Here is a 56,784-nt window from a genome sequence, read left to right on the forward strand (position 1 = left end):
CGCGTCGCCCCGGAGAACGCCGCCGAGCGCAACAGCACCGACCTGACCGAGGTGCCCAAGATCGCCGGACGCCCCCGCGTTCCGGTGCTCAGCCTGCACGGGATCGGCGACATGCAGGTGCCGTTCTCGATGGAACAGATCTACCGCCGGGAAGCGGTGGCCAACTACCGGGCCCAGTACCTCGTGCAGCGGGCGGTCCGCACCTCCGGGCACTGCGAGTTCAGCCCCACCGAGGTCGGCACCGCCTTCAACGACCTCGTCAACTGGGTCAACAACGGAGCGAAGCCCGGCGGCGACGACGTCACGACCCCGGCCACCGTGGCCGCGGCCACCTACGGCTGCCGGTTCAGCGACAAGGCCGCCTACGCCAGCGGCACCGGCACCCGCCGGCTCTACGCTCCCTGCCCGGAGTCCACCTCCTGAACCAGGTCCCCCATCGGCCGGGTTCGGGGAGGACGAGCGAGGAGTAGGAGTTCCGGGCTGCCCGACGCAACCAGGCTGTTTCGTCGGGCGGAGGCCGGACGACGGTACGGCGGGGTGACCCGCCGGCCGTCGCCCGGCCCGCCGCGGGCCGGCCACGGGTGGGACAGGTCCGGTGGCCGCCACCCGCCTCGGACCGGTCCGTCACCGTGCGGCCGCCGCACACCGCAACCTGTTCGTTCACCGGAAGCAGAGGGGCTCATGTCCAGACTGTTGCCAGTCCTCCTGTCGGCCGCGCTCGCGGCGACGGCACCGGCGCTTGCCGGGCCGACGCTTGCCGGCTCGGCCGCCCAACCGCGAACCGCGTCGGCGGAACCGACGACAACCGCAGCGGCGAGCTCCGCCGAACTCACCGAGACGGCGACCAACCAGCCGCGATGGCTGACGTTGCCGAAGAGTCCGGTGGTGCTCAACCCGCACCAGGTGTGGACCAAGAGCTCCGAGTTGGAGCAGAGCGACCCGCCGCAGCTGCCGCTCAACGCCGGCTACTACATCGACCACGCGCCCGCCACGCCGCAGACCCGCACCTCCGTGGCGCTCAACGAACTGGTCATGCTCAACCAGCGCCCCGCCGGCGCCGCGCCGGTGCCCCTGCGCTCGTCCTTCTACGACTCCTTCGCCGCCCTGAGCTCGGCCTGGACGCCGTCGGCCCCCGCCCAGGCGGAATCCGCCAAGGGGCTGCTGCGGCTCCAGGTCAAGGCAACCACCGGCACCTCCTACGCGTACGTGAGCCGGACCGTCGACATCGACGTCGATAACTACCCGTTGCTGACCATCGGGGTGCAGAGCGCCGCCGGGACCTGGGGGCTCAAGGTCGCCGACAACGGGGGCGTCGACCAGGTGCTGCAGCCGAGCACCGCGACCCCCGGCGTGCACACCTACGACCTGCGTAGCCTCGGCTGGAGCGGCACGCGGAAGGTCACCATCCGGATCTTCGCCAGCGGATACCAGAAGCCGGTGCTTGTCGATCACATCCGGGTGCACTCCACCTCCACCGTCTCCCTCGCCTACGCCGACGGTTTCCACGGCGGCCCCGGCGACCTCACGCTCGATCCCGGCTGGATCGGCTACAACGTCGCCACCTCCGTGGACCGCGAGGCCGGCCGGACGCTTCTGATCCGGGGCAACGCGGACAACGGCGCGCCGAACTGGGGGGCCATCACCCGAAAGATCACCGTCAACCTGGACCGGCATCCCATCCTGCGCCTCGCCGTCCCCATCGGCGGCCACGGCTGGGGGCTGAAGGTCAACGGCGGGACCGACGTGGACACCATCGTGCAGCCGACCACCACCCGCTCGGGCACCTACAGCTACGACCTCGCCGCGGTGACCGGTTGGAGTGGCGTACGCACCTTCGACATCAAGATCTTCGTCGTCGGGTACGACAGCCGCATCCAGCTCGACGACATCAAGCTCACCGGCCGGGGAACCCGGCCGTGGCTGCGGACGACGCAGAGCACCACCACCTCCTGGGCCCCGCACCAGCTCACCTTCGACGGGCGGTACGCCGACGGTATGCGGATCGCCGGGCGGGACGTCTTCCACGACGTCAACTCGGTGGGGCGTTCCGCGACGGTGAGCGGCGGCACCACCGGTCAGCCCGTGCAGGTGTCCGGGGCCTTCCAGGGCGTCCCTTCGTGGGACGCCACCCGCCGGGTGCTGACGTTCGCCAACCCCGGCTACTACTACTCGGTGGCGCTGCCGGCCGCCGTCGGCGTACCCGGCTTCTACGGCGACCGGGAGGCCGTGCTGGAGAACGGACCGGTCAACGGCCTCACCTACGCCGCCACCTGGGGTCGCGGCTACTGGTCCGCCCCGGCCGCCGCGCCCACCGGCACGTCGACCCGACTCGACCTGGGAGTGGGGTTCGCCAGCCAGAGCGAGGGGGCGGCCACGGCCGCGAACCGGGCGCTCGCGGCCGCCACCCCCACCGCCGTGGAGGCCGACCCGGCCGCCCGCGCCGCGCAGTGGGACACACTTCTGACCCGGGTTCCGCACCCCACCACCTTCGACGTCCAGGCCGTGCCGAACGGTGGCGTGGACGCCGCGACGGTCCGCCGCGCCTACTACCGCGCATGGGTCTTCCTCCAGGGCAACGCCCTGCCGCCGCAGCCGCACACCGGGTACCCGTACGTGCAGTATCCGGTCGGCAAGGCGGCGATGTACCCGCACGGTCCCGACGGGGCGAAAGCCGTGGCGAGCTGGGACAGCGTGATGAACATGCAGATGATGGCGTACGTTGACCCCGCGTCGGCCTGGAACGCCTTCCGCGGACTGCTCAGCCTGGTGGGGACCACCGGCCAGTTGGGCGGGGAGAGCCTCCCGGCCCGGGAGGCGCAGACCGCCTGGATCCTCTATTCGATCACCGGTGACCTGGCCCAACTGCGGGCGGTCTACCCGAGCCTCCGCCGGCTTCTGAACTGGAAGGAGCAGAACCCGCAGTGGACGCCGATGCCCGCCGGCCATGAGGACAAGGCGATGGACATCGCCTTTGTCGGGTCCCACCTGGTCGACGTCACCTACGCCAAGCGGATCGCCCAGGTCCTGGGCAACGCCGCGGACGTCACCTACTGGCAGCAACGCTACGACATCGCCCACCAGAACTTCCTCTTCTGGTTCTGGGCCAGCCCGACCGCCCAACCCGTGAAGGCCTACTTCCCGAACCGGACCACCAAGCGTGTCGGCGGGACGACGGTCGCGATCACCAGCGCCCTTGCGGTGCCCACCCTCTCCGGCGCGCACCTGGCCTCGATGCTGGCGTTGTTCGAGCGGTACTACGATCCGGCACTGCCCTTCGCCGGGTTCGGCAAGGTGACGGCGCCCGAGGTGTCCAACATCGACGTGCGGCACGGCATCACCAGCTACACGATCTACGGCCTGCTCGCGCACGGCCGCCCGGAACAGGCGCGCGTTTTCAGCAACGCGATCCTGCGGGACGTGGTCAAGGTCGGGATGTTCTCCGAGCGGTACGAGTGGACCGAGAGCGGCGGGCCGTACGCGACCGGTCAACGGCCGAGCATCTTCGGCGCGGCGTCGGTGATCGACGCGGTCTGGTTGAACAACGGGGTCCGCTCGGACCGGGGCCTGCCGGCGGCGGTCTCCTTCGGTGATCGACCCGGCGGGATCGAGGGGCTCGGCATACGGGGGCTCAGCCTGAACGTCGCGCTCGACCCGGCATCCCAGCGTGCCGTGCTCACCGGGACGGCGCTGACCGGCGCCGCCGGCTGCGACACGCTGACGGTGGCACCGGGCGCCACGGTCGACGTACCGCTGACGTGCATCCGTCCTCCGGCCACCTGAGCGGCACCGCCCCGCCCGACGACGGAGGCCGGATCTTCCCTGCACCGTGCGGTCGGGATCAACACCAGTCGATTAAGGAAGTGACGATGAAGAGGAACGTCCTCCGCATCCTCGGCGCCCTCGGTGTGAGCGCCCTCGCTGCGACACTCGGCCTGATGGCAACCGCCATGCCGGCTCAGGCGGCGTCCCGGGACGGGATCTGCGACGCCGGGGAGTTCTGCTACTACTTCGGCAGCACACAGGCGGGGTCGCTCTCCGACCATGTCGGGTCTCTGGCCGACTACGGCGCCACCCAGCCGGAGTGCTACGAGTACAAGGGCGCCGGCAGCGGCCAGGGCCAGTGCGTGAAGAACAACGCCGCGTCCGTCTGGAACCGCACGAGCGACACGGTGCGGGTCTACTACAACAGCGACTACAACGCCTCGTACGCCTTCCAGGACTTCGCCCCGGGCGTGAAGGCGAACCTGAACTCCACGCTGACCCGGAACAACGCCTCCCACCAGCTGATCGCCGCCCCGGGGACGGCCTACCCGGCCAAGGACGACTATCCGTACAAGGGTCAGAGCACGGGCATCGACCCGTGGAACTTCTACAAGGGGCAGTGCACCAGCTTCGCCGCGTGGGCGGTGCGCAGCCGGGTCGGTGTGCCGTTCCACAACCAGTACGCGGGGCAGGCACGGTGGGGCAACGCCAAGGAGTGGGTCGCCGCCGCCGGTCGCGCCGGAGTGCCGGTGTACAACAACCCTCGGGCCGGTGATGTCGCGGTCCGCCTGGGCGGCACCTACGGGCATGTCGCGTTCGTGACGAGGGTGAACGCCAACGGCACGTTCGAGATCGACGAATATAACTACGTCTCGGCGGACAGGTACAGCCACCGGACGGTGTCCGTGGGCACCGCCAACAATCAGTTCTCGAAGTTCATCCGCTTCAAGTGACGCTGTCTACGCGAACCCGCCGTCACCCGCCCGTGGAGCAGCGCACCACGGGCGGGTGACCGTCGTTCTACACTCCCGGGGTGATCGAACCGGACGCACCCGGCGTGGCCTCCGCCTGGGCGAGGATCGAGGCCGGCCTCAGCCGCGTACTCCCGGAGTCCCTGCCGCTGCTCGCGCCACCGGCCGGTGAGCCGGCGATCGACGCGGTGGAGGCCGCGCTCGGCGTCACGCTGCCGCCGGACTTCCGCGAGAGCCTGCGTGTCCACGACGGAACCGGCTGGGGTCTGCCGAGCCCGGTGCCGCTGGACCACCTGTACGACACCGGCGGCATCGTCGAGGCGACACGCATGTGGCGGGAGAACGCGGACCCGGACGCCGACGGCCCCGCGGCCTGGGCGCACCTGGTCGACACGAATCACCTGTCGCTGGCCGGACCGGTGCGACCGGCCATCGGCGGGCCCGGCCACGTCATGGTGGGCGACATGAACGGCGACGTCCGCTGGTTCCTCGACTTCGACCCGGCCCCCGGCGGTACGTCCGGACAGGTGGTCCGGGTGGACATCGAGTGCGGCCAGTGGGGCGTCCTGGCCCCGTCGTGGCGGGACCTGCTCCTGCGCTACGCCACCGATCTGGAGTCCTACGCCGTCGACCCGGATGGCTCACCCCTGGACGTCGACCCGGACACCGGTCCGGCGTGCGAGTGGGGCCTTGCGCCCGACGCCGTCGGGGTGCGACCGGACTGGCTCCGCGACGTCCGGCCGGAGGCCACGGGCGACTGAGCGGCATCTGGCGACGAGCCGACCGATCCCGCGCCCCGCGGGCGGGTGCCCGACCGAGTGCTGAGATACGTTGGCGATCATCGATCAGTAGCGACATCGTCGACGTATGACAGGCGCCTCCTCGTTCTCGCTGTTCCGCGTCTCCGTGAGCGCACATCAGGCCACCCGCCGCCCCCGGGCCCTGATCGCGGCCGTCACGGCAGGCATCCTCGCCGTGTGCACCGCGATCGGCGGCGCGCCCGCGCCCGCCTCTGCCGCGAACACGCTCAGCATGCGCGGCGCCGACGTCTCCTCGTTGCAGCGCAGCCTGGACCTGGGCGCCAGGTACTACGACGCCGGGGGTGCCGCCCGCGACCCGCTGGACATCCTGAGGTCCGTCGGCGTCAACTATGTCCGACTGCGCGTCTGGAACAACCCGGCCAGCGGCTACAACAACAAGAGCAGGGTGCTGGCCCAGGCGAGGACGGCAAGGGCGAAGGGCCTCAAGGTGCTCGTCGACTTCCACTACTCCGACACCTGGGCCGACCCCGGCAAGCAGTACAAGCCGGCGGCCTGGGCCGGACACAGCCTCAGCCAACTGCGTACCGACGTGTACGCCTTCACCTACGACGTCTGCTCCAGCCTCAGCGGGCAGGGCACCCCGCCGGACAGCGTGCAGATCGGCAACGAGATCAACGTCGGGATGCTGTGGAACGAGGGCAAGGTCGTCAACAACGACTTCGCCCCGCTGGCCGGTCTGCTGAAGCAGGGCTACAACGCGACGAAGGCGTGCGGCGGCGGCATCCCGGTGATGATCCACACCGCGAACGCCGACAGCAACGCCCACGCCCGGTGGTTCTACGACGGCATCCGCGCCCAGGGCGTGCAGTGGGACATCACGGCCCTGTCCTACTACTGCATGTGGCACGGCACCCTGTCGAACCTCTACGACAACATCGTCGACCTGCGTGGTCGCTACGGCAAGCCGGTGGTGATCGCGGAGACCGCGTACCCCTTCACCCGCGACGACGCGGACGGCGAGCCGAACGCCATCGGCGACGCCACCTGCGACGGCATCGGCGCGACCTGGTCCGGGCAGGCCCAGGAGTTCGACTGGGTCCAGAACACCGCCCGCAACGCGGGGGCCATCGGCGTCTTCTACTGGGAACCGACCTGGTATGCCGTCCGCGGCAACGGCTGGGACCCGGCGAACATCAACGGCACCGGAAACCAGTGGGACAACATGGCCGTCTTCGACTGGTCCGGGCGGGTCAACCCGGGCGTGCGCTGGACACCCTGACGGTCGCCGCCGGCAGCGGCGGTGGCGCTCCTGACGGATACTTGTTCGATGACCAATCCTGACCTCGACCCGGACGTCTATCCGCCCATCGACCCCGGCGAGCACGCGCCGGACGACGTCGGCGAGCTGCTGCCGGATACGCCCGACGAGTTGCCGGAGGCGCCGGTCGAGCCGATGCCCGACGACGGCGAGCCGGGAGGCGTACCCGAACCGGCGTGACGGCGCGCGCGGAATCGACGTTCGTACCGTCGGCAGGCGACAAGGCGGCGCCACCGGCGTCGACCGCACGCTGCTCGCGCTCTGCGCCCGGCGAGAACCGGACCCCCGGCGCATCGCCGCCGGGGGTCCGGTTCCAGGTCGTGCGGGGTCACAGCGCGTCGATCGCCGCCCTCGCGACCGCGGTGGCCGACGCGGGATTCTGCCCGGTCACCAGCCGGCCGTCGGTCACGACGTGGGGCAGGAAGGCACCCGCGGACGCGTACCGGGCGCCGCGCGCGGCCAGGGCGTCGGCGAGGGAGAACGGGACGATCGTCGTCATGCCGACGGCACGCTCCTCGTCGTTGCTGAACCCGGTGACCTGCCGGCCGCGCAGCAGCGGCGTGCCGTCGGACAGCGTCACCTCCAGCAGGGCGGCCGGGCCATGGCAGACGGACGCGACCACGCCGCCCGCCTCGTGCACGTCCCGGACCAGCGCCGCCAGCTCCTTGTCGTACGGCAGGTCCCACACCGCGCCGTGTCCGCCCGCCACGAACAGGATCGCGCAGTCGTGCGCCGACACCTCAGCGGTGCTGGGCGTGGCGGCGAGCTGCTCGGCCATCCGTGCGTCGGCGAGGAACTGCCGCTGGACGGGATCCTGCTCGTTCACCGCCTCCAGCGGCGGCCGCCCGCCGCGCACGGAGACCAGCTCGACCCGCAGCCCGGCGTCGTCGAACACCTGCCACGCCTCGGCCACCTCGGAGAGGTAGGCGCCTGTCGAACGGCCGGTGTCACCGAGCGTGTCGTGGCTGGTCAGCACGATCACCGCGCGTCGCGCCGGGTGGCCGGCCCGGGCGGCGAGCGCCTCCACCGTACGGGGCACGCCTGCCGCCAGCACCGGACCGAAACTCTGCGCGAAGTGCGGGGCCGCCGGCCCGACCAGCTCCACCCGGTGGGTGATGCGGGTACCGCCCCGCGGTGCGGGCGCCAGCCGGCACGTGGTGCGCAGGCTCACCGTGTCGGCGATGGCGGTCTCCGACACGTACCCCCGCTCCGGCTCGGCCTCGACGATGCGCAGCGGCAGCGGCCCGGCGCCGGGTGGGGTCAGGGTGCCGGTCGCGCCCGCCCGGAACGGGCCGTCGAGGCTCACCTCGGCCACCGCCGTGTTCCACGCCGACCAGGATGACGTGTCGGCGTAGAACGCCCACACCTCCGCGGGCGCGGCCGCGGTGTCGACACTGTGCTCAACGGACCACATCGGACCTCCAACGTACGGGCAGGTGCTTGATGCCGTTCTGGAAGTTCGACCGCAACCGCACGGGCGGTCCGGCCAGCTCGACGGCGGTGAACCGGTCGAGGACCGCCTCGATCATCGCCCGCAGCTGCACCCGGGCCAGGTAGGCCGCGACGCAGAAGTGCGGCCCGTGGCCGAAGGACAGGTGTGGGTTCGGCGAACGCCCGAGGTCGAACGTGTCGGGGTCGGTGAACACGCGCTCGTCGCGGTTGGCCGACGAGAAGAACACCACGACCTTGTCGCCGGCCCGGATCGGGGTCCCGCCGAGCTCGGTGTCCTGCACCGCCGTGCGGCGGAACTGGATGACCGGCGTCCACCAGCGCAGCAACTCCTCCACCGCCGCGGGTACCAGGCTGCGGTCGGCGCGCAGCCTCGCATACGCCTGCGGGTGTTCGATCAGGGTGAGCAGCGCCCCGGGCAGCGCGTTGCGGACGGTTTCGTTGCCGGCGACGGAGAACAGCCAGAACAGCTGCTCGAACTCGTCGACGGTGAGCCGACCACCGTCGGCGTCGGCCTGCTGCGCGAGGAGGGACATGACGTCCTCGCCCGGCTCGGTCCGTCGGTACGCTGCCAGTTCGCGGGCGTACACGTAGAGGTCGGCCATGCCGTCCGGGCGGCGTGAGTCGGGCATCCGGCCGTTCGCGTCCGGCTGCGGGCGCGCAGCCATGGCGCGGCGCGCCATCGGCGTGGCGCCCTCGGGGTCGAACGTGTCGCTGGCGGTGTACTCCGCGTCGAGCAGCCCGATGACCCGGTTGCTCCAGTCGAACATGAGCCAGCGGTCGGACTCCGGCACGCCGAGCACCTCGGCGAGGGTGGCCAACGGAAGGTCGGCGGCGACCTCGCGGGCGAAGTCGACCTCCGGCCGGTCGGCCGTCGCGGCCACCAGGTGCCGCGCCCGGGCCGTGATCCGTTCCTCCAGGCGGGCCACCGCGCGCGGGGTGAACGCCTTGGTGACCAGCGAGCGCAGGCGACTGTGCTCCGGCGGATCCATGTTGATCATCATGCGGCGCAGTGCCACCCGTACCGGCTCGGGCGCGTCGTAGACCTGGGTGAGGCCTGCGCTGGAGGAGAAGAGGTGCGGGTGGCGCAGCACGTGCTCCACCTCGGCGTGCCGCAGCACCGCCCAGAACCCGGTGCCGGCCGGCCAGTGGTCGACAGGCGGTTCGTCGACCCACGCCACCGCGCCCGCCGCACGCAGCTCGGCCAGCCGCTTCAGCGGAACCCCCTCGACGTACGTGTCGGGGGAGATGATGTCCGCGTTGCGGGCGCCGCTCATGACGCCGGCGGGATGTTGTGGTTGAACCGGAACCGGTTCTGCGGGTCGTACTGGGCCTTCACCCTCGCGAGGCGGTCCAGCCGGTCGTCGTTCCAGAAGGCGCGGACCCGGTCGGTCTCCTCGTCGTCGGTGAGCAGGTTGAGGTAGGCGTCGCCGGAGCCGACGGCGCGCAGCTGCGTACCCGCCCCCTTGGCCCAGGCGAGGCAGCGCTGCGTGTCCTCGGCGTCGTGCCACTGGCCGAGGACGTGGATGAGCCAGCTCTCGCTGCGGTGCGCGAACGCGGTCGCGTCGGGCGCGACCCGGGTGACCGCCGCGTTGAACGGGATGACCTCGACGATCGAGTACCGCGACGGCAGGGTGGCGCCGATCTCCGCGACCACCTCCATCTCCTTCGTGCCGAACTCCGGCAGGAACTCGGCCGTCCAGTAGTGCTGGTTGCCGTTGGGGTTCAGCGGGTCGAGCATGGACTGCACCGCCACCAGCGGCATCGGGCCGACGAAGTTGAGCACCGGCTCGCCGAACTCCTGCAGCGGTCGGATCGCTTCCCAGCCCGCCTCCATCTCACCGGACCAGCGGATGAAGATGCCACACACCTGCCGGCCGCGGAACTGTTCCGGGATCGCGTCCAGCGGCGGGGCGAACTGGAAGATGATGTCGGCGCTGAGCTCCTCGGGGGCGTCGGCGATGTAGTCGCGCAGGAACTCCAACGCCGCCACGGACTGCTCGATCGGGTACGCCACCAACCCGGCGAGCATCATCGGCCCGACCGGGTGCAGCTGGAACTGGAAGTCGACGACGACGCCGAAGTTGCCGCCACCGCCGCGCAGCGCCCAGAACAGGTCGGGGTGCTCGGTGTCGCTGGCGGTGACCACCTCGCCGGTGGTGGTGACGACCCGCGCGGCGATCAGGTTGTCGCAGGTCAGGCCGAACCGGCGCTGGAGCATGCCCATGCCGCCGTTGAGGGTGAGCCCGGCGACGCCGGTCGCGGATACCTGGCCGGTCGGGGTGGCCAGGCCGTAGACCTGGGTCTCCCGGTCCAGATCGCCGAGCGTCGCGCCGCCCTGCACCCAGGCGGTGCGTTCGGCCGGGTCGACGTGCACGCCGCGCATCCCGGACAGGTCCACCAGGACACCGCCGTCACAGGTGCCGTGCCCGGCGACGCTGTGCCCGCCACCGCGTACGCCGATCGGGAGGTCCTCGCCGACGGCGAAGCGCACGGCGGCGACGACGTCGCCGGTGCCCCGGCACCTGGCGACCAACGCCGGACGCTTGTCGACCATCCCGTTGTAGACGCGCCGCGCCACCTCGTACTCCGGGTGGTCGGGGTCGATCAGGTCACCGAAGAAGGTCGCGCGCAGCGCGGCCAGGTTCTCGGGGTTCATTGCTGCTCCTCGATGATCGGCAGGTGGGAGAGAAACTTCTCGAGCTGCTCGTCGGTCAGTTCGGGGTCGACCAGGGTGCCGGACAGGTAGGAGTCGTAGGCGCTCAGGTCGAAGTGGCCGTGCCCGGTGACGAGGACGAGGATCGCCTTCTCCTCGCCCGTGTCCGCGCACCGTTTCGCCTCGTCCACCGCGGCGGCCAGGCCGTGGGTGGACTCGGGTGCGGCGAGGATGCCCTCGGTGCGGGCGAACAGGACGCCTGCGGTGAAACAGTCGGTCTGGGTGCGCGCCTGCGCCTCGACCAGGCCGATGTGCCGGGTGTACGACACCAGCGGCGACATGCCGTGGTAGCGCAGCCCGCCCGCGTGGATCGGCTCCGGTACGAAGGCGTGGCCGACGGTGTACATCTTCATCAGCGGGGTGAGGCCTTCCATGTCCCCGTAGTCCCAGGTGTAGCGGCCCCGGGTCAGGGCGGGGCAGGCGGCGGGCTCGACGGCGACGACGCGGGTGTCGCGTCGGCCGGCGAGCTTCTCCCGCAGGAACGGGAAGCCGACACCGCCGAGGCTGGAGCCGCCGCCGACGCAGCTGATCACGACGTCCGGATAGTCCTCGGCGAGCGCGAACTGGGCGATGGCCTCCTGGCCGATGACGGTCTGGTGCAGCAGGACGTGCCCGGCGGTGCTGCCGAGCGCGTACCCGGTGTTCTCGTCGGCCAGGGCGACCTCGACCGCTTCGCTGACCGCCAGCCCGATGCTGCCGAACGAGCTCGGATCGGCCTCCAGCGCCCGGCGCCCGACCTCGGTGATCGGCGACGGGCTGCGGTGCACGGTCGCGCCGAAGGTGTCCATGAGACTCTTGCGGTACGGCTTCTGGTCGTAACTGATGCCGGTCCACCAGATCTCGCACGTGACGTCGAGCTGTGCGCAGGCGAACGCCAGCGCGACGCCCCACTGACCGGCGCCGGTCTCGGTGGTGAGGCGACGGATGCCCTGCTGGGCGTTGTAGTACACCTGCGGGACGGCGGTGTTGGCCTTGTGCGATCCGGTCGGGCTGACGCCTTCGTACTTGTAGTAGATCCGGGCCGGCGTGCCGAGCGCCTTCTCCAGGGCGCGTGCCCGGCGCAGCGGGCTGGGCCGCCACAGCTGGTAGATGCGGCGGATGTCGTCCGGCACCTCGATGAAGCGCTCCGTGCTGCCGTCCTGGCGCAGCAGCTCGCGCGCCGACAGTGAGCCCATCTCCTCGGCGGACATCGGCTGGTGGGTGCGCGGGTGCAGCGGGCGGGGCGGGCGTTGCGGCAGGTCGGCAACGATGTTGTACCAGTGCGTCGGGATCTCGGTTTCGTCGAGGACGTACTGGGTGCGGTTCACCGCGACCCCCTCGGACCGGCCTGGGCCGCGGCGAACGGCAGCCCTCGTCCGGGTGTCCCGCCCTTGGCCTGCTGGATGTCGAGGAACTCCTCGAACTTGTCGTGGAACGAGTCGGGTGCTCGCATCCGCAGGCCGCCGGCGCGGGGGTCGACCAACGCGTGGCCGGAGCGTCCCTCGGCGATGAGTTGGCTGCCGGGGCGGCGGTAGATCTCGTAGTAGCAGTCGAGTCGGGCCGTCGGCGTGGTCGCCCACGTCTTGATGACCAGCTCGTCCAGGTATTTGGCGGGGGTGTGGTAACGGACGTGGAACTCGGTCGTGGTGATGGTGTAGTTCCAGAAGTCCACCCCGACCGCGAGGGCGAACGCTTCCCGGCCGAGGTCGAACCAGGGGATGTAGCTGCCGTAGTAGGCGTGTCCCTGTCCGTCGCACTCACCCCATCGCACGGTGGCGGTGGTTTCGACGTAGCCCCAGCGCATCACCTTCGGCGCTGACTCCACCCAACGCGGCATCGGCTGCCCCTTCGTCGTCATCTTGTCGTGATCGCGCCGGCCCAGCGTGCAGCAGTCGGCAAGTCGCCGTCAAGACACATGCCGAGAGTTGACTGTGGATTGACATGAATAGCCTTGCGTCTCTACGGTCCACTCGGCACCTGATTGACAAGCCCATCGAGCTTGGAGCAGCCGATGCCCGTCAGCACCCTTCTGGACCTGGACCGATGGCGTCCACCGGACAGTGGCTCCATCGTCGCCGCAGGCGTGGACCTGGTCGACACCGAGCGTCTTGAACTGGCCTTTTCTCGCTCCGGCCCCGGCCTGGCGCGGAGGTTGTTCGGGGATCGCGCGGAGGAACTGACCGCCGACCCCGCTGCCGCAGCCGGCGCGTTCGGCGTGCAGGAGAGCGTCGTCAAGCTGGCCGGCGGGTTGCCCAAGGGTGGCCGGCTGTCGGACATCCTGCTTGACAAGCAGGGCGGCGCGGTGACCCTGAGCGGCGTCCTGGCCGACTGGGCGCACCGACACGGCGCCGTCGTCGTCGGAGGTTACCTGCCGCTCACGCCCGGACTGACCGTCAGCTGGGCCCTCGCACTGACCGGAGGCGCACGATGACGACCTTCCTGTTCCCCGGGCAGGGCAGCCAGTTCCCGGGCATGGGCCGGGAACTGACCGCGTTCGGATCACGGGCGCGGGCCCTGATCGACACCGCCGAGCAGGCGACCGGGCTGCCGCTGCTCGACCTGATGGACCGCGCCGACGCCGCCCGCATCGCCGACCCGCACACCGCGCAGGTCCTCGTCTTCGTCTGGTCCAGCGTGGCCCTGCGCGACCTGACCGACCGCGGCCTGCGGCCGGACGCGGTCGCCGGGCACAGCCTCGGTGAGTACACGGCCCTGGTCGCCTGCGGCGCACTCGACTGGATCGACGCGCTCGCCCTCGTCTCCGCGCGCGGCAGAGCCATGGCCGCCGCCGCGTCCCGGCGCCCCGGGGCGATGGGGGCGGTGGTCGGCCTGGACGCCGAGACCGTGCGCCACCTGTGCGCCGACGCGACGGTCGGCGACGAGGTCGCGGTCGTCGCCAACCTCAACTCGGCGCGGCAGTTCGTGGTCTCCGGCACCATGGACGCCGTCACCGCCGTGCTGGCCGCGGCGTCGGCCGCCGGGGCGTTGCGCGCCAGAAGACTGCCCGTCGGCGGGGCCTACCACTCCCCGCTCATGCGCGGTGCCGAGGACGCGCTGGCCCCGCTGCTGCGCGGCACGGTGCTGCGCGCCCCCAGGGTGCCGATGGTGTCGAGCATGACCGGTGCGGCCATCACCGACATCACCGGGTACGCCGACGCACTCACCCGCCAGATAACCAGCCCCGTGCGGTGGCTGGCGACCGTTGGCACGCTCGCCGACGAGACCGACTTCGTCGAGGTGGGGCCCGGTCGGGTGCTGGCCGGTCTGGGCCGGGAGACGCTTCGGGCGGCACGCCACCGCAGCGCCCTGGCGGTCGCCCGCCCCCGTGTCACGGCCGGTGCGGCATGAGCCTCGCCGGACAGATCGCCCTCGTCACGGGCGCCACCAAGGGCATCGGTCACGCCATCGCCGTCGAGTTGGCCCGGGCGGGCGCGACCGTGCTCGTGAACTACCGCCGCGACGAGGCCAGGGCCAAGGAGGCCCTCGAACAGGTCAGCGAGCACGGCGAGGCGGCTCTGGTGCGCGGTGACGTCGCCGACGCGGCCGACGTGACCCGCATGTTCGGCGGCATTCGCCGCGAGTACGGCCGGCTCGACGCGTTCGTCAACAACGCCGGCATCACGGCCGACGGATTCGCACTCATGATGGGCGACGCCAAGTGGCGGTCCGTCATCGACACGAACCTCACCGGCGCGTTCCTGTGCTGCCGTGCCGCGGGACGACTCATGGTCCAGCAGAAGTCCGGCTCGATCGTCGCCGTCGCCTCGACCAGCGGCATCAACGCGCCGGCCGGCCAGGCCAACTACGCCGCCTCCAAGGCCGGGCTGCTCGCCATGGTCCGGGTGCTCGCCAAGGAGATGGGCGGCTACGGGGTGCGCGTCAACGCCGTCATCCCCGGCTTCGTCGACACCGCGATGACGAGGACCATGCCCCGCGCCGAACTCGACGGGCACCTCGCCCGCGTCCCATTGGGGCGCATCGGGCAGCCCACGGACGTCGCCTCCGTGGTGCGCGTCCTGCTCGACCCCGAGACCGCCGGCTATGTCACCGGCACCTCCGTCGTCGTCGACGGCGGTATGACCTGCTGAACGAAGGAGTCACATGGCAACCACCCTCGATGCGGTCGCGGAGCGGGCGCAGCAGCGCCAGCAGTTGTGCGCGGACGTCAAGGAACTGCTCGTGGACCGGCTCGTGCTCGACGTCCAACCGTCGCACATCGGCGACGACCAACCGCTGTTCGGCCGCGGGCTGGAGCTCGACTCGATCGACACGCTGGAACTGGCCATGGCGGTGGAGGAGCAGTACGGGGTAATGATCACCGACGACGACACGGACAGCCTGTTGTCGCTCAACCGGCTCGTCGATCACGTCGAGGCCAACCGCTCGTGACGACCCTGGCCGTCCCGCCCGCCCCGTCGATCCCCATCCTGTCCGCCGACGACATCGCCCGGCTGTTGCCGCACCGGTACCCGTTCTTCCTGCTCGACCGGGTGGTCGCGCTGGACCCGGGGGTGAGCGCCGAGGCGATCAAGAACGTCAGCGCCGCCGACCCCGTGCTCGCCGGGCACTTCCCCGGCCGGATGATCTACCCCGGCGTCCTGCTGGTCGAGTGTGTCGCCCAGCTCGCCGCCGTCGTCTACGGCACCGCCGCGGCCAGTCGTGCCACCGGCGACGTGGTCGGCGACGTCGCCGACCGGGTCGGCTACCTCGCCGAGATCCGCCAGGCGAAGTTCCTCAAGCCCGTGGTCCCCGGCGACCAGGTGCTGTTCCGCGTCCAGAGCGGGACCCGCATGGGCAGCCTCATCTCCGTCACCGGCCAGGCATCCGTGGGCCGCGACATCGTCCTGACCGCCCGGTTGGCCGTCACCGAACGTGAATCCGAGGAGACCACATGACTCTCACCGCCATCAGCGACTCCGTCGTGGAGGAGTACCGCGCGCTGCGCGGCGCGACCGGCCTCGTCGACTACCCCGGCGGGGCACTGCTCACGGTGGCCGGCCCGCACGCCGCCGCGTTCCTCGGCCGGGTCTGCACCCGCGGCGTCGACTTCCTGCTGGAGGGCCAGATCTCCAGTGTGCTGCTGCTCGCCGAGGACGGCACCGTGACCGCCGAGGCGCTGGTCCACTGCCGGGGCACGGAGTACCTGATGCAGGTCTGGCCGGAGCAGGCCGCGGCCGCGCGGGACTTGCTGGTCGCCGCGGCGGCCGCCGAGTCCGACGTGACCGTGACCGACGACGGGGGGCACCTGACCACGATCGGCATCGAGGGCCCCGAGTCGTTCAAGATCATCCAAAAGTTCCTGGCCTTTCCGGTGGCGTCGATGGCGTACCGCAGCTTCGTCACCGTCGAGCACGACGGCTCGCCGCTGCTCATCAGCCGCACCGGTGTCACGGGCGAGTACGGCTACGTGATCCACGTGCCCACGGCGGCCGCCGGTGAACTGCGCGCCGAGCTGATCGCGTTGGGCGCACGGGAGATCAGCCGGGAGGCCGTCGACGTCTGCCGCATGGAGACCCGGTTCGTGAACCTGGAGAAGGAGTCCGGCGGGGCCGCCCGTACCCCGTTCGAGCTGGGACTGCAGTGGATGGTCGACGCCAACCAGGAGTTCACCGGCAAGGACGCCATCTTCCAGAAGATGGCGGCCGGCACCTCCCGCCTGCCGGTCTGCTTCGAGACCACAGGTGACCTCCCGGCGCCCGGCACGCCGGTCACCGCCGGCGACACCGAGATCGGCGAGGTCGCCTACGCCGTCTTCTCACCCACCCTGGAACGGGTCGTCGGTGTGGCCCGGGTGGACACCGCCGTGGCCGCGTCCGGCCTGGAGCTGACCGCAGGCGGCGCGCCGGCGCGCACCGTCTCGGCGCCGTTCCTCGTCGCCACCAGCTTCGGCATCCCGCTCGAATAGACCCCGCACACGATGGAGGAGGTGAACGACATGCAGGCACCCGAACAGGTCGTGGTAACCGGGGTGGCGGTCAGCTGCGCACTCGGCGACGGCACCGAACAGGTCTGGAAGGCGGTCCGGGACGGCCGCAGCGGCATCCGGCTCACCGAGCGGTTGGACGTGTCGAAGCTGAGCTGCCACTACTCCGGTGAGCTGGGGGAGGTACCGCTGCCGGTGCACCGCCCCAAGGGCCGCGCCGACCGGGCCACCCGGCTGGCGCTGGCCGCGGCGCACGAGGCGGTCGCCGCGGCCCGGCTCCCCGCCGAGCAGGCCGACCCGTACCGCTTCGGGGTCGCGCTGGGCACCTCCGTCGGTGGCCTCGACGAGGGCGAGCAGTTCCACTGGGAACTGCTCGCCGGAGGACCGGCCGCCACCCGACGCCACCACCTGCTGGTATATCCCCTCTACACCGCCGCCGACGCGGTCAGCGCCGCGTACGGGGCCAAGGGCCCCAAGGTGGTCATCTCCAACGCCTGCGCGGCCGGCGCCAACTCGATCGGCTGGGCGATGGACGCCATCCGCAACGGCCGCGCCGACGTGATGCTCGCCGGCGGCGTCGACGTGCTGGACATCCTGTCGCTGGCCGGCTTCGACAGCCTCAAGGCGCTGGACGAGCAGCCCTGCGCACCGTACTCGCGCAGCACCGGGTTGAACATCGGCGAAGGCGCGGCCGTGCTGGTCCTGGAGAGCGCCTCGGCAGCCGCCGCCCGCGGTGCCACAGTCGTCGCCCACCTGCGCGGGTACGCGCTCAGCAGCGACGCCCACCACGCCACCGCCCCCGACCCGGCGGGCAGCGGCGCCCGGCGGGCGATGAGCCGGGCCCTGGCCCAGGCCGGGCTCGCCCCCGCCGACGTGGACTACGTCAACGGGCACGGCACCGGCACCCCCGCCAACGACAGCGCCGAGACCAAGGCCGCGGATGCGTTGTTCGAGGGGGCGCCCCCGCCGATGAGCAGCACCAAGTCGCAGATCGGGCACACGCTCGGCGCGGCCGGCGCGATCGAGGCGGCCGTGTGTGTGCTGGCCCTGCGCGACGGTGTCCTGCCACCGACGGTCAACGTGGCCGACCCCGCCGCGCTGACCCGGGACATCGTGCCGACGATCGCCCGGCCCGCCGACGTCGACGTCGTGGTGTCGAACTCGTTCGCGTTCGGGGGCAACAACTGCGCCCTGGTGTTCGGCCGCGAGCAGGGGAACCCGCCCCTGCCGCCGCGGCGCCGGGTCGTCGTCACCGGGGTCGGACTGGTCTCGCCGCTGGGCAACGGCCGCGTCACGTTCCTCGACGCCCTGCGCGACGGCACCGTCGCGATCATGTCGGCGAAGGAGACCGACACCGCCGGCGCGGGGCGCGACCTGGTCGCCGAGGTTCCGGCGGCGAGCTACCGCCGGCTCGTCGATCCGGCGTACGCCCGGCGCCTGGACCAGCTGGGCATGCTGGTGCTGGCCTCGGGGCGGATGGCGTTGCGGGACGCGGGGCTGGCCGTCACCCGGGACAACGGCGAACGGGTCGGCATGGTGTTCGGCACGTTCACCGGCCCGCTGGAGACGGTCGCGAAGCTGACCGAGACGATCGGCACGCAGGGCCCCGACCGGGTCAATCCGAGGCTGTTCCCGAACTCGGTGATGAACGCGGCGGCGGGGCACGCCTGCCTGTCACTGCAACTGCGCGGCCCGCTGTCCACCCTGGCCACCGGGTGCGCGTCCGGCCTGGCCGGCCTGGGCTACGCCGCGGACCTGATCCGCACCGGCGAGGCCGACGCGATGCTGGCGGTCAGCGCCGACGAGCTGACCCCGCTGCTGCACCTCGGCTACGACCGGCTCGGCCTCCTGGCCGGCGACGCGGTGCGGCCGTACCAGCGCGAGGCGTCCGGAGTGGCGCTGGGCGCCGGCGGGGTGACACTGGTGCTGGAATCGCTCGAACACGCGCAGGCCCGGGGCGCCTCGATTCTGGCCGAGGTGACGGGGCACGCGGTCACCTCGGACGCGTACCGGGTCGCCGGCAACGCGCCCGACGGCGAGGCGTGGGCGGAGAGCTTCCGCCGCGCGCTCGCCGACGGCGGGCTCGCCCCGGAGGCGGTCGGCACCGTGTACGGGGACGCCCGGGGCACCCGTACCCTCGACCGGGCGGAGGCCCGTGCGGTCGGCCGGGTGTGGGCGCCGGGCGCTGTGCGCCTGGCCAACATCGGCGGGCACGTCGGCCACCTGCACAGCACCACGTCCCTGCTGTCGGTGGTGGCAGCCCTGGAGACGGTGACCTCCGGCTGGGCGCCGCCCGTCGCCGGGGTGACCGACCCGCTGCCGGAGGCCGCCCCGTACCTCGGCGCCACCGTGGCCGACCCGGCCGGCGCCTGCGTCGTCACCGCCGCGAACTGGGGTGGGACCTACGCCTCCGTCGTCCTGGCCGGTTGGGCGGGGTGACGATGCTGCCGTTGATCATCGGCCCCAGCGCGCCGGACCCGGCCGACCCCGCCTGGTCGGCGTGGCTCACGCCGGCGGAGCGGGCCTACGCGGCGGGGCGGGGACGGGGCGCCGAGCACCTGGCGGCGCGCCGGCTGGCCAAGCTGGCGGCGCTGGCGAGCCTCGGCTGGCCGGACGAACCGCCGTGGAGTGAGCTGGCCGTCGAGCGGCCGGAGGGCACCCGGCCGGTGCTGCGTCTCGGCGGCGGCCTGGCGGCCTGGTGCGCGCAGCGCGGCCTCAGCGCGCCCGGGGTGTCGCTGACCCACGCGGCCGGCCACGCCGCGGCCCTGGCCTGGCCCGGAGCCGCCGGGCGGCGGTGGTCGTGAGCGGGCGGATGTCCGGCCGGATCGCCATCGTCACCGGCGCGGCCGGCGGTATCGGACGGGCGGTGTGCGAGCGGTTCCTCGCCGAGGGCGCCGGGGTGCTCGTCACCGACGTCGACGGCGAGGCGGCCGCCGCCCTGGTCAAGCAGTTGGCGGGGGCGGGCCTTCCCGGCCGGGCCGCCAGCCGGCGTCTGGACGTCACGGCGCCGGCGGACTGGACCCGCGCCGTGCAGCTCGCCCGCCGCCGCTTCGGCTATCCCGACACGCTTGTCAACAACGCGGGCGTGCTGGCGGTCGGCGGCGTCGACGCCGGCACCGAGGCCGACTGGGACCGCGTCGTCGGGGTGAACCAGCGCGGCACCTGGCTGGGCATGCGCGCCGTCATGCCCGCCATGACGTTCGCCGGCGGCGGCGCCGTGGTCAACGTGGCGTCGGTGTTCGCGCTCGTCGGCTCGGGCGGCGCGATCGCCTACCACGCCGCCAAGGGCGCGATCCGCGCGATGACCGCCACCGCGGCCGTCGAGTACGCGTCGCGTGGGGTCCGGGTCAACGCGGTCTGCCCCGGAACGGTGGCGACGGCGATGACCGACGCGCTCCCCGACGAGCTGGCCGGCGGGCTCGTCGCCGGCACCCCGCTGGGCCGGCCCGCCCAGCCGGAGGAGGTCGCCGCGGCGGTCCTCTTCCTCGCCTCCCACGAGGCGTCCTACATCACCGGCACGGCGCTGGCCGTGGACGGCGGCTACACCGCGCGCTAGAGGAAGGCGGCACCGTGCTCGACGGATCCGTGGTCATCGACGCCACCACGCACACCTACAACCTCTCCGACACCAACCTGCGCCCCGGGCGGTACTCCGCCGTCTTCCGGGAGGTGCTGTACGGGATGCATGCCCGCTGCGCGGCGCCGCACGCCCGCGTCGACCGGGCCACCTTCTGCTCCGACTGGTCGCCGGAGGTGCTGGCCCACACCCTGTTCGAAGAGTCCGTGGTGGACGTCGGCGTGCACCACCGGCTGCGCCTGGACAGCCTCTTCGTCGACGGACTGGTCCGTGAGGAGAAGAGCGCCGAACTCGTCCGGCGTTGGCCGCACCGGTTCATCACCTACGCCGGGGTGAACCCGCTCGACGGCGTCGAGACCTGCCTGCGGGAGCTGCGCGAGCAGGTCGAACGGTTGCCCGGCACCATCGGTGTGAAGCTCTATCCCGACTCGGGCACCCCCGACCGCAGCTGGCGCATGGACGACCCGGCGGTGCAGCCCATCTTCGAGACGGCGATCGAGCTGGGCCTCAAGGTGATCGCCGTGCACAAGGTGGTGCCGAACGGGCTGACCCCGCTGGACCCTTACCGGATCGACGACCTGGAGCGCGCGGCCATCCGGTACCCGCAGCTCGACTTCGAGATCGTGCACGCCGGGATGCTGCCGTTCGTCGACGAGGTGACGATGGCCCTCACCCGCCTGCGTAACGTCTACGCCAACCTGGAGATCAGCTCGGCGTTCCTGGAGCGCGGTTTCGGGTTCGTCCGCGACGCGCTCGCCCAGTTCATCGGCTTCGCCGGGCACGACCGGATCCTGTTCGCCTCGGGCGGCCTGCACTTCCACCCACAGCCGATCATCGAGGCGATCGCCGGTATGACGTTCCCCGAGGAACTGCTGGACCGGTACCGCATCGGTCAGTTCACGGCCGCGCAGAAGGCCGACATCCTCGGCCGCAACTACGCCCGGATGGCCGGCCTCGACCTCACGCAGATCACCAAGGCCGTCGCCGACGACGAGTTCGCCGGCGGCGACCTGCGCGAGCCGTTCAGCGCCTGGCGGGCCGCCGCGTGAGCGGGCACGCCCCCCGAACCGCCGGGCCGGCCGCCGGCCCGGTGGAGCACGCCGCGCGGGCCGCGTTGCACGAGGTGTACGACCCGTGCAGCCAGGCCTGGCAGCGTCCGTTGAGCCTGCCCGACCTCGGCCTGGTCCGGGACGTCAGCGCCGACGACACCGGCCGGGTGACCGTGCGGGTCAGCCTCACCGTGCCGTTCTGCATGGCGGTGCACACGATCATGCAAGCGGTCGAGACGCGGGTGGGCGCCGTGCCCGGGGTGACCGCCGTGGACGTGCAGATCGACACCGTCACGCCGTGGAGTCCCGCGGCGATGAGCCCCGGTGGGCGTGACCGACTGGAGGCCCGCCGCGCCGCCGAGTTGCGTCGCGCCAGTGACCTGTTCCAGATCACCGTGCCCGGTCAGTCCGGGCAGTGAGGAGGACGTCGTGTGCGGAATCGCGGGCTGGGTGGACTTCCACCGGGACCTGACCGCCGAACGCCACACCGCGGCGGCGATGACGGAGACGATGGCCTGCCGTGGCCCCGACGACGCCGGCCTGTGGCTGACGCCGCGGGCGGCCATCGGGCACCGCCGACTCGCGATCATCGACGTGGAGGGCGGTCGCCAGCCGATGACCGAGGGCGCCGTGGCGCTGACCTACAGCGGGGAGCTGTACAACTTCGCCGAGCTGCGCGAGCAGTTGCGGGGGCACGGGCACCAGTTCCGCACCCGATCCGACACCGAGGTGGTGCTCCGGTCGTACCTGCAGTGGGGCGAGTCCTGTGTCGAGCGGTTCAACGGCATGTACGCGTTCGCCGTCTGGGACGGCCGGCACGACCGGCTGCTGCTGGCCCGCGACCGGCTCGGCGTGAAGCCGCTCTACTACCACCCGTACGACGGCGGTGCGTTGTTCGGCTCCGAGCCGAAGGCGGTGCTGGCCAACCCGCTGTTCACCCCGGTCGTCGACACGGAAGGGCTGGCTGAGCTCTTCGCCCTCTTCGGGGGGCACACCCCGGGCCGGTCGGCGTTGCGCGACCTGTTCGAGGTGCCCGCGGGCCACACCGTCACCGTCGACCGCGGCGGCGTGCGGGTCCACCGCTACTGGTCGCTGGTCAGCGCGCCGCACGTCGACGACCGGGTCACCACCGAGGGGACCGTCCGGGAGATCCTCGCCGACACGGTGCGCCGCCAGCTCGTCTCCGACGTGCCGCTCTGCGCGCTGGTCTCCGGCGGCGTCGACTCCAGCGCGGTCGCGGCGATGGCGTCGGCCGCGCTGCGCCGGCAGGGCACGGGGGAACTGGTCACGTTCTCCGTCGACTTCAAGGGCAGCGGCGAGGCGTTCGTCGCCGACCGCAACCGGCCCGAGTTGGACGCGCCGTACGTGCGGGAGCTGGTCGCGCACCTGGGCTGCCGGCACACCGACGTGCTGCTCGACCCGCCCGACCTGCTCGACATCCAGGCCCGGGCCACCCGGGCGCGGGACCGGCCCTGCCTGGGCGACCTCGACGCCTCGCTGTACCTGCTGTTCCAGGCCATCGCCGGCCGGTCCACCGTGGCACTGTCCGGGGAGTCGGCCGACGAGGTGTTCGGCGGCTACGCGTGGTTCCACGACCCGGCCGCGATCGGCCGTGACGGCTTCCCCTGGTTGATGGACGACACGGGACTGGCCAACGTGCTCGCCCCCGACCTGCGGGCCGCCGTGCGTCCCGCCGAGTACGTCGCCGACCGGTACGCCGACGCCCGCGCCGAGGTGCCGCGCCTTGCCGGCGAGTCGGCGCGCGACGCCCGGATGCGGGAGGTCAGCTATCTCGCGCTGACCCGTTTCCTGCCGGTGCTGCTCGACCGTAAGGACCGGATGAGCATGGCCGTCGGCCTGGAGGTGCGGGTGCCGTTCTGCGACCACCGGCTCGTCGAGTACGCGTGGAACGTCCCGTGGGACGTCAAGTGCCCGGATGGCCGGCCCAAGGGTCTGCTGCGCGACGCGGTCGCCCCGCTGCTGCCGCCCCGGCTCGCCGCCCGACCCAAGAGCATGTTCCCGGTGACGGCGGACGCCGGATACGACGCCGAGGTGCGCCGTCGGGCCCTCGCGCTGCTCGACGGTGACTCGGCCGTCGGGCCGCTGCTGGACGCCGACCGGGTGCGCGCCCTGGCGTCCGGCGACAGCCGCCGGCCGCCGTGGATGCAGCGGATGGCACTGGCCTATCTGGTTCAGGTCGACGCCTGGCTGCGGGACTACCGCGTCCGGGTGCTCGCGAGTGTGTGAAGGGGGAGGCTCATGCGACCGAAACTGATGCTCTTCGTGGGCACCCGCGGCGTGCGCGTCGCGGACGTCTGCACGCCGCTGGCGGCGTTCGCGGACGTGGTGCTGGCGGTCAGCGACGATGTGCTGGCCGGGCGCGCCGACCGGCTCGACGAGACCGTGCCCCACCACGACCTGATCCGGGTGCCGCACCGGGACGACCTGGTGGCGGCGGCCCTGCGGCACGCCCGCCGCCACCCGGTCGACGGTGCGCTGACGTTCAGCGACGACATGCTCGTCGACACCGCCCGGTTCGCCGACGCCGCCGACCTGCCGGGGCAGCCGGTCGCCTCGGTGGAGGTGTTCCGCGACAAGTTCCTGCAGCGCAAGGCCCTCGCCGCCGGCGGGCTGCGGGTGCCCAGGTACGCGGAGATCACCAGTCCGGTACAGGCGGACGCGGCGCTGACCGAGGTCGGCCTGCCGGCGATCCTCAAGCCGACCCGCGGCAGCGGCAGTGCCCTCGCGTTCCCGGTGGCCACCGCGGACGAGCTGCGCGACCGACTGCGGGAGGCGTTCGACGCCCGCGCGCTCGTCGGCGGCGCCGTCGCCGCGGACACCGCGTTCATCCTGGAGGAGCTGCTGGTCGGGGACGTGTCCTGGCAGGCCGAGCCGGGCTTCGCGCCGTACGTCAGCGTCGAGACCGTCGCGGTGGACGGCGAGTACCGGCACCTGGGGGTCACCGACCGGTTCCCGCTGGCGCCGCCGGTGCTGGAGACCGGCATGATGTTCCCGTCCGGGCTGGCGCCCGCCCAGACCGCCCGGATCACGGCGGTGGCCACCGACGCGCTCACCGCACTCGGCTTCCGGCACGGTCTGGCGCACGTCGAGCTCATGCTCACCGCGGGCGGGCCGGTCGTGATCGAGGTCAACGCCCGGGCCGGCGGGGCGCTGCCCTACCTGGTTCCGTTGGCCACCGGCGTCGACCTGGTGGCCGTCGCCGGTCGCGCCGCCCTCGGCCGGTTGCCGGACGAGGACGTCGTCGCGGCCCGCCGGGCGGTGTTCGTCGCGCCGCAGCACCCGGTCGGCGTCGAGGTGCTCGGCGTCGACGGCCTCGCCGACGTCGAGGCGCTGCCCGGCGTGCGCGCGGTCATCCGGCTCGCGGCGGGCGCGGGTCGTACCGACCGCTTCCAGGACACGATGATCGCCGCCGTCCTCGGCACCTGCGACACGCCCGCCGAGGCGGTCCGGATGTGGCAGGACGTCATGCGTACCGTCCGGGGCCGCTACGCCACCACCGGAGCCGGCTCATGACCGACTACCGGGCGGGATTCGACACGCTCGACGCGGAGGTCGCCGCGGCGCTGCCGGTACGCGGGCGACTGCCGGACTGGCTGGCCGGCACCCTGGTCCGCAACGGCCCCGCCGTCTTCGAGCACGGCGGACGGTCGCTGCGGCACTGGTTCGACGGGCAGGCCATGCTGCACCGCTTCGCCATCGGCGACGGTGGAGTCCGGTACACCAACCGGCTGCTCGACACCCCGAGCCTGCGGTCCCTTCGCGAGCGCGGTCGCATCGGGTACACCGAGTTCGCCACCGACCCGTGCGGCTCCCTGTTCGGTCGGTTCTTCAGCCGCTTCCACCGCCGGCCGTCCGCCAACGCCTGCGTCAACGTCACCACCGTCGGCGGGGAACCGGCAGCGGTCAGCGAGGTGCCGCTGGCGGTGACGTTCGACCCGCGGACCCTCGACACCCTCGGCGTCACCGACTATTCGGCCGGCATCGACGGGACGCTCACGACCGCGCACCCGCACGCCCTGCCCGACGGCGGGGACCTCGTCAACTACGTGCTCAGGTTCGGCCGCCACAGCGAGTACCAGTTCTACCGCCGTCCGCCGTCCGCGGCGGCCGGCGAGGTGATCGGCCGGTACCGCACCGAGAAGCCCGGCTACGTGCACAGCTTCGCGGTCACGCGGCGGCACATCGTGCTGGCGGTGTTCCCGCTCGTCGTCAACCCCCTGTCGTTCCTGCTGCGCGGTCGACCGTTCATCGAGAACTACGCGTGGCGGCCGGAGGAGGGGCTACGTGTCGTGGTGCTCGACGCCGCCGGCGGCGGCGTGGTCGCCGAGCACACCGCGCCGGCCGCGTTCGCGTTCCACCACATCAACGCGTACGACGACGGCGACACCGTGGTCATGGACCTGTGCGCCTTCGACGACGCGGCCATCGTGTCCGCGCTGTACGTGGACGCGCTGCGGGCCGGCCGTCCGGTGCCGGTGTCCTGGGCGACCCGCTACACGGTTCCGCTGGGGGCCGGCGAGGTGACCGTGCGCCGCCTCAGCGACGAGCCGTTCGAGCTGCCACGCATCCACTACGGCGCGCACAACGGCCGGCCCTACCGGTACGCCTACGGTGTCGGCGCGGCCGACCCCACGGGTGCGAACTTCCTCGACCAGCTGGTGAAGCTCGACGTCACCACCGGCCGGACGACGGTGTGGCGGGCGGAGGGCGGCTATCCCGGCGAGCCCGTGTTCGTGCCCGCCCCGACGGCCGCGGCCGAGGACGACGGTGTCGTGCTCTCCGTCGTGCTGGACGCCCGGCGCGGGGCCTCCACGCTCGTGGTGCTCGACGGCGCCACCTTCACCGAACTGGCCCGCGCCGACGTCCCGCACGTCATCCCGTTCGGATTCCACGGCCAGTTCGCCCGACAGGAGCACTGATGCCCGCGCCCGACCCCCACCGCATCCACCCACCCGTGTACGGGCCGAACCACGGCCGCGCCCAGGGCTGGCCGCTGGTCTTCCTCAAGCCGCTCGTGGAGAGCCCGTTCACCGAGGTCGGCGACTACACCTACTACGCCGATCCGGTGGACCCGACCGGATTCGAGCGGAACAACGTGCTCTTCCACTACGGGCCGGACCGGCTCGTCATCGGGGCGTACACGGCGATCGCCCGCGAGGTGCGCTTCCTGATGGGCGCCGCCAACCATGTCATGGACGGGTTGTCGACCTACCCGTTCCCGATGTTCGGCGGCGACTGGCTGGCCGAGATGGACCTGTTCGCCGCCCGTGGCTTCCGCGGCGACACGGTGGTCGGCAACGACGTGTGGTTCGGGTACCAGGCGCTGGTCATGCCCGGCGTGCGCATCGGTGACGGCGCGATCGTCGCGTCCCGCGCGGTGGTCACCCACGACCTGCCGCCGTACAGCATCGCCGCCGGCAATCCGGCCCGGGTGGTCCGCATGCGCTTTCCGGACGACCAGGTCGAGCGGCTTCTGCGCATCGCCTGGTGGACGTGGCCACGGGAGCTGGTCACCCGGCACATCAAGCTCATCATGGGCGACGACCTCGACGCGCTCGAGGCGGTCGTCCCGGCAGGGGAGGCACCATGATCTTCGTTTTCCTGTTCTACAGCGACGAGCGGGCCATCGCCTCGATGAACCGCGACGAGCGCAACGGCCTCGTGGAGCGGCACGTCCACTACAACCACGAGGTCCTGGAGAAGCGGGCCGACGTCCTCGCCACCCGGGGTCTCGACCCGAGCCACACGGCGTGGACCGTGCGACCGGTGGACGGCACGCCGCGCGTCACGCCGGGCCCGTTCGCGCAGACCGAGGAGGCGCTGGCGGGTTTCTACCTCGTGGACTGCCGCGACCTGGACGAGGCGCTGGAGTTGGCGAAGCTCTACCCGATGCCCGACGGGCTGGGTTGTGTCGAGGTTCGACCCGTGATGCGGGCCTGGGACTACGCGCCCAGCATCGACATCGCCGCCCCGCCGGCCGCCGTCTGGGCGCGGTACGCCGACACCGCGCGCTGGCCGCGGTGGAAGCACGAGGTCGCGAAGGTCGATCTGGACGGGCCGTTCGCCACCGGCACCACCGGCCGGCTCACGCCCGGGTCGCGGCCGGCGATGCCGTTCCGGCTGGTCGACGTGCGCCCCGACGCCGGGTATGTCTCCGAGACCGAGGTGGTGCCCGGTGGCGTGTTGAAACTGGAGCACACCCTGGAACCCCTCGACGGCGGCGCGACCCGCGTCGTGCACCGGGCCACCGTGCCGCGGGCCGCCCTCGACGCCTTCGGTCTGGAGTTCAGCCCCGCCCTGTACGCGGGAATCCACACCTCCCTGGCCGCCCTGAAGAAGCTGGTCGAGGGGGAGCGGCCGTGACCACCCTCGACTACCCGTTCACCCGGCCCGGCCTGTTCGACCTGCCCGCCGAGTTCGCCTGGCTCCGCGACGAGCAGCCCGTGGTCCGGGTGCGGGTGGCGACCGGCGACCACGTCTGGCTCGTCACCCGCTACGACGACGTGCGGGCCGTCTTCGGTGACCGGCGGTTCAGCCGCAACATCTTCCGTCCGGACGCCGCGCGGCTCATCCCGGGTGTGCCCACCCGGCAGGTGTCCAGCCCGTTCGTCGACCCGCCCGCCCACACCCGGTGGCGGCGACTCGTATCGCGGGCGTTCACGCCCCGCCACGTGGAGAGCATGCGCCTTCGGGTGCAGGACATCGTGGACGGCCTGCTCGACGACATCGTCGCCGGCACCCGCCGGGCCGATCTGGTCGAGGCGCTCGCGTACCCGCTGTCCATCTCGGTGATCTGCGAGCTGTTCGGCATCGACGCCGCCGACCACGAGCCCTTCCGCAAGCTCGCCGACACCGGGCTCACCATCAATGACGCCACCGAGGCGGAGAAGGGCGCCGCCTTCGCCGCGATGGCGCAGTTCTCCGCGGACCTCATCGCGGCCAAGCGGCGTGTTCCCGGTGACGACCTGCTCAGCGGCCTCGTCGCCGTGCACGACGGAGAGGACGGCCGGCTGTCCACCGAGGAGCTGATCGCCACCATCCTCGCCATGCTCATCGGCGGCTACGAGAGCACCGTCGCCCAGATCGGCAAGGCGCTGCTGGTCCTCTTCGCCCACCCGGACCAGTTGGCCGCGCTGCGTGCGGAGCCGGCCCGGATCCCGCAGGCGCTCGACGAGATCCTCCGGTACGCCTCCCTCGACAGCGGCTTCGGCTCGCCCCGCTACGCGACCGAGGACGTGGAGGTCGGCGGCGTCACCATCCCCAAGGGCGCGACCGTCCTGGTGATCCGGCAGTCCGCCGACCGCGATCCGCGGCGCTTCACCGACCCGGAGCGGTTCGACGTGACCCGCGAGGGCACCCAGCACACCGCCTTCGGGCACGGCCCGCACCGGTGCCTCGGCGCGGCCCTGGCCCGGCTGGAGCTGGAGCTGGCGCTGGCCGCCGTCCTCGACCGCCTGCCGGGGGTGCGGCTCACCGTAGCGCCGGTCGACGTCCCGTGGGACTTCCGGATCACCGCCGCCGGCCCGGCCACCCTGCCCGTCACCTGGGAGCGCGCATGACCGCCGTCGCCATGCCCACCTCGGCCGGGTTCCGCGCCCGGTTCCCGATTCTCGACGACGTGGTACACCTGGCCAGTTGCAGCCTGGGCCCACGGTCGGCCGCGCTCGACGAGGCGATGGCCCGCATGCTCGACGTGCTGCGCGAGGACCCCACCCCGTGGGACTTCTGGCTGGGCCAGGTGCTCCAGGCCCGGGACGCGTTCGCCGCGCTGATCAACGCCGAGCCCGCGCAGGTCGCCGTCGTGCCCAGCGCCACGATCGGCGCCTACCAGGTCGCCTCCACCCGGGACTGGTCCACCCGGCCGGGCATCGTCGCCGCCGACGTCGAATATCCGTCGGTGGCGCACATCTGGGCGGCGCAGCAGGCCCGGGGGGCGACGCTGCGCTACGTGCCCGAGACCGGGCCGTTCGACGCCGACGAGCGCACCGGGCTGGTCTCCGTGCCGCTGGTGTCCTACCGGACCGGCGCCACGCTGCCCGTCGGTGACGTCGTGGCGCGGGCCCGGGCGGCCGGTGCGCTGACGTTCGTGGACGCGTACCAGGCCGTCGGTGTCCTTCCGGTGGACGTGGCCGCGCTCGGCTGCGACTTCCTCGTCTCGGGCACCATGAAATACCTGCTCGGCCTGCCCGGCATCGCGTTCCTGTACGCCCGCGACGGTGTCGCCGACGACCTGGACCCGCAGCTCACCGGATTCTTCGGCCGGACGAACCCGCTCGCGTTCGATCCCTTCGCCGTCGACTACCCGCCCGACGCCCGCCGCTACCAGGTGACGATGCCGACCCTGCCCGCGGCACTGGCCGCCAACGCCGGCCTCGGCCTCATCGGCGGGCTGGACCTGGCCGCGGTCGAGCGGCACGTCACCGCCCTGGCCCGTCGCGCCGCCGAGCGTATCGAGGGTGTCGCCGCGCCAACCGGCCCGTACGTCAACGTCCCGGACGCCGACCCGATGGGGCTGGCGCGCTTCCTCAACGCCCGGCGTATCTTCCCCGCCCGGGGCAGGTCGGTCCGGCTTTCGTTCCACTACTTCAACAGCGAGGCCGACGTGGACGCGGCCGCCGCGGCCATCGCCGAGTGGCGGCGTCGATGACCTGGCTGGTCACCCTCGACGTGGGGCGCTGCACCGGTTCCGGCGTCTGCGCGGCGCTCGCCTCGGGCCATTTCGCCTACCGGGAGGGCCGCTCGGTGCCGCCGGAGGGCCCGGTCGATCCCGACGACGACGTGCTGGCCGCGGCGGAGTGCTGTCCGATGGAGGCGATCTCGGTGACGGATCTGGCGACGGGCCGTGTGCTGCACCCCTGACCGTTAGTGTCGACCGAGGCAGTCATGAGCACGAATGGAGACCGATCTGTGGCACGTCGTCGTACTCTGCTGCTGTCGACCGCGGCGGCGGTGGCCGCGCTCGGGGCCGCCGGCGCGGTCCTGGCCCCGACCTGGCAGCGGCCGCGGTTCACCGCCGACTTCGCCGGGCTGCCGTCCCTGCCGTCCGCACCTGCCGCACCGGCGGCGCCGCCGGTGACCACCGACCTCTCGGTCGGCGTCGCGGGTACGACGCTGCGCGCCACGGTGCATTCCCCGACGACGCCGGGCCGGCATCCGGCGGTCGTGCTGGTGCCCGGGGGTGGTCCCGCCACCCGCGCCGGGCTGACCGACCAGGCCGACCGACTCGCCCGCGCGGGCGTCGTCGCACTCGTGTTCGACAAGCGGACGGCCGGCTACTCCTTCGTCCGACGCGACTACGGGCAACTGGCCGAGGACGCGCTCGCGTTGCTGCGGGTCCTGCGTGCCCGCCCCGACGTGGACCCGCAGCGGGCCGGGCTGTGGGGGGTCAGTGAGGGCGGCTGGGTCGTCCCGCTGGCCGCCGCCCGCGAGCCATCCGTCGCGTTCGCGATCCTGGTCAACGCCCCGACGACGTCGCCCGGGGCGCAGCTCTCCTGGGCGGTCGACGACCGGCTACGCAGGCAGCACGCACCGGCGGGCGCCCGCCGGCTCGCCGCCCGGGCGACGGCGATGGGCGGCACCGGCTACACCGATCACGACCCGCTGCCCGCGTTGCGCGGTCTCACCCAACCGGTGCTGGCCCTGTACGGTTCCGCCGACCGGGCCGTGCCGCCCGCGCAGAGCGCGCGGGTGCTGGTCGACACGGTGACGGCACCGTGCACGGTCCGGTTCTTCCCGGGGGCCGACCACGGCATGAAGATCGGCGGGCGGTACGCCGACGGGTACTTCGACACCATGGTCTCCTGGATCGCCGGCCTGCCGGGTTCCGCGACCGCGGGCCCGACCGTCGCGGGGGCCGCGCCGGAGCAGGCGGAGGTGGCCACCGAGCCGCCGGTGCCGGCGTACGGCAGCGCGCCTGTGGTTCTGGGGGCCCACCTGGCGCTCCTGGCCGGCGCGTCGACGGCCCTGGTGGCGGTGCGCCGGTCGTCCGCGTCCGCCGGGCCGGCGGGCTCCCGGGCCGGGCGGGCCGTGCGGCGGGCCGCGTGGGCGGGTGTCGGTACGGCGGTGGGCATCAACGCGGGTGTGGGCACCTTCGTGGGGCTCGGCTTCGTCGACGCCCCGCCGGCGGTCTCGCACGGAATGTGGCTGCTGGTGCGGGGGAGCGCGGTGGGTGCCGTGTTGGCTGCGGTGGCGGCGGCCGACGCCGTCGTGGGGGCCCGGCGGTCGGGGTGGCGGCCGGGCCCCTCCGGCGTGGTCGCGCTCGCCGGCGGGGGCGTCGCCGCGACGGCCGCGCTCGGGTTGGCCGCCTACTGGGAGTTGTTCGCGCCGCGCTGGTGAGGGCGCTCCCCGGTGCGGATCTCCGCGGGCAGGTCGTCGAACCAGGCCAGGGCCGCCGCCTCGTACCGGATGCCGAACTCCAGCGGCGCGAGTTGGTGGGGGTCGACCGGCCCGCCGACGAGTTGCTCGCGTGCCTGTTGGTACGCCGCCAGGCGCTCGGCGTGCAGCTTGCGGTGCTCCGCCACGATCTCGGCCAGTCGGCCGGGGGGCAGGTGCCGGCCGAAGAGCACGGTGAGCAGAAGCGGGAACCGGATCGTCTCGTCGTCCGGGGTGCGGCTGAGCCAGGCGGTGAACGCGGCCCGCCCGGTGTCGGTGATCGAATACGGTCGTCGGTCCCGCGGGCCGCGTTCCCCCGCCTCGATCAGGCCGACGGCTGCCATCGACGCGAGCTCCCGGTAGACCTGGCTCTGGGTGAGCGACCAGAAGTCCCCGATGCGCTGCTGGGCAGCGGCGACGAGATCCCATCCGGTCAGCGGCCCTTCTTGCAGGAAGCCGAGCAGGGAGGCCGCGGTGGCGTTCAGGTTGCGAGATGACATGTCGTTCTCCGTCGAGGTGGCGCCTTGACCTCTCATTGTGTCAGGTCTAGCCTGATTACGGTAACCTTCCACTTAGACAGGTCGTGCCCGCCCGCGGGCACCGCCATCTCAAGGAGGGCGCATGCCCGATTCACGTCGTGTCCGGACCCGCCGCTGGTTGATCCCGGCCCTCCTGATCGTGGCCTGGTTGACCGCCGGCGGCCTTCTCGGACCGCTGGCCGGCAAGCTCGGCGAGGTGGTCGAGAGCGGCGCCGCGGCCTATCTGCCGAGGTCCGCCGAGGCCACCGAGGTCCTCGACCTGATGCAGCGCTTCGGGGAGCCCGAGGCGATGCCGGCCGTTCTGGTCTACGACGCGGGCGGCACCGCCCTCGACGACGCCGACCGTGCGGCCGTCGCCGCCGACGTGCAGGCCGTCGGAGCCGCGCTCGGCCCGCACCTCGCGGCTCCACCGATCGGCCCGGAGATCGCCGAGGACGGTCGTGCGGCGCGGGTCGTCCTGCTCTTCTCGGGCACGGACGAGACCAAGATCACGCCGCACGTCGAGCGGTTGCGCGAGCTCGTGGTCGACCGCCCGGGGCTGAGCGCCCACGTGACGGGTCCGGCCGGTGTCCAGGCCGACGTGCAGGACGCGCTCGGCGCCATCGACCTGATGCTGCTCCTCATCACCGCCGCGGTGATCCTGGTGATCCTGGTGCTGGTATACCGCAGCCCGCTCCTGCCGTTCGTGGTGCTGGCCGTCGCCGGCACCGCCCTGGGCGTCACCCAGGGGGTCATCTATCTGCTCGCCGACCGGGGCGTGCTGGCGCTCGGCTCCGAGGTGCAGGGCATCCTCAGCGTCCTGGTGATCGGCGCCGCGACCGACTACGCGCTGCTGCTCATCGCCCGTTACCGCGAGGAACTGCGCGTGGCCCCCGACCGGCACGTCGCCCTGCGTGCTGCTCTGCGCGCCTCCGCCGGGCCGATCGTCGCCAGCGCGGGCACGATCGCGCTCGGCCTGCTCTGCCTGCTCCTCAGCGACCTCGGCCTCAACCGGCAACTCGGCCCGGCCGGCGCCATCGGCATCGCCTGCGCCGTCGTGGCCATGCTGACGTTCCTGCCCGCGGTGCTGGCACTGCTCGGCCCGGCCGCCTTCTGGCCGCGCCGACCGGCCGCGTCCGGCGCCACCACCGACGGTGCGGGCCGCTGGGCCCGGGTCGTCGCCCTCGTCGGCCGGCGCCCGCGCGCGGTGTGGGCCGGCACCGCCGTCGTGCTGGCCGTGCTCTCGCTCGGGGTGCTGCGCATCGACGCCGACGGTCTCAGCGCCACCGAGATGCTGATCGCCGGCAACACCGAGTCCACGGTGGGCCAGCAGGTGCTCGCCGAGCACTTCCCGGCCGGCAGCGGCAGCCCGGTCATCGTGGTCGCCGACGCCGACGCCCTGCCCGCCGTGGTCGCCGCCGCGCGAGAGGTGCCCGACGTGGCGGAGGTGGTCCCGTTCTCCCGCGGGGGCGCCGCTCCGACCGTCGTCGACGGACTGGCCCGGGCCGACGTGACCCTCGCCGTGGCACCGGACAGCCAGGCCGCCACCGACGCCGTCCTGGCGCTGCGCTCCGCCGTGCACGCGATACCGGGCGCGTCGGCGAAGGTCGGCGGCACGACCGCCGTGGACGTGGACTTCGACGCCACCGCCCGCGCGGACCGCGTCGTCATCCCGGTGCTGCTGGTGGTCGTCTTCGTGATCATCCTCCTGTTGTTGCGCGCCCTGGTCGCCTCCGTGCTGCTGCTTGCCACCGTGGTGCTGTCGTTCCTCGCCGCGATCGGCGTGTCGACGGTCGTCTTCCAGGATCTGCTGGGGTTCCCCGGTGTCGACTCGACGTTCCCGCTGCACGCGTTCGTCTTCCTGGTCGCACTGGGCGTCGACTACAACATCTTCCTGGTCAGCCGCGTCCGGGAGGAGTCGGCCCGGTTCGGCACCCGGCGCGGTGTGGCCCGCGGCCTCGCGGTCACCGGCGGTGTCATCACGTCCGCGGGCGTCGTCCTCGCCGCGACGTTCGCGGCGCTCGCGGTGATCCCGCTGGTGCTGATGGTGGAGCTGGCCTTCACGGTCGCCTTCGGTGTCCTGCTCGACACGCTCATCGTTCGAACGCTCCTGGTGCCCGCCCTGTTCGCGGACGTCGGTCGCTTCATCTGGTGGCCGGGTCGCCTGACCGGAGTCCGGGACACCCCGGCCCAGGGTCCGCCGTCCGCCTCGCTGTCGGCACCGCCGTCGCCGGCCGCGGCTGCGCGCCTGCACGCGCCCGCGCGCAGGCAGCGGCAGCCTCCGCACCCCACGGGCTCGTGACCCCTCCGCCGGCCGGTCGGCGACCCGTGACCGCGGGCCGGGGCCGGCCGGTGCCCCGCACCAGGGAACCGACGGCGGTCAGCCGGGCCGGACACCGGCGTCGCCCCGACCCGGGGGAGGCGTGTGAGGTGCCTGGCGACCGTCCGCGGACGGCAGGTCTCCGGTCGGTTCCGCCCCGGTGCACCGCCGGGCCGGAGCCACACCGGGGCGCGGCGCCGGAACCGACCGGCGTTCGGCGACCACACCCGGCAGGGCCGAAGCCGGCTCGCCCGACGGGTCGGCGGCATGCTTGTCCCGCGGAGGGAGATGCCGACGGCCGGGAGGGGTTACCAGGGGTGCCGCACGCCGTGTTCAGCAGGTGTCATGATTCTGGTTGCCGTGCGACGGGTGTCAGGGCCACTCGATGTCCCCCAGAGCCACCGGGGGCCGCGCCGGTCCCTGGCGCGGGGTCACCCCGATGGCGTACGGTGTCGCCCCGTGCAGCGTTGCCTGGGGCGTCTGGATGTTGTGATACAACTTCACGAGAGGCCTCCCCCGACCTGTCATGGTGGACGAACAAGATTTCCTTCCGCAGCCCGCCTTCGGTGAACGGCTCAAGCGCCTTCGCCAGCAACGCGGGTTGAAGCAGACAGATCTCGCCGACGAGCGCGGCCTGTCGTCGAGCTATGTTTCGCGCATCGAGAGTGGGCGCCGGGCGGTCACACCGCACGTCGCGCAGTTGCTCGCGCAGCGACTCGGCGTGGAGATCACCGCGTTCACCGGGAACCGGGAGGCCGAACTGGCCCGGCTGCTGTCGGACGGGCAGATCTGCCTGTCCATCGGCGACCGGGTGGGGGCCGTGCGTGCCTTCACCGAGGCGCTGGGTCGCGCCGAGAACGCGCCCCTGTCGCTGGCCTGGTCGCTGCGACGTGCGCTGATCACCGCCCTGTCCGACCTCGGCATGCTGTCCGAGTGGCGGCAGCAGCAGGAGGCGCTGGTCCAGCTCGCGGTGAAGGCCGACGCGCCGTACCTGCTCGCGCTGGCCAAGCACGGCATGAGCAACTGTCTGCGGCTGGCCGGCGAGATCGTGCCCGCGTACGCGGCGGCGCGGGAGGCGTACGACCTCACCCGGGACCACGATCTCGCCACGGATCTGCGGGTCCAGTGCCTGATCGCCCTCATCGCCAACGAGGTGGAGATCGGTCGCGCGACGGAGGCCACCCGGCACGCGGAGGAGCTGTTGGGCCTGCTCGACGAGGAGGTGCCCGCGACGACCCGCGCCCAGGCGCGCTGGGCGGCGGCGACGACGCTGTCCAGCCGGGGCCGCCACCGGGAGGCGGTCGAGCTGATCACGCAGGCGATGGACGGGCTGTCCAACGGCGAGGACCTCATCACCTGGGCCCGGTTGCGGCTCGCCGCGGTGCCGATCCGGCAACGTGCCGGCGAGCCCGTGCCCGAGCAGTGGCGTGCGTCGTACCGGCAGGCAGCGCTCGTGCTGCGCCTGACGGCGATCCCGGTGTACGAAGTCCAGCTCGACGTCAGCGAGGCGCGCCTCGCGGCCGAGGAGGGCCGTCATGCCGAGGCGGTTGCCCACTGCGAGGCCGCCCTCGACCGCAGCGAACTGCTGTCCTTCCGCGACCGCACCCGCACCCGCATGCTTGCCGCCCGCCTGCGTGCCGCGCTCGGCGAGTGGGACAGATCCCTTGCCGACCTGCGTGCCGTGGCGGAGGAGTTGCAGGAGGCGGGCGCGATGGACCTGGCCGCCGAGGCCTGGCAGCTGATCGCCGACATGGCACTCGCGAGGCGCGACCCGTCGTAGCGGGGCAGGGGCGGTGCACGCCGGTGTGGGCGTCGACAGGCGTTCCACGGTGACTGTCGTGCGCCGCCGCCGCCGCCGCTCCCGGCGAGCGGGTGCGGCGGTCGCCGCCCGGCCGCCGGCCCTGGCGGGAAGATTGTTTGCACGTTCGATATCGACTGGCGTCGTAAATGCTACTGGCCGGTAATTAACGGATTCGTTACGCCAGGCGTGTGGCGCACGGTCAATATGGCAGGTAACGGCTACGCCGATCACTGTTCTCCCGGTTTTGCCAGCACGCAGCCCAGTTCTGACCACAGTGGATTATGAACAAGGTGAATTGAAACACATCTGATCGCGGGTGAACAGGCCTCGTGGCAGTGCTTCCCCACCTCCGTCGACCCACCGGAAGTGCACAGATACCGCGGTAACTCCTACTGGCGGGTAGTGCATGATCGAGCGCGAAATTGTTACCAGACTGCCCGTCGGGGGTGTGTGGCCGATGACTCTTTTCGCCATTAATGGGCCCTAACCTGCGGGCTTGATCATACTGGACGCGACCTGCCGACGCGATGCTGATGAACAATATTCGCATCCAGCCGCCTCAATGTCATTCTCGCCGCGCGATGTGCATGAGGCGGCCGCCCCGTCGACAGGTGGCTGCCCAGGACCGTTCACGGCGCGGTGCGCCGGGTCGACGACCTGAGGTCCTCGACCCGGCCGCGCCGGTGCCGCTAGCGCGATCGGACGGACCGGTCGGGGCCGGCCACCCCGGAGGGGGCATCGCTCAACCCTGACTCCTCGGCCGCGGCCGTCGCGGTGTCGAGCCGACGGGGGATGGTGAACACGACGATCGCGGCACCGAGCGCGAGGCCGACCACCGACGCGAGGAACGCGGCGGCGTACCCGGCGGTCGGATCCCCCGTCGGACCGGCCACGTGCAGGGCGATGCTGAGGAACACGGCGATGCCGAGGGCGTTGGCGAGGGCTTGGACCGCCGTCTGCACACCGGCACCGAGACCCGCGTCGGTATCGGTGAGCCGGTGCAGGGCCGCGATCTGCAGGCCGGGAAATCCCAGGCCGAAGCCGACCGCGAGCACCAGCAGGGCGGGCAGGAGCTCGGACTGGTAGGACGACTGCGGCGTCAGGCGGCTGAGCCAGAGCATGCCCGCAGCCGCGGAGGCGAACGCGGTGAGCAGCGTGGCCCGGCTGCCGATGCGCGCGGTGATCAGAAAACTGAGCCCTATCGCCGCGACGAAGATGATGCAGAACGGCAGGTAGGCCAGGCCGCTCCGCAGCGGCGAGTAGGCGCGCACCTGCTGTAGATAGAGCGTGAGCAGCAGGAACAGGGCGGCCATCACGCCGATGAGGAAGACGGCTGCCAGGTTCCCGCCGACGCGTACGCGGTTGGTGAAGAACCCGCGCGGTACGAGGGGGAGCGGGGCGCGGCGCTGGACCACGACGAAGGCCGTCAGGGCCGCGGCCCCCACCAGCATGGCGGCGACGATGAGCGGGTCGGTCCAGCCGTGCTCGGCGGAGGCGAGCAGCCCGTAGACCAGTGCGGTGACGCCCCCGGTGACAAGTGCCGCGCCGGGTATGTCGACGGGCCCGGCCGTCCGGTCGCGCGGCCGGTCGGCGGGTAGCGCGGCGGACGTGAACAGCAGCGCGGCGGCCGCGATCGGCAGGTTGATGTAGAAGATCCACCGCCAGCCCAGCGTGTCGGTGAGGATGCCCGAGAGCAGCACGCCGGCCGTCGCGCCGAGGCCGCTGAGACCACCCCAGACCCCGAGCGCCTTACCGCGCTCGGCGCTGTCGGTGAACATCACCGCGATGAGGGAGAGGGCCGCGGGCGAGGCGAGGGCCTCGCCGCATCCCTGCACGAACCGCGCGACGATGAGCCAGCCGCCCCCCGGCGCCAGGCCGCACGCCAGCGAGGAGGCGGCGAAGACGACGGTGCCGATGACGAAGAGGCGACGCCGCCCGAGCAGATCGGTGAGGCGGCCGCCGAGCAGTACGAGGCCGCCGGCGGTCAGCAGGTAGCCGTTGATGACCCACGCGCCGTGGTCGGTCGGCATGTCGAGGTCGGCCTGCACGCTGGGCAGCGCGACGTTGGCGATGGTGTTGTCCGCGACGATCATGAACTGGACGAGGGCCAGGACGATCAGGGCCAGCCAGCGTCGAGGGTACGTCTGCTGCACCGGGGTGGACTCCTCATGCATGGCGTCGGCGGAGCCGGCGCGGCCTCAGGAATGCGTGGCGTTCGATTCGGGTGTCGCGGGGTTCGGGTCTCGGCGGAACCCGGAGGCGACCAGGGCCAGGCCGAGCGAGACCACGCCGACGGCGAGGCTGACCGCGCCGAGCCAGAGCAGGACGATCGCGCCGTTCGGCTCGGTGGTGCCGGCGCCGGTGGAGGACAGGAAGAAGCCGGCCGGCATGAGGATGGCCGCCAACGGCACGCCGAGGCGGGCGATGTAGCCGAGCGGGCCGCGCAGAGAGGTCGCGTCGGCGACCACGACCATGATCAGCGCGAGCGTGACGAGGACGCCGGCGTGCGCGTGTCCGGCGCGGGAGAAGTTCTCCTGGAACTCGGTGACCTGTTCCTGCCCGCGGGCCACCTTTGTCATGTAATAGCCGCCGGCCTCGACGCCCACGATCGACAACAACAGGAGGCCGGCGATGCGCTGCGACTTTTTGGACAGGGCAAGCGTCGGAGCGGGCATAGTGCCTCCCGGTCGGCGAACCTGACACTGTGCCAGGTTGATCGTTGCCCATTCTTGGACCTGACACAGTGCCATGTCAACCGACCCGCGGAAGTGGGACCGCCCCACCGCCTGCGCATGCGTCCCGGCCTGCGGTATCGCGTTTTCGCAGGTCGGAATCGTGCGGCTCGCTGAGCCATCCACTGTGCCCGATGGCACCCGGGAGAAGCATCTCATCACCGGGCGCCACAGACGAGCCGTGGAACCGGATGGGCGCGGCCAGGGCGCTCGTGGTCCTACCGGTGACCGCACCCCGGATCGGGCGGTCTTTTGGCACGTGAATCGGGAGGACTCCTCGCCATCCTGCGCCGGTGGCCGGACGCGGTTCCGGCGCGCCCGTGGTGGCACGCGCCGGACTGCGCCGGTGCGCGGACGCTGCCCGTGGCGTCCGGGGGATGGAGACTCCCGCAGCCGATGCCTGTTATCGATAACAACGTCGGCCGTCCATGACTTTACCGCTCCGGTTCACCCACCGACAGTTCCCCGGGTGCGTGTTTCCGCGAGGGCTCGGCGGATCTCGCGACGAAACATGTTAGTGACTGACGTCGATGTTTGCGATAACATCAGCGTCCGGCGGGCACTGCCGTCGGCACCTGCGGTGTCGCCGTCCACGCGGTTGTCGCCCCGCCGGGGGTGACGTCGGCGTCGACTGTGCCCCCCGATGCGAGCGCCCACCCGCTCCGCCGAACGATGCCAACTCAATGCGCGGCTCCACGTCGATCCGGGCGCTGCCGGAGACCCGCGTACCCGAGGAGCCGTCATGGTCATCTCCCAAGGGCAGCAACGCCCAGGCCGGCAGCCTCTTCGCGCTCTACGACGGGTCGCTGCCGCCCGACTACAGCCCGATGCGCAAGCAGGGCGCGATCATCCTGGGCAGCGGCGGGGACTGCTGCAGACCCGGCGGGGGCGCCAACCTCAGCGCCGGCACCTTCTACGAGGGCGCGATGGTCTCCGGCTATCCGTCCGACGCGACCGAGAACGCGGTCCAGGCCGACATCGTGGCCACGGGCTACCGCTGACCCACGCCGCCGCGCCCCACGACGCGGCCGGAAGATCCGGAACACACCGAAGGGACCCGTCATGGTGGGACCGAGACACCTGCTCCACCTCCCGCGCCCGGTCGCGGCGTTCGCCGCCGCGCTCCTGGTCGCCGGGGGTCTGACCGTTGCCGCGCCGAGCCCGGCGCAGGCCGCCACCTCGATCACCGTGAACGGCTCCTCCGGCGGGCTGGTCTTCGACGGGGTGGGCGCGGTCAGCGGCGGCGGTGGCAACAGCCGGCTGCTCATCGACTACCCCGAGCCGCAGCGCGGTCAGATCCTCGACTACCTGTTCAAGCCCGGATACGGCGCCGCGCTGCAGGTCCTCAAGGTCGAGATGGGTGGGGACACCAACTCGACGAGCGGCTCGGAGCCCAGCCACGAGCACGTCCGGGGCGACCTGAACTGCAACCGTGGCTACCAGTGGTGGATCATGGAGCAGGCCAAGGCCCGCAACCCCGCCATCAAGCTGGCGGCGCTGCCCTGGGGCGCACCGGGATGGATCGGCAACGGCAACTTCATGTCCCAGGACATGATCAACTATTTCGTCGACTGGTTGGGCTGCGCGCGCCAGCACAACCTCACCATGGACTACATCACCGCCGCCCAGAACGAGAAGCGCACGGACGCGAACTGGACCATCAGCCTGCGCCAGGCGCTGAACAACAACGGCTACGGCGGCGTGAAGATCATCTACGGCGACGACTACCCGGGCAGCTGGGGCCCGGCCAACGCGGTCGCCACCAACACCACGCTACGCAACAGCATCGACGTGCTCAGCGGCCACTACCCGTGCGGCTACCTCAGCGCGCAGACCTCCTGCCCGGTGTCGTCCACCGCCACCAGCACCGGCAAGACACTGTGGAACAGCGAGGGCGGCTCCCAGGACTACAACGACGGCGCCAAACCGCTGGCCCGCGGCATCAACCGCGGCTACCTCGACGGTCGGATGGTCGCCTACCTCAACTGGGACCTCATCGCCGCGATCACCCCCAACCTGCCGTGGTCCACCGTCGGGCTGATCCTGGCCAACCAGCCGTGGTCCGGCTGGTACGCGGTCGGCAAGAACACCTGGGCCCTGGCCCACACCACCCAGTTCACCGCACCCGGCTGGCGCTACCTCGACTCCTCGTCGGGCTACCTCGGGGGCAACCGGAACAACGGCAGCTACGTCTCGCTGAAGTCGCCGAACAACAGCGACTACAGCACGATCATCGAAACCATGGACGCCACCGCGGCGCAGCAGCTCACCGTCAACGTCACCGGCGGGCTGTCCACCGGCCAGGTGCACGTCTGGGACACCAACCTGAACTCCTCGAACCCCAATGACTTCTTCGTACGCACCGCCGACATCAGCCCGTCCGGCGGGGCGTACTCGCTGACCCTGCAACCCGGCCACCTCTACACCGTCACCACCACGACCGGCGCCGGCAAGGGCACCGCCACCAGCCCCGCCCAGGGGACGCTGAACCTGCCCTACCAGGACGACTTCGACGGGTACGCCACCGGCCGGCAGCCGAAGTACCTCCAGGACATGCAGGGCGCCTTCGAGACCGTGACCTGCGGCGGCGGGCGGGGCGGCACGTGCCTGCGCCAGATGTCCGCCCAGGCACCCATCACCTGGAAGACCCTCGCCGACCCGGCCACCTACGGCGGCAACCTGAGCTGGGGCAACTACACGCTCACCGCCGACGTGCTGCTCGAACAGGCCGGCTACGCCCAACTGATGGGCCACGTCGGCACCACGAACCTCGACCCGATCGGTCGCTACAACGGCTACTTCCTGCGGGTGACCGACACCGGCTCGTGGTCGATCCTGCGCAACAACACCGCCGGGCAACTGGTCACCCTGCGCTCCGGCACCGTCGCGGCGCTGGGCACCAACCGCTGGCACAGCCTGGCGCTGGGCTTCTCCGGCGGCACCATCACCGCGCGCGTCGACGGCACGACCGTCGGCACGGTCACCGACACCACGTTCGGCTCCGGGCAGGTCGGCTTCGGCACCAGCCAGGGCGGAACCGCGCAGTTCGACAACCTGTCCGTCGTCGCCGGCCCCGGCGGCAACCCCGGCGGCTCCACCGGAGCGTTGCTGAACACCACCTCCAGCCGGTGCCTGGACGTGCCGAACCAGTCCCAGACCAACGGCACGCAGGTGACGTTGTGGGAGTGCAACGGCGGCGCCAACCAGCAGTGGACGGCGACCACCACCCGGCAACTCCAGGTGTACGGCAACAAGTGCCTGGACGCCGAGAGCCAGGGGACCTCGTCCGGCACCCGGGTCATCATCTGGGACTGCAACGGCGGCACCAACCAGCAGTGGAACGTCAACACCGACGGCACCATCACCGGCGTCCAGTCCGGACTGTGCCTGAGCCCGAACAACGGCGGGACCGCAAGCGGAACCCCGATCGTGCTGTCGACCTGCACCGGCGCCGCCGGCCAGAAGTGGGGGCGGGCGTGAGCACGCCACCGCCGTCGACCGGCACCCGCCCGTCCACCCTGTGTGAAGGGATCACCACCATGTCCCCGTCCCCATCGGCCCGACCCGGTCGGACCCGGCGCCGGATCGCCCTGCTCGCCAGCCTGCTCGCGCTGGTGGGGCTCTTCCCGGCCATCGCCCGGGCGGACAACCCCATCGTGCAGACCATCTACACCGCCGACCCGGCGCCGCTCGTTCACAACGGTCGGGTCTACCTGTACACCGGCCACGACGAGGACAACTCCACCTGGTTCACCATGAACGAGTGGCGCGTCTGGTCCTCCGACGACATGGTGAACTGGACCGACCACGGTTCGCCGCTGAACATCGGCACCTTCTCCTGGGCGAAGTCCGACGCGTGGGCCGGCCAGGCCGTCTACCGCAACGGCAAGTTCTACTGGTACGTGCCCATGACGGTGCGGGCGACCGGGCAGATGGGCATCGGCGTGGCGGTCTCCGACAGCCCGACCGGGCCGTTCCGTGACGCCATCGGGCGGCCCCTGGTCAGCAACGGCGAGATCGACCCCACCGTGTTCGTCGACGACGACGGCCAGGCATACCTGTACTGGGGCAACCCGCGCCTGTGGTACGTGAAGCTGAACGCGGACATGATCTCGTACTCGGGCAGCCCGACGCAGATCCCGCTCACCACCGCCGGCTTCGGCGCCCGCACCGGGGACGCGAACCGACCCACGCTCTACGAGGAAGGGCCGTGGGTCTACAAGCGCAACGGCCTGTACTACCTGGTCTTCGCGGCCAAGTGCTGCTCGGAGTTCATCGCCTACTCCACCGCCCCCGGGCCGCTCGGACCGTGGACCTACCGCGGGACGGTCATGCCGACCCAGGGGAGCAGCTTCACCAACCACCCAGGGGTGATCGACTTCAAGGGCGGCTCGTACTTCTTCTACCACAACGGCGCGCTGCCCGGCGGCGGCGGTTTCACCCGGTCGGTGGCGGTGGAGAAGTTCAGCTACGGCACAGACGGCTCGCTGCCGACCATCACCATGTCCACCACGGGCGCCCCGCAGGTCGGCACGTTGAACCCGTACGTGCGGCAGGAGGCCGAGACGGCGGCCTGGAGCGCCGGGGTGGAGACCGAAGCGGCCTCCGCCGGCGGGCGGAACGTCGGCTGGATCGACAACGGGGACTACCTCAAGGTCAAGGGCGTGGCGTTCGGGACCGGCGCCTCCTCGTACACCGCGCGGGTGGCCTCGGCGGGCAGCGGCGGCACGATCGAGCTGCGCCTGGACGGCGTCAGCGGGCCCCTGGTCGGCACCTGCCGGGTCTCCGGCACCGGCGGCTGGCAGACCTGGGCCGACACCACCTGCGCGGTCAGCGGCGCCACCGGCACCCACGACCTCTACCTGCGATTCACCGGCGGCAGCGGCTCGCTGTTCAACGTCGACCACTGGCGGTTCACCACCGGCGACGGCGGCACGCCGCCCACCAGCCCGCCGCCGACCACGCCGCCGCCGACCACCCCGCCGCCGACCACCCCGCCCCCCACCACGCCGCCGCCCACAGGTGACGCCTGCGCCGCGAGCTACCGCACCACGAACACCTGGGACGGCGGCTTCCAGGGCGAGGTGACCGTCACCGCCGGCGCCTCGGCGATCAGCGGCTGGACGGTGCGCTGGGGCCTGAACCCCGGCCAGAGCATCAGCCAGGTCTGGAACGGCACGCTCAGCACCAGCGGCTCCACCGCGACCGTCCGCAACACGTCCTACAACGGGTCCCTGCCGGCCGCCGGTTCGACGACGTTCGGCCTGCTGGCCAACGGCACGCCGTCGACCCCGCCGTTCACCTGCACCACCCCCTGAGAGGAACAGTCATGCGCACACGTACCCGGTCGAGGTGGCTCGGCGCGGTCGCCGGGCTGGCCCTGACCCTCACCGGCCTGCTCGTCCCGGCCGGGCCGGCCGCGGCGGAGTCCAACGGCGGAACCCGGGTGATGCCGCTCGGTGACTCGATCACCGAGGGCACCCAGGTTCCCGGCGGCTACCGGATCGGCCTGTGGCAGCGGCTCGCCGCCGCCGGCTACCGGGTCGACCTCGTCGGCTCGCAGTTCAACGGGCCGGGCAACCTCGGCGACCACGACCACGAAGGGCACCCGGGCTGGCGCATCGACCAGATCGACGCCAACATCACCGGTTGGCTGAACACCTACCAGCCGCGCACCGTCCTGCTGCACATCGGCACCAACGACATCCTGCAGAACTACCAGGTCTCCACCGCGCCGAACCGGCTCTCCACGCTCATCGACCGGATCACCGCCGCCGCGCCGGCCGCCGACGTGTTCGTGGCGCAGATCATCCCGCTGGCCAACTCCGGGCAGGAGGCGGCGGCGCGCACCTTCAACGCGGCCATCCCCGGCATCGTTCAGGCCAAGGTCAACGCCGGCAAACGCGTCCACCTCGTCGACCAGCACGCGGCGCTGACCACAGGTGACCTGATCGACGGCGTCCACCCCACCGCCACCGGCTACGACCGGATGGCCGCCGCCTGGTACGCCGCGTTGCAGTCCGTTCCCGGCAGCATCGGCACCCCGGGCAGTTCCGGGGGCACCTACCAGAACGTGCAGCTCGTCGGCGCCGGCTCCGGCCGGTGCCTGGACGTGCCGAACGGCAGCGCCACCAACGGCGTCCAGGTGCAGATCTACGACTGCTGGGGCGGCACCCCGCAGCGCTTCACCTACACCGCCGGCAAGCAGTTGCAGGTGCTGGGCAACAAGTGCCTGGACGCCAGCGGGCGGGGCACCGCCAACGGCACCAACGTGATCATCTGGGACTGCACCGGCCAACCCAACCAGCAGTGGAACCTCAACGCCAACGGCACGATCAGCGGCGTGCAGTCCGGGCGCTGCCTGGACGCCGCGAACTACGGCACCACGAACGGCACGAAGATCAATATCTGGGACTGCCACGGCGGGACGAACCAACTGTGGAGCGTCCGCAGCTGACCGCCGGGTGAGGGACGGCCCGGGGGCCCGCAGGCGTCCAGACGCCCGCGGGCCCCGCTGCCGCGTGTCCGTCGACCGGTGGACACCGGCCCTCCACCGGTCGGTCGTCGCGCGGTCGGTGCCGGTGGGCGCAGCATCGAACCATGAGCAACGACCAAGCGGTCCGGGTACGCGGACTGCACAAGCGATACGGCCGGCGCACCGTGCTGGCCGGAGTCGACCTGGACATCGCGTACGGCGAGGTCGTCGCGCTCCTCGGGCCCAACGGCGCGGGCAAGACCAGCACCGTGGAGATCCTGGAAGGACACCGTGACCGCGACGGCGGCGAGGTCAGCGTGCTCGGGGCGGACCCGGCACGGATCGGCCGGTCCGGCCGGGCGGCGCGCGCCTGGCGCTCCGGCATCGGCATCGTCGTCCAGGAGGCCGGCGACCTCGGCGAGCTGACGGTGGGGGAGACGGTGCGCCACTTCGCCCGCTACTATCCGGCACCCCGCGACCCGGCCGAGGTGATCGAGGTGGTGGGCCTGACCGACCGCACCAGGACCCGCGTCGGCAAGCTCTCCGGCGGACAACGGCGCCGGCTGGACGTCGCCGTCGGCCTGGTCGGCGACCCACGCCTGGTCTTCCTCGACGAGCCCACCACCGGGTTCGACCCGGCGGCCCGGCGGGCCTTCTGGACGCTGATCCGCACCCTCGCCGCGGCGGGCACCACCATCCTGCTCACCACGCACTACCTGGACGAGGCGCAGGCCCTCGCCGACCGGGTGGTGGTGCTGGCCGGCGGTCGGGTGGTCGCCGACGCCCCGCCCTCGGCGCTGGCCGGGCGGGCCGGTCACCAGGTCGTCGTGCGATGGTCCGGCGGTGAGCGGCGGACCGACGACCCGGCCCCGGTGATCGCCGAGCTGACCCGGCGGTTCGACGGCCCGGTCCCCGGCCTCACCGTGACCCGACCCAGCCTGGAGGACGTCTACCTCGACCTGATCGGAGACCGGACATGACGACGGCCGCGCGGGCGTACGGCCCGTCCACCCTGACGCTCGGGCTGCACCGCGGTGTCATCGAGCTGAAGGCGTTCTTCCGGGAGTGGGACGCCGTGGTCTTCACCTTCGCCCTGCCGGTGGTGACGCTCGTGCTGCTCGGCTCCCTGATCTCCGGGGTCTACCCGGGCAGCGACGTCACCTCGGCCCAGTACCTGGCCCCCAGCATGATCGCGGCAGGGGTGGCGGCCACCACCTTCGTCAACCTCGGCACCGGGATCGCCGGTGACCGCGACGACGGCACCCTCAAGCGCCTGCGCGGCGTGCCGATGCCGCCGGCCGCCTACTTCCTGGGCAAGACCGTGCAGACCCTCGTCGTGGTGGCCGCCGAGACGGTGCTGCTGCTGGCCGTGGGGGTGGCGCTGTTCGACCTGCGGCTGCCGACCGAGGCGGGGCGGTGGCTCACCTTCGGCTGGGTGTTCCTGCTCGGCGTCGTCGCGTGCGCGCTGCTCGGCATCGCGGTGAGCAGCGTGATCCGGTCCGCCCGCAGCGCCGGTGCGGTCACCCAGTTGCCGTACCTGGTGCTGGCGTTCGTCTCCGGCATCTACTTCACCCCGGTCAGCGCGTTGCCGCAGCCGTTGCTGGTGCTGGGTTCGATCTTCCCGCTGAAATGGATGGCCCAGGGCTTCCGTTCGGCGTTGCTGCCCGACACGATTCTGGGGGCCGAGGCCGTACCCGACTGGGAGCACGGGCGCACCGCGCTGATCCTCGCGGCCTGGTGCATCGGAGGTCTGCTGCTGTGTCTGACCACCTTCCGCTGGCGCGGCCGGCGGCAACGGTGAACCTCGGCGACCCGCCGCCCTCGGCGGCGTGGATCGCCCGGTTCCCGCTGTGGGACGCCTACTTCGCGGCGATGACGGTCGCCGTCGGGCTCGCCGTGGCCACCGGCGGCCCCGCGGCCCCGTACCGCGCCGGCTCGGTCGCCCTGCTGGCCGCGATCGGCGTCTGGTACGTGGTGTTCGGCCGTCCCCTCATGCGGTACGGGGTGGACGGCTGGCGGGCGTACCTCTATCTGGGCGTCACGCTGGTGCTCTACGCGGCGGCGGTGGCGCTGACGCCGGCCGCCTCGTTCGCCCTGTTCGTGCTGCTGCCGCAGGCGTTCATGCTGCTGCCGACGACGGTCGCGACCGGCACGGTGGTGCTGTTCACGGCGGTCCAGGTGGTGGTGCACTGGCTGCGCTCCGGCGGCGGCCCGGACACCCGGGGAACGCTGCTGGCGGCGGTGATGGTGGCCATCGTGGTGTCGGTGGTGGGTGGCTGGGTGCGGCACCTGTTCGTCGACGCCGACCGGCGGGCCGCGCTGATCGAGGAGTTGGCCGCGTCCCGGGAGGAGGTGGCACGGCTGTCCCGCCAGTCCGGGGTCGACGCCGAACGGCAGCGGCTGGCCGGCGAGATCCACGACACCATCGCCCAGGGACTGACCAGTGTGGTGATGCTGATCCAGGCGGCCGACGCGGAGCTGGACCGCGATGCCGGGCAGGCCCGCCGCCACCTGGCCCTGGCCGTGACCACCGCCCGCGCGAACCTGGCCGAGGCGCGTGCGTTCGTCGCCGCGCTGACCCCGGCGGAACTGGCCGGCTCGCCCCTGGCGGAGGCGCTGGGGCGGATGGCGGACCGGTTCACCGCCGAGACCGGCGTGCCCGTCGCCCTCGCCGCACCCGGTACGCCACGTCCGCTGCCCACCCCGGTCGAGGTGGTGCTGCTGCGGGTCGCCCAGGAGGCGTTGGCCAACGTCCGTAAACACGCCGCCGCCGGTCGGGTCGAGGTGTGCCTCGAACGACGTGACGACGCCGTCGTCCTGGCGGTCCGCGACGACGGTCGCGGTTTCGCCGCGCCGTCCAGCCGCGACGGGTACGGCCTGCCCGGCATGCGCAACCGGGTCCAGCAGGTCGCCGGTACGCTGCGGGTGGTGTCGAACCCCGGCGCGGGCACCACGGTGCGGGTGGAGGTGCCGATCGGATGATCTCGGTGCTGTTGGTGGACGACCATCCCGTGGTGCGGGCCGGGGTGCGCGGGATGCTCGCCGGTGAACCGGACCTCGCGGTGGTCGGCGAGTCGGCCTCCGCCATCGAGGCGGTCGCCGCCGTTCGGGCCCTGCACCCCGACGTCGTGCTGATGGACCTGCGGATGCCCGGGGCGGACGGCGCCGTGGCGACCGCCGAGGTGCTGGCCGTGGCGCCGGGCACCCGGGTGGTCGTGCTGACCACCTACGAGACGGACGGGGACATCCTTCGCGCGGTCGAGGCCGGGGCGGCGGGATACCTGCTCAAGGACGCCTCCCGCACGGAACTGGTCGAGGCGGTCCGCGGCGCCGCGCGGGGCGAGACCGTGCTGGCGCCGTCGGTGGCCGGTCGGGTGTTCCGCCACCTGCGCGACCCCCGGCCGGTCAGCCTCTCCCCGCGCGAGATCGACGTGTTGGGGCTGGTCGCCCGGGGCCTGTCCAACGGGGAGATCGGGCTGCGGCTGCACATCACCGAGGCCACCGTGAAGACCCACCTGCTACGCGCGTTCGCCAAGCTCGGCGTCGCCGACCGGACGGCGGCGGTGACCACCGCGATGGCCGCGGGCCTGCTGCGGTCCTGACCGGGTGCTCAGTGCCGGGCCGGCGGTCCCGGGTCGACGACGAACGCCGGACCGACCCGTCGGCCGCCCCGCGGGCCGGCGGTCAGCAGTTGTGCCGCCCCGGCCGGGTCGCCGTCGCCGGCCGGTTCGAGTGCGTGTACCCATCGGTCGCCGTGCGCCTCGGTGAAGCCGGCGCCGACCACGGCGACCCGCCCGGCCGGGACCCGCACCGGCGTCGCCGGTCCGGCCGGTCCGCTCGCCCCGATCGCCGGGCCCGCCGGGACGCCGGCCGGTTCGGCCCGGCCGCCGTCGGTGACGATCAGGTCGGGTGCGCCGCACCGCACCGCCTCGACCGCGCCGGAGCTGTCGACACGCACGATCGTGGCGCGCAGGTGACCTGCCGGGGCGAGGTCGCGGACCACCTGTTCCAGCGCGGCGACCAACTGCGGCAGGGACGAGCGGGACCGCCCGGCGTGCTCGCGGAACGCCTGCTCGATCGCCCGCCGGGAGGCCGGCGCGGCGAGCGTGGCGCCGGTGACGGCGCCGAGCAGCACGCGCAGGCCGCCGTCGCGGACCGGGACGGCGGCGGCGATCTCGCCGGGTGTGCCGCAGATCGCCAGCGCGGCCCGGCCGGGGCCGGCCGGCATGGCGAACACCGCGACGTCAGGCGCGGCGGCGGCGCGCACGACCTTCGCCGGCCGCCGCCGGGCCCACGCCAGCAACGGCGCCGCGGCCAGGCAGGCGGCGGACGCGAGCAGCGCCGACGGGTCGCCGCGGTGGCCGGGGACCACCGGTACGACGACCGACGCCAGCACCAGCACGCCCGCCCAGGCCGACACCAGCGCGGCCACCCGGGGACGGGTGGACACCCCGAGCAGGCCGGGCAGCAGCACCCAGCCGAGCGGGGTGCTGACCTCGGCGACGCCCATCAGCATCGCGTTCCCGGTGGTGCCCGCCAGGGCGGTCCGCATCGACAGCGAGGCACCCCCACGCATAGGCCATCCCCTCGTCACCCCGAGCCCACCCGCCCGGGCCAGGGCGGCAAGCCTATACCGGACACCCGGGGACACCGCCCGCACCGGTTGGCCGGACGGTGTGCCCAGGCCCCGTCAAGCGTGATCCTTTCGACATGACGACCCGGGGATCGTCTGGATAAGGTTGACCAACCGGCCGTCGATCTTGAGGAGGGTGTGTGCTGGTCCTGGTGGCGGTCCATGCGCTCGCAGCCGTGACCGCCCCGGTGCTGGTACGCATCTGGGGTCGGTGGGCTCTCTACCCGTTGGCGGCCGTGCCCGCCTCGGCCCTGGTCTGGGCCCTGGCCCACACCGGCCCGGTGCGCGCGGGCGAACCGGTCGTCGAGACGGTCACCTGGGTGCCGCAGCTCGGCCTGGATCTGGCGTTGCGGATGGGCACGCTGTCCTGGCTGATGGTGCTTCTCGTCGGCGGCGTCGGCGCCCTCGTGCTGCTCTACAGCGCCCGCTACTTCCACTCCGACGACCCCGGCCTCGGACGGTTCGCCGCGGTGTTCGTGGCGTTCGCCGGCGCGATGCTCGGCCTGGTCGTCTCCGACGACCTGCTGCTGTTGTACGTGTTCTGGGAACTGACCACCGTCTTCTCCTACCTGCTGATCGGCAGCGACCCGACCCAGCGGGCGAGCCGGCGGGCCGCCATGCAGGCGCTGCTGGTGACCACGCTGGGCGGTCTGGCGATGCTCGCCGGGTTCGTCATGCTCGGCCAGCACGCCGGCACGTACCGCTGGTCGGAGATCGCCGGGAACCTGCCCGACGGCAGCTATCTGACCGTCGCCCTGGTGCTGGTCCTGCTCGGTGTGCTGAGCAAGTCGGCGATCTTCCCGTTCAGCTTCTGGCTGCCGCGCGCGATGGCCGCACCCACCCCGGTCAGCGCCTACCTGCACGCCGCGGCGATGGTGAAGGCCGGCGTGTTCCTGGCCGCCCTGATGGGCCCCGCAGTGGGCCAGGCCACCGTGTGGCGCGCCATCCTGCTGGGCGGCGGCCTGATCACGCTGTTCCTCGGCGGCTGGACCGCGTTGCGGCAGGTGGACCTGAAGCTGCTGCTGGCCTACGGCACGGTCAGCCAGCTCGGCCTGCTCATGGTGGTCCTCGGCGCCGGGACCCGGAACACCGCGCTGGCCGGCGTGGCGATGGTGCTGGCCCACGCCCTGTTCAAGGCCACCCTGTTCCTCGTCGTCGGGGTCGTCGACCACGTCACCGGCACCCGGGACCTGCGCGAACTCAGTGGCCTGGGCCGGCGCGCGCCGGCGCTCGCCGTGGTCGCCGGGCTCGCCGCCGCCTCGATGGCCGGCCTGCCGCCGCTGATCGGCTTCGTGGCCAAGGAAGCCGCGCTGGAGGCGTTCCTGCACGGCGGGGCAACCGAACTGCTGGTGCTCGCCGGGGTGGTGGCCGGCTCGGCGCTCACCGTCGCGTACACGATCCGGTTCCTCTGGGGCGCGTTCGCCGGGAAACCCGGCGTGGCCGAGACCCGACCGAAGCGGATCGCCCCGGCGTTCCTCGCCCCGGCGGCCGTGCTCGCCGCCGCCGGCCTCGCGGTCGGTGTCCTCGCCCCGGCCGTGGACCGGGTGCTCGCCCCGTACGCCGACCAGTACCCGACCGACGAGGCGGGCTACCACCTGGCGCTGTGGCACGGGCTGACCCCGGCGCTGGGCCTGTCGGCGCTGGCCGTCTCCGGCGGTGTCGGGCTGTTCCTGCTGCTGCACCGGCGGCGGCCGTACCTGCCCCGGCTGCCCTTCGACGGCTCCAGCGGCTACGACCGGATCGCCGGCGGGGTCGACCGGGTGGCGGTGGAACTCACCGGCGCCACCCAGCGGGGTTCGTTGCCGTTCTACCTGGGCGTCATCCTGCTGGTGCTTGTCGTCCTGCCCGGCGGCGCGCTGCTGGCCGGCGCGCCGTGGCCACGGCGCTACCAGCTGTGGGACACGCCGTTGCAGGCCGTCGCCGGGGCGGTGATCGTCGTCGCGGCGTTGGTGGCCGCGCGCGCCCAGCGCCGGCTGACCGCGATGATCCTCGTCGGGGTGACCGGCTACGGCACCGCGCTGCTGTTCATCCTGCACGGCGCGCCGGACCTGGCGCTGACCCAGTTCCTGGTGGAGACCGTCACGATCGTGATGTTCGTGCTGGTCCTGCGGCGGCTGCCGCGCCGGTTCTCGGCCCGGCCGATCCGCTCCACCCGGCGGTTGCGGGTGGCGCTCGGCGTGGCCGTCGGTGTGGTCGCCGCCGGCATGGCGTACGTGGCGGCGGGCAGCCGGGTGGCGACGCCGATCTCGGCCGACTTCCCGGACGAGGCGGTGTCCTACGGCGGCGGCAAGAACGTGGTCAACGTGACGCTCGTCGACATCCGGGCGTGGGACACGATGGGCGAGATCGCCGTGCTGGTGGTGGCCGCCACCGGCGTGGCCAGCCTGATCTTCCGGGGTTCAGCCGCGCTGGACCTGCGCAGCGGCATCCCCGGTGCGGCCGGCCGGCAGCTCTCCTCGCGGCCCCGCTGGCTCACCGGCGGCAGCACCTCCCGCCAGCAGTCGGTGATCCTCCAGGTGGTCACCCGGCTGCTGTTCCACGCCATCCTGCTCTTCTCGATCTATCTGCTCTTCTCCGGCCACAACGCGCCCGGTGGCGGGTTCGCCGCCGGGCTGGTGGCGGGCCTCGGGCTGGCCGTGCGCTATCTGGCCGGCGGGCGTACCGAGCTCAACGGGGCCGCGCCGGTGGACGCCGGCATGGTGCTCGGCGCGGGCCTGTTCGTCGCGGTCGGCACCGGCGTCGCGGCGATGCTGCTGGGCGGTGAGTTCCTGCAGAGCGCCACGCTCGACTTCCACCTGCCGGTGCTCGGGCACGTGCACTTCGTCACGTCGGTCTTCTTCGACGTGGGCGTCTACCTCATCGTGGTCGGCCTGGTCCTGGACATCCTGCGCAGCCTGGGCGCGGAGATGGACCGCCAGGCGGAGGACGACCAGCAGGAGACCGCCGCGACCGACGTACGGGAAGAGGAGTTGGTGTGACCCCCAACCTGGTCTACGTCCTGGTCATCGGCGTCCTGTTCGCCACCGGCGTCACCCTGCTGCTGGAACGCAGCCTCACCCGGGTGCTGATGGGGGTCATTCTGCTCGGCAACGGCGCGAATCTGCTGCTGCTCACCGGTGGCCGGGCCGGTGGCCCGCCGATCGTCGGCACCATCGCCGAGGAGGAGATGTCCGACCCGCTGCCGCAGGCGATGGTGCTGACCGCGATCGTCATCACGCTCGGCATGACCGCCTTCCTGCTCGCCCTGGCCTACCGCTCCTGGCACCTCAACGGGCACGACGAGGTGCAGGACGACGTGGAGGACCGGCGCATCATGCAGTTGGCCGAACGGGACGAGGGCCCCGGCACCTCCGACGCGGAGACCGCCGAGGCGCAGGTGCTGGCCGCCGGTGAGCGGGGAGGCACCCGATGACCTGGCTCGTTCCGCTGCCGGTGGTGATGCCGCTGCTCGGCGCCGCCCTGACGCTGCTGCTTGCCCGGCGGGCCCGCGCCCAACGGTGGGTCAGCATCGTCGTGCTCGCCGCGACCGTCGCGGTGGCGGCGCTGCTGCTGGTCCGGTCGACGTTCGACGGTCCGCTCGTCGTGGAGGTGGGCGGCTGGGTCGCGCCGATGGGCATCGTGCTCGTCGCCGACCAGCTCGCCGCGTTGATGCTCGTGGTCTCCGCCTCGGTGACCCTGTGCGTGCTCGTCTACTCCATCGGGCAGGGCATGGCCGACGGCAACGAGGAGACGCCGCTGTCGGTCTACCACCCGACCTATCTGGTGCTGACCGCCGGCGTGTGCAACGCGTTCCTCTCCGGCGACCTGTTCAACCTCTACGTCGGCTTCGAGATCCTGCTGGTGGCCAGCTACGTGTTGTTGACGCTGGGCAGCACGGAGACCCGGATCCGGGCCGGCACCACGTACGTCGTGGTCAGCCTCCTGTCCTCGTTGATCTTCCTGGTGGCGATCGGCCTGGTGTACGCGGCCACCGGCACGCTGAACCTGGCCCAGCTCGCCGAGCGCCTGGACTCGCTGCCGGACGACATGCGGTTGGTGTTGCAGGGCATGCTGCTGCTGGCGTTCGGCATCAAGGCGGCGGTGTTCCCGCTGTCCGCCTGGTTGCCGGACAGCTATCCGACCGCACCGGCCCCGGTGACCGCGGTCTTCGCCGGCCTGCTCACCAAGGTCGGCGTGTACGCGATCATCCGCACCGAGACGCTGCTGTTCCCCGGTGGCCGCACCGCCGACCTGCTGATGGTGGTTGCCGCGCTGACCATGGTGGTGGGCATCCTCGGCGCGGTGGCCCAGTCGGACATCAAACGACTGTTGTCGTTCACGCTTGTCAGCCACATCGGCTACATGCTGTTCGGGGTCGGCCTGTCCACGTCGATCGGCCTGTCCGCGGCGATCTTCTACGTGGTGCACCACATCACCATCCAGACCACCCTGTTCCTGGCCGCCGGTCTGGTCGAACGACGCGGGGGCAGCACCTCGCTGGACCGGCTGGGCGGGTTGGCCCGGCTGTCGCCGATGTTGGCACTGCTGTTCTTCGTACCGGCGCTCAACCTGGCCGGCATTCCACCGTTCTCCGGTTTCCTGGGCAAGCTCGGCCTCGTCCAGGCCGGCGTGGACGACGGCGGGGTGCTGGCCTGGGTCCTGGTCGGCGGTGGGCTGCTCACCAGCCTGCTCACCCTCTACGCCATCGCCCGGGTGTGGAACCTGGCGTTCTGGCGGGCCCCGCACCCGGACATGCCGGAGCCCGGTGACGTCGAGCGCGCGTCCCGCACCGAGGGTGCCGAGCAGCCGCACGAGGGTCCGGCGCCGGGCGCGACCGTGCTGCCCCGGCTGATGACCGCCTCCACGGCCGCGCTGGTGGTGCTCGGGCTCGCGCTGACGGTGGTGGCCGGCCCGCTGTTCGACATCAGCACCGACGCCGCCGAGGACCTGCTGCGCCGCACGCCGTACGTCGAGGCCGTGTTCCCCGGGGGTGCGCCGTGACCAGCCGACTGAATCCGGTGCTGCCCCGTCGTGTGCGGTGGCGCAACCGCGCCATCGCCCTCACCGGCCTGGTGATCGTCTGGGTGCTGCTGTGGGGGACCTTCAGCTGGGCCAACCTGATCGGCGGGCTGGCGGTCGGCGCGGTGCTGCTCGTGGTCTTCCCGCTGCCGCCGGTGACGTTCGCCGGGCGCATCCGCCCGGTGGCGCTGCTGCGGTTCCTGGCCCGCTTCCTGTACGACCTGGTGATCGCCTCCGCGCAGGTGGCGTGGCTGGCGGTCCGGCTCGGGGACCCGCCGCGCTCGGCGATCATCGCGGTGCGCCTGCGGGTCAACACCGACCTGAATCTGACCCTGACCGCGGAGGCGCTGTCCCTGGTGCCGGGCAGTCTCATCCTGGAGGCCGACCGGCGGACCGGCACGCTCTACGTGCACGTCGTCGGCCTGCGCAGCCTCGACGAGGTCGAGCGGTTCCGGCGCGGCGTGCTGGAGTTGGAGGCGCGCATCGTCGCCGCCGTCGGCTCGCGCGAGGAGTTGCGCCGAATCGAGGAGTCCGTACCCACCGGTCCACCCGGGCCGGCCGACCTGGAAGGGGCACCGACGTGACCCTCGTCGCCGTGATCGTCACCGTGCTGCTCGTCGTGGCCGGTGGGCTCACCCTCGTCCGCGTCATCCGTGGACCGTCGATCCTGGACCGCGCGGTCGCCACCGACGTGCTGCTCGCCGTCGTGGTCGCGGCCATCGCCACCGAGGCGGCCTACAGCCGGGACGCCACCGCGCTTCCGGTGCTGGTGGTGCTCGCCGTCGTCGGCTTCGTCGGCTCGGTCAGCGTCGCCCGGTTCGCCGCCCGGAAAGGGCCGAAGTGAACCTCGACGCGATCCTCGACACCGTTGCCGGCGTCTGCCTCATCGCGGGCGCGTTGCTCAGCGTGGCCGCCGGCATCGCCCTGGTGCGCTTCCCGGATGTGCTGTCCCGGATGCACGCGGCGGCCAAGCCGCAGGTCCTCGGGTTGCTGCTGGTCCTGATCGGGTGTGCCCTGCGGCTGCGCAGCGGGGTGGACATCACCACTCTGGTGCTGGTCGGCATGTTCCAGCTCGCCACCGCCCCGGTGGCGGCCCACATGGTGGGGCGGGCCGCGTACCCGCACGACGACATCCGCCGGGATCTGCTGATCACCGACGAGCTGGCCGGTGACCTGGACCAGATCCGCGCGGACCGGTCGGAAGAGCCCCGGACCCCACCGCCGGTGCGCGCGTCGTGACCGGTCAGCGGCGCTGCTGACACGGTACGCAGAACCGGGCCACCGGCCGGATCTCCAGGCGGGCGGTCGGGATGTCCCGGCCGCAGCGCTCGCAGACGCCGTAGGTGCCCTCCGACATCCGCTGCAGCGCCTGGGCGGCGTCCGCTACGCCCTGCTGGGCGACCTCGATCA

Annotated in this window: 51 protein-coding genes and 1 pseudogene (1 of these 52 only partly in view); 42 read left to right on the forward strand and 10 right to left on the reverse strand. The window is 72.4% G+C overall.

The features are described 5' to 3' along the window. The 6 genes and pseudogenes from ACLQ2X_RS25625 to ACLQ2X_RS25650 form a co-directional block, all read left to right on the forward strand. Positions 1-423: pseudogene (locus ACLQ2X_RS25625) on the forward strand (hypothetical protein); the annotation flags it as partial. A 258-nt stretch (positions 424-681) separates the two neighbouring features. Beyond that, positions 682-3,780, forward strand: coding sequence for a hypothetical protein (locus tag ACLQ2X_RS25630; protein ID WP_425683633.1), 3,099 nt, complete (start codon positions 682-684; stop codon positions 3,778-3,780). Positions 3,781-3,866: 86 nt separating this feature from the next. Continuing rightward, positions 3,867-4,715, forward strand: a complete 849-nt coding sequence (locus ACLQ2X_RS25635) for a CHAP domain-containing protein (protein WP_425683634.1) — start codon at positions 3,867-3,869, stop codon at positions 4,713-4,715. 80 nt (positions 4,716-4,795) lie between these two features. Then, positions 4,796-5,494, forward strand: a complete 699-nt coding sequence (locus ACLQ2X_RS25640) for an SMI1/KNR4 family protein (RefSeq protein WP_425683635.1) — start codon at positions 4,796-4,798, stop codon at positions 5,492-5,494. Positions 5,495-5,600: 106 nt separating this feature from the next. After that, complete coding sequence (locus tag ACLQ2X_RS25645; RefSeq protein ID WP_425683636.1) at positions 5,601-6,773, forward strand: glycoside hydrolase family 53 protein; 1,173 nt, start codon at positions 5,601-5,603, stop codon at positions 6,771-6,773. A 48-nt stretch (positions 6,774-6,821) separates the two neighbouring features. Continuing rightward, positions 6,822-6,992 (forward strand): hypothetical protein, encoded by a 171-nt coding sequence (locus ACLQ2X_RS25650; protein WP_425683637.1) that lies wholly within the window; start codon positions 6,822-6,824, stop codon positions 6,990-6,992. 148 nt (positions 6,993-7,140) lie between these two features. Here the strand turns inward: ACLQ2X_RS25650 and ACLQ2X_RS25655 are convergent, their stop codons facing one another. Genes ACLQ2X_RS25655 through ACLQ2X_RS25675 form a run of 5 tightly spaced genes read right to left on the reverse strand, consistent with a single transcriptional unit; the run spans position 7,141 to position 12,814 of the window. Next, positions 7,141-8,226, reverse strand: a complete 1,086-nt coding sequence (locus tag ACLQ2X_RS25655; RefSeq protein WP_425683638.1) for a DJ-1/PfpI family protein — start codon at positions 8,224-8,226, stop codon at positions 7,141-7,143. Then, complete coding sequence (locus ACLQ2X_RS25660; protein ID WP_425683639.1) at positions 8,213-9,538, reverse strand: cytochrome P450; 1,326 nt, start codon at positions 9,536-9,538, stop codon at positions 8,213-8,215. The genes ACLQ2X_RS25655 and ACLQ2X_RS25660 overlap by 14 nt, the downstream gene beginning before the upstream one ends. Continuing rightward, positions 9,535-10,920, reverse strand: a complete 1,386-nt coding sequence (locus tag ACLQ2X_RS25665) for an FAD-binding oxidoreductase (protein WP_425683640.1) — start codon at positions 10,918-10,920, stop codon at positions 9,535-9,537. Before ACLQ2X_RS25665 ends, ACLQ2X_RS25660 begins: the two co-directional genes overlap by 4 nt. Then, positions 10,917-12,284 (reverse strand): TrpB-like pyridoxal phosphate-dependent enzyme, encoded by a 1,368-nt coding sequence (locus tag ACLQ2X_RS25670; RefSeq protein ID WP_425683641.1) that lies wholly within the window; start codon positions 12,282-12,284, stop codon positions 10,917-10,919. Before ACLQ2X_RS25670 ends, ACLQ2X_RS25665 begins: the two co-directional genes overlap by 4 nt. Further along, positions 12,281-12,814 carry an acyl-CoA thioesterase gene (locus tag ACLQ2X_RS25675; protein WP_425683642.1) on the reverse strand — a complete coding sequence of 178 codons (534 nt, stop codon included), beginning with the start codon at positions 12,812-12,814 and terminating at the stop codon, positions 12,281-12,283. Before ACLQ2X_RS25675 ends, ACLQ2X_RS25670 begins: the two co-directional genes overlap by 4 nt. A gap of 153 nt (positions 12,815-12,967) precedes the next feature. On the opposite strand from ACLQ2X_RS25675, the gene ACLQ2X_RS25680 reads away from it, so the two are divergent. The 20 genes from ACLQ2X_RS25680 to ACLQ2X_RS25775 are packed head-to-tail and all read left to right on the forward strand — an operon-like array spanning position 12,968 to position 31,861. Beyond that, the gene (locus tag ACLQ2X_RS25680) at positions 12,968-13,387 is read left to right on the forward strand and encodes a hypothetical protein (RefSeq protein ID WP_425683643.1); all 420 of its coding nucleotides are present in this window, start codon (positions 12,968-12,970) and stop codon (positions 13,385-13,387) included. Beyond that, on the forward strand, positions 13,384-14,304 hold the full coding sequence (locus ACLQ2X_RS25685; protein WP_425683644.1) for an ACP S-malonyltransferase: 921 nt from the start codon (positions 13,384-13,386) through the stop codon (positions 14,302-14,304). The genes ACLQ2X_RS25680 and ACLQ2X_RS25685 overlap by 4 nt, the downstream gene beginning before the upstream one ends. Further along, positions 14,301-15,044: a 3-oxoacyl-ACP reductase family protein gene (locus ACLQ2X_RS25690; protein WP_425683645.1), complete on the forward strand. Its 744-nt coding sequence runs from the start codon at positions 14,301-14,303 to the stop codon at positions 15,042-15,044. Before ACLQ2X_RS25685 ends, ACLQ2X_RS25690 begins: the two co-directional genes overlap by 4 nt. Before the next feature lie 13 nt (positions 15,045-15,057). Continuing rightward, entirely contained in the window at positions 15,058-15,345 is a 288-nt protein-coding gene (locus ACLQ2X_RS25695; RefSeq protein ID WP_425683646.1) for a phosphopantetheine-binding protein, read from the forward strand. Beyond that, positions 15,342-15,851 (forward strand): 3-hydroxyacyl-ACP dehydratase FabZ, encoded by a 510-nt coding sequence (gene fabZ, locus ACLQ2X_RS25700; RefSeq protein ID WP_425683647.1) that lies wholly within the window; start codon positions 15,342-15,344, stop codon positions 15,849-15,851. The genes ACLQ2X_RS25695 and fabZ overlap by 4 nt, the downstream gene beginning before the upstream one ends. Then, positions 15,848-16,861, forward strand: coding sequence for a glycine cleavage T C-terminal barrel domain-containing protein (locus ACLQ2X_RS25705; protein WP_425683648.1), 1,014 nt, complete (start codon positions 15,848-15,850; stop codon positions 16,859-16,861). The genes fabZ and ACLQ2X_RS25705 overlap by 4 nt, the downstream gene beginning before the upstream one ends. A gap of 30 nt (positions 16,862-16,891) precedes the next feature. Further along, on the forward strand, positions 16,892-19,318 hold the full coding sequence (locus tag ACLQ2X_RS25710; RefSeq protein WP_425683692.1) for a beta-ketoacyl-[acyl-carrier-protein] synthase family protein: 2,427 nt from the start codon (positions 16,892-16,894) through the stop codon (positions 19,316-19,318). Then, a complete protein-coding gene (locus ACLQ2X_RS25715; protein WP_425683649.1) occupies positions 19,315-19,683 on the forward strand; it encodes a hypothetical protein in 369 nt (122 codons plus the stop codon). Before ACLQ2X_RS25710 ends, ACLQ2X_RS25715 begins: the two co-directional genes overlap by 4 nt. After that, entirely contained in the window at positions 19,680-20,435 is a 756-nt protein-coding gene (locus ACLQ2X_RS25720) for an SDR family NAD(P)-dependent oxidoreductase (protein WP_425683650.1), read from the forward strand. The genes ACLQ2X_RS25715 and ACLQ2X_RS25720 overlap by 4 nt, the downstream gene beginning before the upstream one ends. A 14-nt stretch (positions 20,436-20,449) precedes the next feature. Beyond that, positions 20,450-21,505, forward strand: a complete 1,056-nt coding sequence (locus tag ACLQ2X_RS25725) for an amidohydrolase family protein (RefSeq protein ID WP_425683651.1) — start codon at positions 20,450-20,452, stop codon at positions 21,503-21,505. Beyond that, positions 21,502-21,924, forward strand: coding sequence for a metal-sulfur cluster assembly factor (locus ACLQ2X_RS25730; RefSeq protein WP_425683652.1), 423 nt, complete (start codon positions 21,502-21,504; stop codon positions 21,922-21,924). Before ACLQ2X_RS25725 ends, ACLQ2X_RS25730 begins: the two co-directional genes overlap by 4 nt. Positions 21,925-21,934: 10 nt before the next feature. Then, positions 21,935-23,752, forward strand: coding sequence for an asparagine synthase (glutamine-hydrolyzing) (gene asnB / locus ACLQ2X_RS25735; RefSeq protein WP_425683653.1), 1,818 nt, complete (start codon positions 21,935-21,937; stop codon positions 23,750-23,752). Between the two features lie 12 nt (positions 23,753-23,764). Next, positions 23,765-25,039, forward strand: coding sequence for an ATP-grasp domain-containing protein (locus ACLQ2X_RS25740; protein WP_425683654.1), 1,275 nt, complete (start codon positions 23,765-23,767; stop codon positions 25,037-25,039). Continuing rightward, entirely contained in the window at positions 25,036-26,445 is a 1,410-nt protein-coding gene (locus tag ACLQ2X_RS25745) for a carotenoid oxygenase family protein (RefSeq protein ID WP_425683655.1), read from the forward strand. Before ACLQ2X_RS25740 ends, ACLQ2X_RS25745 begins: the two co-directional genes overlap by 4 nt. Beyond that, complete coding sequence (locus ACLQ2X_RS25750; protein ID WP_425683656.1) at positions 26,445-27,116, forward strand: CatB-related O-acetyltransferase; 672 nt, start codon at positions 26,445-26,447, stop codon at positions 27,114-27,116. Before ACLQ2X_RS25745 ends, ACLQ2X_RS25750 begins: the two co-directional genes overlap by 1 nt. After that, entirely contained in the window at positions 27,113-27,889 is a 777-nt protein-coding gene (locus ACLQ2X_RS25755; RefSeq protein WP_425683657.1) for an SRPBCC family protein, read from the forward strand. Before ACLQ2X_RS25750 ends, ACLQ2X_RS25755 begins: the two co-directional genes overlap by 4 nt. After that, entirely contained in the window at positions 27,886-29,085 is a 1,200-nt protein-coding gene (locus ACLQ2X_RS25760) for a cytochrome P450 (protein ID WP_425683658.1), read from the forward strand. Before ACLQ2X_RS25755 ends, ACLQ2X_RS25760 begins: the two co-directional genes overlap by 4 nt. Continuing rightward, the gene (locus ACLQ2X_RS25765) at positions 29,082-30,173 is read left to right on the forward strand and encodes an aminotransferase class V-fold PLP-dependent enzyme (protein WP_425683659.1); all 1,092 of its coding nucleotides are present in this window, start codon (positions 29,082-29,084) and stop codon (positions 30,171-30,173) included. The genes ACLQ2X_RS25760 and ACLQ2X_RS25765 overlap by 4 nt, the downstream gene beginning before the upstream one ends. After that, a complete protein-coding gene (locus ACLQ2X_RS25770) occupies positions 30,170-30,385 on the forward strand; it encodes a ferredoxin (RefSeq protein WP_425683660.1) in 216 nt (71 codons plus the stop codon). Before ACLQ2X_RS25765 ends, ACLQ2X_RS25770 begins: the two co-directional genes overlap by 4 nt. Before the next feature lie 48 nt (positions 30,386-30,433). After that, entirely contained in the window at positions 30,434-31,861 is a 1,428-nt protein-coding gene (locus ACLQ2X_RS25775) for an alpha/beta hydrolase family protein (RefSeq protein ID WP_425683661.1), read from the forward strand. Here the strand turns inward: ACLQ2X_RS25775 and ACLQ2X_RS25780 are convergent. Continuing rightward, positions 31,831-32,397 (reverse strand): PadR family transcriptional regulator, encoded by a 567-nt coding sequence (locus ACLQ2X_RS25780; RefSeq protein WP_425683662.1) that lies wholly within the window; start codon positions 32,395-32,397, stop codon positions 31,831-31,833. The genes ACLQ2X_RS25775 and ACLQ2X_RS25780 overlap by 31 nt on opposite strands. Positions 32,398-32,518: 121 nt before the next feature. Between ACLQ2X_RS25780 and ACLQ2X_RS25785 the strand changes: the two genes are divergently transcribed. Next, a complete protein-coding gene (locus tag ACLQ2X_RS25785; protein ID WP_425683663.1) occupies positions 32,519-34,717 on the forward strand; it encodes an MMPL family transporter in 2,199 nt (732 codons plus the stop codon). Positions 34,718-35,261: 544 nt separating this feature from the next. Beyond that, positions 35,262-36,515 carry a helix-turn-helix domain-containing protein gene (locus tag ACLQ2X_RS25790; RefSeq protein ID WP_425683664.1) on the forward strand — a complete coding sequence of 418 codons (1,254 nt, stop codon included), beginning with the start codon at positions 35,262-35,264 and terminating at the stop codon, positions 36,513-36,515. A 710-nt stretch (positions 36,516-37,225) separates the two neighbouring features. Here the strand turns inward: ACLQ2X_RS25790 and ACLQ2X_RS25795 are convergent. Beyond that, on the reverse strand, positions 37,226-38,689 hold the full coding sequence (locus tag ACLQ2X_RS25795; RefSeq protein WP_425683665.1) for an MFS transporter: 1,464 nt from the start codon (positions 38,687-38,689) through the stop codon (positions 37,226-37,228). 45 nt (positions 38,690-38,734) lie between these two features. Further along, on the reverse strand, positions 38,735-39,211 hold the full coding sequence (locus ACLQ2X_RS25800) for a hypothetical protein (protein ID WP_425683666.1): 477 nt from the start codon (positions 39,209-39,211) through the stop codon (positions 38,735-38,737). A gap of 740 nt (positions 39,212-39,951) precedes the next feature. Between ACLQ2X_RS25800 and ACLQ2X_RS25805 the strand changes: the two genes are divergently transcribed. The 8 genes from ACLQ2X_RS25805 to ACLQ2X_RS25840 all read left to right on the forward strand — a co-directional run bounded on the left by ACLQ2X_RS25805 (position 39,952) and on the right by ACLQ2X_RS25840 (position 49,345). Then, the gene (locus tag ACLQ2X_RS25805; RefSeq protein WP_425683667.1) at positions 39,952-40,269 is read left to right on the forward strand and encodes an arabinofuranosidase catalytic domain-containing protein; all 318 of its coding nucleotides are present in this window, start codon (positions 39,952-39,954) and stop codon (positions 40,267-40,269) included. Between the two features lie 61 nt (positions 40,270-40,330). Beyond that, positions 40,331-42,748 carry a ricin-type beta-trefoil lectin domain protein gene (locus tag ACLQ2X_RS25810; protein ID WP_425683668.1) on the forward strand — a complete coding sequence of 806 codons (2,418 nt, stop codon included), beginning with the start codon at positions 40,331-40,333 and terminating at the stop codon, positions 42,746-42,748. A 59-nt stretch (positions 42,749-42,807) separates the two neighbouring features. Next, complete coding sequence (locus tag ACLQ2X_RS25815; RefSeq protein WP_425683669.1) at positions 42,808-44,586, forward strand: family 43 glycosylhydrolase; 1,779 nt, start codon at positions 42,808-42,810, stop codon at positions 44,584-44,586. An 11-nt stretch (positions 44,587-44,597) separates the two neighbouring features. After that, positions 44,598-45,725 carry a ricin-type beta-trefoil lectin domain protein gene (locus ACLQ2X_RS25820; RefSeq protein WP_425683670.1) on the forward strand — a complete coding sequence of 376 codons (1,128 nt, stop codon included), beginning with the start codon at positions 44,598-44,600 and terminating at the stop codon, positions 45,723-45,725. 143 nt (positions 45,726-45,868) lie between these two features. Beyond that, positions 45,869-46,723, forward strand: a complete 855-nt coding sequence (locus ACLQ2X_RS25825; RefSeq protein WP_425683671.1) for an ABC transporter ATP-binding protein — start codon at positions 45,869-45,871, stop codon at positions 46,721-46,723. Then, positions 46,720-47,544: an ABC transporter permease gene (locus ACLQ2X_RS25830; RefSeq protein WP_425683672.1), complete on the forward strand. Its 825-nt coding sequence runs from the start codon at positions 46,720-46,722 to the stop codon at positions 47,542-47,544. The genes ACLQ2X_RS25825 and ACLQ2X_RS25830 overlap by 4 nt, the downstream gene beginning before the upstream one ends. Next, a complete protein-coding gene (locus tag ACLQ2X_RS25835) occupies positions 47,502-48,725 on the forward strand; it encodes a sensor histidine kinase (RefSeq protein ID WP_425683673.1) in 1,224 nt (407 codons plus the stop codon). The genes ACLQ2X_RS25830 and ACLQ2X_RS25835 overlap by 43 nt, the downstream gene beginning before the upstream one ends. Next, positions 48,722-49,345, forward strand: a complete 624-nt coding sequence (locus tag ACLQ2X_RS25840) for a response regulator (protein ID WP_425683674.1) — start codon at positions 48,722-48,724, stop codon at positions 49,343-49,345. Before ACLQ2X_RS25835 ends, ACLQ2X_RS25840 begins: the two co-directional genes overlap by 4 nt. An 8-nt stretch (positions 49,346-49,353) precedes the next feature. Here ACLQ2X_RS25840 and ACLQ2X_RS25845 read toward each other — a convergent pair whose 3' ends face one another. Further along, a complete protein-coding gene (locus ACLQ2X_RS25845; protein WP_425683675.1) occupies positions 49,354-50,319 on the reverse strand; it encodes a SpoIIE family protein phosphatase in 966 nt (321 codons plus the stop codon). A gap of 197 nt (positions 50,320-50,516) precedes the next feature. Between ACLQ2X_RS25845 and ACLQ2X_RS25850 the strand changes: the two genes are divergently transcribed. The 6 genes from ACLQ2X_RS25850 to mnhG are packed head-to-tail and all read left to right on the forward strand — an operon-like array spanning position 50,517 to position 56,613. Continuing rightward, positions 50,517-53,354, forward strand: coding sequence for a Na+/H+ antiporter subunit A (locus ACLQ2X_RS25850; RefSeq protein ID WP_425683676.1), 2,838 nt, complete (start codon positions 50,517-50,519; stop codon positions 53,352-53,354). Then, on the forward strand, positions 53,351-53,788 hold the full coding sequence (locus ACLQ2X_RS25855) for a Na(+)/H(+) antiporter subunit C (RefSeq protein ID WP_425683677.1): 438 nt from the start codon (positions 53,351-53,353) through the stop codon (positions 53,786-53,788). The genes ACLQ2X_RS25850 and ACLQ2X_RS25855 overlap by 4 nt, the downstream gene beginning before the upstream one ends. Further along, positions 53,785-55,356, forward strand: a complete 1,572-nt coding sequence (locus tag ACLQ2X_RS25860; protein ID WP_425683678.1) for a Na+/H+ antiporter subunit D — start codon at positions 53,785-53,787, stop codon at positions 55,354-55,356. The genes ACLQ2X_RS25855 and ACLQ2X_RS25860 overlap by 4 nt, the downstream gene beginning before the upstream one ends. Continuing rightward, positions 55,353-55,958: a Na+/H+ antiporter subunit E gene (locus ACLQ2X_RS25865; protein ID WP_425683679.1), complete on the forward strand. Its 606-nt coding sequence runs from the start codon at positions 55,353-55,355 to the stop codon at positions 55,956-55,958. The genes ACLQ2X_RS25860 and ACLQ2X_RS25865 overlap by 4 nt, the downstream gene beginning before the upstream one ends. After that, positions 55,955-56,218, forward strand: coding sequence for a monovalent cation/H+ antiporter complex subunit F (locus tag ACLQ2X_RS25870; protein WP_425683680.1), 264 nt, complete (start codon positions 55,955-55,957; stop codon positions 56,216-56,218). Before ACLQ2X_RS25865 ends, ACLQ2X_RS25870 begins: the two co-directional genes overlap by 4 nt. Further along, positions 56,215-56,613 carry a monovalent cation/H(+) antiporter subunit G gene (mnhG, locus tag ACLQ2X_RS25875; protein WP_425683681.1) on the forward strand — a complete coding sequence of 133 codons (399 nt, stop codon included), beginning with the start codon at positions 56,215-56,217 and terminating at the stop codon, positions 56,611-56,613. Before ACLQ2X_RS25870 ends, mnhG begins: the two co-directional genes overlap by 4 nt. Positions 56,614-56,617: 4 nt before the next feature. Here mnhG and ACLQ2X_RS25880 read toward each other — a convergent pair whose 3' ends face one another. Continuing rightward, positions 56,618-56,784, reverse strand: partial view of a TraR/DksA family transcriptional regulator gene (locus ACLQ2X_RS25880; RefSeq protein ID WP_425683682.1) — the 3' portion only. 148 nt of this gene lie beyond the right edge of the window; the window shows 167 of its 315 coding nt (coding positions 149-315); its start codon lies beyond the right edge, outside the window; it ends in the stop codon at positions 56,618-56,620.

The sequence above is a fragment of the Micromonospora sp. DT31 genome, assembly GCF_049841795.1.
Classification (GTDB): Bacteria; Actinomycetota; Actinomycetes; order Mycobacteriales; family Micromonosporaceae; genus Micromonospora.

What these genes read in the sequence shown, in the direction of transcription:
- ACLQ2X_RS25630 (WP_425683633.1), top strand. Translation starts at nt 682, where the DNA reads ATGTCCAGACTGTTGCCAGTCCTCCTGTCGGCCGCGCTCGCGGCGACG.
- ACLQ2X_RS25635 (WP_425683634.1), top strand. Translation starts at nt 3,867, where the DNA reads ATGAAGAGGAACGTCCTCCGCATCCTCGGCGCCCTCGGTGTGAGCGCC.
- ACLQ2X_RS25645 (WP_425683636.1), top strand. Translation starts at nt 5,601, where the DNA reads ATGACAGGCGCCTCCTCGTTCTCGCTGTTCCGCGTCTCCGTGAGCGCA.
- ACLQ2X_RS25650 (WP_425683637.1), top strand. Translation starts at nt 6,822, where the DNA reads ATGACCAATCCTGACCTCGACCCGGACGTCTATCCGCCCATCGACCCC.
- ACLQ2X_RS25655 (WP_425683638.1), bottom strand. Translation starts at nt 8,226, where the DNA reads ATGTGGTCCGTTGAGCACAGTGTCGACACCGCGGCCGCGCCCGCGGAG.
- ACLQ2X_RS25660 (WP_425683639.1), bottom strand. Translation starts at nt 9,538, where the DNA reads ATGAGCGGCGCCCGCAACGCGGACATCATCTCCCCCGACACGTACGTC.
- ACLQ2X_RS25665 (WP_425683640.1), bottom strand. Translation starts at nt 10,920, where the DNA reads ATGAACCCCGAGAACCTGGCCGCGCTGCGCGCGACCTTCTTCGGTGAC.
- ACLQ2X_RS25675 (WP_425683642.1), bottom strand. Translation starts at nt 12,814, where the DNA reads ATGACGACGAAGGGGCAGCCGATGCCGCGTTGGGTGGAGTCAGCGCCG.
- ACLQ2X_RS25680 (WP_425683643.1), top strand. Translation starts at nt 12,968, where the DNA reads ATGCCCGTCAGCACCCTTCTGGACCTGGACCGATGGCGTCCACCGGAC.
- ACLQ2X_RS25685 (WP_425683644.1), top strand. Translation starts at nt 13,384, where the DNA reads ATGACGACCTTCCTGTTCCCCGGGCAGGGCAGCCAGTTCCCGGGCATG.
- ACLQ2X_RS25690 (WP_425683645.1), top strand. Translation starts at nt 14,301, where the DNA reads ATGAGCCTCGCCGGACAGATCGCCCTCGTCACGGGCGCCACCAAGGGC.
- ACLQ2X_RS25695 (WP_425683646.1), top strand. Translation starts at nt 15,058, where the DNA reads ATGGCAACCACCCTCGATGCGGTCGCGGAGCGGGCGCAGCAGCGCCAG.
- ACLQ2X_RS25705 (WP_425683648.1), top strand. Translation starts at nt 15,848, where the DNA reads ATGACTCTCACCGCCATCAGCGACTCCGTCGTGGAGGAGTACCGCGCG.
- ACLQ2X_RS25710 (WP_425683692.1), top strand. Translation starts at nt 16,892, where the DNA reads ATGCAGGCACCCGAACAGGTCGTGGTAACCGGGGTGGCGGTCAGCTGC.
- ACLQ2X_RS25740 (WP_425683654.1), top strand. Translation starts at nt 23,765, where the DNA reads ATGCGACCGAAACTGATGCTCTTCGTGGGCACCCGCGGCGTGCGCGTC.
- ACLQ2X_RS25745 (WP_425683655.1), top strand. Translation starts at nt 25,036, where the DNA reads ATGACCGACTACCGGGCGGGATTCGACACGCTCGACGCGGAGGTCGCC.
- ACLQ2X_RS25750 (WP_425683656.1), top strand. Translation starts at nt 26,445, where the DNA reads ATGCCCGCGCCCGACCCCCACCGCATCCACCCACCCGTGTACGGGCCG.
- ACLQ2X_RS25755 (WP_425683657.1), top strand. Translation starts at nt 27,113, where the DNA reads ATGATCTTCGTTTTCCTGTTCTACAGCGACGAGCGGGCCATCGCCTCG.
- ACLQ2X_RS25765 (WP_425683659.1), top strand. Translation starts at nt 29,082, where the DNA reads ATGACCGCCGTCGCCATGCCCACCTCGGCCGGGTTCCGCGCCCGGTTC.
- ACLQ2X_RS25770 (WP_425683660.1), top strand. Translation starts at nt 30,170, where the DNA reads ATGACCTGGCTGGTCACCCTCGACGTGGGGCGCTGCACCGGTTCCGGC.
- ACLQ2X_RS25780 (WP_425683662.1), bottom strand. Translation starts at nt 32,397, where the DNA reads ATGTCATCTCGCAACCTGAACGCCACCGCGGCCTCCCTGCTCGGCTTC.
- ACLQ2X_RS25785 (WP_425683663.1), top strand. Translation starts at nt 32,519, where the DNA reads ATGCCCGATTCACGTCGTGTCCGGACCCGCCGCTGGTTGATCCCGGCC.
- ACLQ2X_RS25790 (WP_425683664.1), top strand. Translation starts at nt 35,262, where the DNA reads ATGGTGGACGAACAAGATTTCCTTCCGCAGCCCGCCTTCGGTGAACGG.
- ACLQ2X_RS25800 (WP_425683666.1), bottom strand. Translation starts at nt 39,211, where the DNA reads ATGCCCGCTCCGACGCTTGCCCTGTCCAAAAAGTCGCAGCGCATCGCC.
- ACLQ2X_RS25805 (WP_425683667.1), top strand. Translation starts at nt 39,952, where the DNA reads ATGCGCGGCTCCACGTCGATCCGGGCGCTGCCGGAGACCCGCGTACCC.
- ACLQ2X_RS25810 (WP_425683668.1), top strand. Translation starts at nt 40,331, where the DNA reads ATGGTGGGACCGAGACACCTGCTCCACCTCCCGCGCCCGGTCGCGGCG.
- ACLQ2X_RS25815 (WP_425683669.1), top strand. Translation starts at nt 42,808, where the DNA reads ATGTCCCCGTCCCCATCGGCCCGACCCGGTCGGACCCGGCGCCGGATC.
- ACLQ2X_RS25820 (WP_425683670.1), top strand. Translation starts at nt 44,598, where the DNA reads ATGCGCACACGTACCCGGTCGAGGTGGCTCGGCGCGGTCGCCGGGCTG.
- ACLQ2X_RS25825 (WP_425683671.1), top strand. Translation starts at nt 45,869, where the DNA reads ATGAGCAACGACCAAGCGGTCCGGGTACGCGGACTGCACAAGCGATAC.
- ACLQ2X_RS25830 (WP_425683672.1), top strand. Translation starts at nt 46,720, where the DNA reads ATGACGACGGCCGCGCGGGCGTACGGCCCGTCCACCCTGACGCTCGGG.
- ACLQ2X_RS25840 (WP_425683674.1), top strand. Translation starts at nt 48,722, where the DNA reads ATGATCTCGGTGCTGTTGGTGGACGACCATCCCGTGGTGCGGGCCGGG.
- ACLQ2X_RS25845 (WP_425683675.1), bottom strand. Translation starts at nt 50,319, where the DNA reads ATGCGTGGGGGTGCCTCGCTGTCGATGCGGACCGCCCTGGCGGGCACC.
- ACLQ2X_RS25860 (WP_425683678.1), top strand. Translation starts at nt 53,785, where the DNA reads ATGACCTGGCTCGTTCCGCTGCCGGTGGTGATGCCGCTGCTCGGCGCC.